19 protein-coding genes are annotated in these 45,462 nt (G+C 34.2%); 14 read left to right on the top strand and 5 right to left on the bottom strand.

The genetic code is table 11. The features are described from left to right. Positions 1–459 precede the first annotated feature (459 nt). From PL77_RS22550 to PL77_RS22580, 7 genes are all read left to right on the top strand, one after another. Positions 460–930: a hypothetical protein gene (locus PL77_RS22550; RefSeq protein ID WP_044210576.1), complete on the top strand. Its 471-nt coding sequence runs from the start codon at positions 460–462 to the stop codon at positions 928–930. A gap of 117 nt (positions 931–1,047) precedes the next feature. Beyond that, a complete protein-coding gene (locus tag PL77_RS22555; protein WP_156152496.1) occupies positions 1,048–1,326 on the top strand; it encodes a hypothetical protein in 279 nt (92 codons plus the stop codon). Positions 1,327–1,959: 633 nt separating this feature from the next. Then, positions 1,960–3,309 carry a xylose isomerase gene (xylA, locus tag PL77_RS22560; protein ID WP_253274014.1) on the top strand — a complete coding sequence of 450 codons (1,350 nt, stop codon included), beginning with the start codon at positions 1,960–1,962 and terminating at the stop codon, positions 3,307–3,309. A gap of 279 nt (positions 3,310–3,588) precedes the next feature. Then, positions 3,589–5,010 (top strand): D-xylose transporter XylE, encoded by a 1,422-nt coding sequence (xylE, locus tag PL77_RS22565; protein ID WP_082026688.1) that lies wholly within the window; start codon positions 3,589–3,591, stop codon positions 5,008–5,010. An 8-nt stretch (positions 5,011–5,018) separates the two neighbouring features. Continuing rightward, positions 5,019–6,527, top strand: a complete 1,509-nt coding sequence (locus tag PL77_RS22570; protein WP_044210581.1) for a xylulokinase — start codon at positions 5,019–5,021, stop codon at positions 6,525–6,527. A gap of 8 nt (positions 6,528–6,535) precedes the next feature. Next, positions 6,536–7,210 carry a fructose-6-phosphate aldolase gene (gene fsa / locus PL77_RS22575; protein WP_044210583.1) on the top strand — a complete coding sequence of 225 codons (675 nt, stop codon included), beginning with the start codon at positions 6,536–6,538 and terminating at the stop codon, positions 7,208–7,210. A 500-nt stretch (positions 7,211–7,710) separates the two neighbouring features. Continuing rightward, the gene (locus PL77_RS22580; RefSeq protein WP_044210585.1) at positions 7,711–9,738 is read left to right on the top strand and encodes a transketolase; all 2,028 of its coding nucleotides are present in this window, start codon (positions 7,711–7,713) and stop codon (positions 9,736–9,738) included. Positions 9,739–9,886: 148 nt separating this feature from the next. On the opposite strand, the gene PL77_RS22585 is transcribed toward PL77_RS22580, so the two are convergent. From PL77_RS22585 to PL77_RS22605, 5 genes are all read right to left on the bottom strand, one after another. Next, positions 9,887–11,026 carry a CaiB/BaiF CoA-transferase family protein gene (locus PL77_RS22585; RefSeq protein WP_044210588.1) on the bottom strand — a complete coding sequence of 380 codons (1,140 nt, stop codon included), beginning with the start codon at positions 11,024–11,026 and terminating at the stop codon, positions 9,887–9,889. Further along, positions 11,026–12,171 carry a CaiB/BaiF CoA-transferase family protein gene (locus tag PL77_RS22590; protein WP_044210589.1) on the bottom strand — a complete coding sequence of 382 codons (1,146 nt, stop codon included), beginning with the start codon at positions 12,169–12,171 and terminating at the stop codon, positions 11,026–11,028. The genes PL77_RS22585 and PL77_RS22590 overlap by 1 nt, the downstream gene beginning before the upstream one ends. 427 nt (positions 12,172–12,598) lie before the next feature. Next, on the bottom strand, positions 12,599–13,747 hold the full coding sequence (locus PL77_RS22595) for an extracellular solute-binding protein (RefSeq protein ID WP_044210614.1): 1,149 nt from the start codon (positions 13,745–13,747) through the stop codon (positions 12,599–12,601). Between the two features lie 28 nt (positions 13,748–13,775). Further along, a complete protein-coding gene (gene aldA, locus PL77_RS22600) occupies positions 13,776–15,236 on the bottom strand; it encodes an aldehyde dehydrogenase (protein WP_044210591.1) in 1,461 nt (486 codons plus the stop codon). Between the two features lie 4 nt (positions 15,237–15,240). Then, positions 15,241–16,026: an enoyl-CoA hydratase/isomerase family protein gene (locus tag PL77_RS22605; RefSeq protein WP_044210594.1), complete on the bottom strand. Its 786-nt coding sequence runs from the start codon at positions 16,024–16,026 to the stop codon at positions 15,241–15,243. A 240-nt stretch (positions 16,027–16,266) separates the two neighbouring features. Here PL77_RS22605 and PL77_RS22610 point away from each other — a divergent pair, with 240 nt between their 5' ends. The 7 genes from PL77_RS22610 to PL77_RS22640 all read left to right on the top strand — a co-directional run. Beyond that, positions 16,267–17,460: a DUF6786 family protein gene (locus PL77_RS22610; RefSeq protein WP_044210596.1), complete on the top strand. Its 1,194-nt coding sequence runs from the start codon at positions 16,267–16,269 to the stop codon at positions 17,458–17,460. Between the two features lie 404 nt (positions 17,461–17,864). Further along, positions 17,865–18,821: a DUF2157 domain-containing protein gene (locus tag PL77_RS22615; protein WP_044210599.1), complete on the top strand. Its 957-nt coding sequence runs from the start codon at positions 17,865–17,867 to the stop codon at positions 18,819–18,821. Next, positions 18,814–19,884 (top strand): DUF4401 domain-containing protein, encoded by a 1,071-nt coding sequence (locus tag PL77_RS22620; protein ID WP_044210601.1) that lies wholly within the window; start codon positions 18,814–18,816, stop codon positions 19,882–19,884. Before PL77_RS22615 ends, PL77_RS22620 begins: the two co-directional genes overlap by 8 nt. Continuing rightward, on the top strand, positions 19,871–20,374 hold the full coding sequence (locus tag PL77_RS22625) for a GDYXXLXY domain-containing protein (protein ID WP_044210603.1): 504 nt from the start codon (positions 19,871–19,873) through the stop codon (positions 20,372–20,374). Before PL77_RS22620 ends, PL77_RS22625 begins: the two co-directional genes overlap by 14 nt. A 168-nt stretch (positions 20,375–20,542) precedes the next feature. Then, on the top strand, positions 20,543–23,041 hold the full coding sequence (locus tag PL77_RS22630; protein WP_082026689.1) for a TonB-dependent receptor domain-containing protein: 2,499 nt from the start codon (positions 20,543–20,545) through the stop codon (positions 23,039–23,041). 489 nt (positions 23,042–23,530) lie between these two features. Continuing rightward, on the top strand, positions 23,531–36,856 hold the full coding sequence (locus tag PL77_RS22635) for a T9SS type A sorting domain-containing protein (RefSeq protein WP_156152497.1): 13,326 nt from the start codon (positions 23,531–23,533) through the stop codon (positions 36,854–36,856). 281 nt (positions 36,857–37,137) lie between these two features. Further along, the coding region (locus tag PL77_RS22640) for a S8 family serine peptidase (RefSeq protein WP_172665928.1) at positions 37,138–45,462 on the top strand (8,325 nt) is incomplete at its 3' end.

The raw sequence follows: 45,462 nt of genomic DNA on the forward strand, positions 1-45,462 counted from the left end.
GCAGTCCGTTTTGATGGGGTAACTATAAGCCATATATAGTAAAGGATAAAAACGGTTATTATAAAATTTATAATTCTGGTGTTGAAACATTATTAAATGGCAACATTATAAATCCTCTAATTAGTTTTAGGTTAATAGAAAAGAATGATGAATTTTCATTCGAATACAAGTATGAGTTAAAGCTTTTAGTCATTTTATCTTTAATAATTTCCATTCCAACAATCAGTCAGGCTTTGATTTCAGAGTCGTTAGTTCCTTTATATTTTAATTTATTTATAATTTGTAATATTTTTTATAATTATCTTTCCTCAAAAAGGATACTAAGAAAAAATCACAAGAAATTTGTTAACTATATTCTTGCACTAGTTGATGAGGTTAGAATTAACAATAAAGGATATTAATACAAAAACACGCTAACTACAAAGGCTGATGTATAAGATAAACTCAATTCTTGATTAAATGAGACTTCAAAAAGCAATTATGAAATTGAACTCATTCATAATAATTCTGATAATCAATTTTTATTCACCTTTACATTGTAATGCTCAAGAAGCTGACAATGAATGTGAAATTGAATATGATACAGTATTTAAAATGAATACAATTATTGGTAGTATAAAAAATACCCCGATAAAAGGTAAAGATTATCTTATCAAAGAAATAGCAAAAAGAGTTAAGATTGACTCAGAACTAGCAAGGAAATTAAATTTTGGAGATTTTAAAATATATTTCATTCTTCTTATTAACAAAACTGGCATAGTTGAAAAATCATTAATACTTGAACATAAGAGTAGAGGAATAAACTTCATAAAAAATAAAGCTGAACTAGAATCATTTATGAAAACAGAACAATGGAATGTTAGTTCATGTAGTAAAAATATGTATCCTACAACCGTATTATTTCCAATTGCTTTTCATTTAAGAATTTAATATTTGCTATGATTGAGTACATTGTAAACTAAATTTTTGCTAATGAATCTAGTTCTTTTTAATAAGGATAAATAGTAGCGTATTGTGGTTCGCAAGGACGTTGAAATTTATATTCAAATGGGAATTATAATAAAAACCAAAAAGGATTACTTTAGAAGGCTGCCGCTATTTTTAATTGCGGTCATTGCAGGAGGATTATCACCATTTCTTGTAGGGATGTCTGGTGCTATAATAACGGAAGCAATTACTGGACAGAGTTGTCACGAAGGAAATTGTGGTTGGATGGTATTAACTTGGGCATGTATGATCACGATTCCAATAGGGGCAATTGTTTTCATTGTTTTATCAATTATCGTGGTTATTGATTCTATAAGCTTATTCAAAAAAGAATTGTAATTGCATAAATTTTCCTTAATTCGTTTTATGGAAGAAAAACCAAGACTCTCAAGGCTTACGGCAATTATCACTCAACTTCAATCAAAGAAGATTGTAACTGCAAATTACCTTGCGGAACGACATAATGTAAGTGTGCGAACGTAGAGTAATAGATGGAAAACCTAATAAGCAGCTTGGGCAGGGATTGGCCTTTGAAATATGCTTTGGGTTGGCGAATGTTATGGGGTTAATTGTATTTTTGTCTTAATGCTTCTCAGCAGAAGTGACAAGAGAACCACAAGTGTATTCAATTCGAGAATGTACTTGTGGTTTTTATGTGTTAAATACATTGTAATCTAAATTCCAATACATCATTTTTATTATGTTTCTAAGTTCTAGAAGTAGTGCTTTTTGACCTATTTGTCTTCCTGATTTAGCCTCACTTTTACCCATTCTCTAATCCTTCATTTTCAAGCAAAAAACCTTGTTTTATATCATTTTTAAAGTTCTGGGAGCGGTTGCGAACACGGTTTCATTTCAGAAATAAGTGTAAATGTTTGTTATGAAATAGCATTTCGAGGTAAATAGCAGTCGTAGATCAAAAACAAACAATAGAAAATAAATTAGTTCAAAGAATTTTTTTAAAGTAAAGAAATGATGAATACGACTTTAGAATCAAAAGTAACTTTGGGTGATGTAGAATACTTCAAAGGTATTGAAAAAATCAAGTACGAAGGTCCTGAATCAAAGAACCCTTTAGCGTTCCGTTTTTATGATGAAAACAGAGTAGTGGCGGGTAAAACAATGAAAGAACACTTCAAATTCGCAGGTGCTTACTGGCATAACATGTGCGGAGAAGGTTCAGATCCATTCGGTCCTGGTACACGTTTGTTCCCTTATAAAGATATTAAAGATCCAGTAGAGAAAGCAAAAGCTAAAATGGACTTTGCTTTTGAATTCTTCACAAAGTTAGGATTACCATATTATTGTTTCCATGATTTCGATTTAGTAGACGAAGGAGCTTCTGTATTGGAATCTGAAAAAAGATTAGAAGCAATTGTTGACTACGCAAAGCAAAAACAAGCAGCTTCAGGCGTGAAACTATTATGGGGTACTGCCAATGCATTCTCTAACCCGCGTTATATGAATGGTGCTTCAACAAACCCTGATTTTAACGTTGTAGCACAAGCAGGTACTCAAGTGAAAAATGCTTTAGATGCAACCATCGCTTTAGGTGGTGAAAACTATGTATTCTGGGGTGGTCGTGAAGGTTATATGAGTCTGTTGAATACAGATATGAAGAGAGAGCAAGAGCACATGGCTCAGTTCTTACATATGGCAAAAGATTATGCTAGAAAGCAAGGATTTACAGGTAACTTCTTTATTGAGCCTAAGCCAGCTGAGCCATCAAAACATCAATATGATTTTGATTCAGCGACTGTATTAGGTTTCTTAAAACAATACGGTTTAGATAAAGATTTCTTCTTAAACTTAGAAGTAAATCACGCAACATTGGCTAACCATACATTCACTCATGAATTACAAGTGGCTGTTGATGCTGGTAAATTAGGATCAATTGATGCTAACAGAGGTGACTACCAAAATGGTTGGGATACAGATCAATTCCCGAATAACTTATACGAAATCATCGAAGCGATGTTGATCATCCTTCCTGCTGGTGGTTTCCAAGGTGGTGGAGTTAACTTTGATGCAAAAGTGAGAAGAAACTCAACTGACCTAGCAGATATGTTCTACGCTCACATTGGTGGTATGGATATTTTCGCAAGAGCATTATTAATTGCAAATGATATTTTAGAAAACTCAGAATATAACCAGTTACGTACTGATCGTTATTCGTCATTCGATAGCGGTGAAGGTAAATTATTCGAAGAGGGTAAATTATCATTAGAAGATTTAAGAAACATTGCTATTAAGACAGGTGAACCTGTTCCTACGAGCGGTCGTCAGGAATACTTCGAGAACCTGATTAATATGTATATTTAATGAAGGTTAGAAGGACAGTTGGTGTGTATTCATCAATTGTCCTTTCTTTACCTACTACTCCGTCAGAGTAGAATTACTATTCAAAAGCAACTATAAACAGCTCCCTTTTCATGGGATCAAGTTCAACAGTAAGGGTGGTCAATCATAATTTATATCACTCATAACTGTATACACAATTGTCCTTACGCTTAATCAAAGAGTAAAACAAAAATTAACACTTTATTAGACAGGGTCGTGAAATGATCTGATAAAGACTTTAAACTACAGAATGAAACTGAAATGGAAGAGAATCTAGTACTTAAAAACAACGAATCTGAAGAAGCAACTTTAAACAACGGAAAAGTTGACTTTAAATTTATACTCATCGTAACTCTGGTAGCGGCACTCGGTGGACTGCTCTTTGGTTATGATACCGCTGTGATTTCCGGTGCGATTGGATCATTGGAAACGTTCTTTAATTTAACAGCAGCTCAAAAAGGTTGGGCAGCGTCAAGTGCTTTGGTGGGATGTATTGTTGGAGCAGGTATGGCCGGACGATTAGCGAATCAGTTAGGTAGAAAAAAATCACTGATTATCGCAGGAGTTCTATTCTTTATTTCTGCATTTGGTTCAGCAATTCCCGAATCATTTACAACCTTTATTATTTTTAGAATTGTTGGAGGTGTTGGTGTAGGTATTGCATCCATGTTATCTCCTATGTATATCGCCGAAATTGCACCTTCTGAATACAGAGGAAGATTGGTTTCTTGTAATCAGTTTGCCATTATTTTTGGTATGTTGGTGGTTTATTTTGTGAATTATTATATCGCTTCACAAGGAGATACTTCATGGAATGAAACAGTAGGTTGGCGTTGGATGTTTGGTTCTGAATGTATTCCTGCAATTTTATTTACAGGTTTATTATTTACAGTTCCTGAAAGTCCTCGTTGGTTAGTAATGAAAAATAGAGAGCAGGAAGCGAAAACTATTTTAGAGAAAATTTCGCCCAATGCATCATTAAAAATAAATGAAATTAAGCACTCTTTACATCAAGATCAAAACCAAGAAAAAGTAAGTATTACAAAGCAGCCTTTCTTGATGATCGTTTGTATAGGAGTTGCGTTATCAGTATTTCAACAAATCACGGGTATTAATGTATTCCTTTATTATGCACCGGAAATTTTCAAGCAATTAGGTGGAGGTAATACAGATACAGCGTTGTTACAGACTATCGTGGTTGGTGCAGTAAACTTATTATTTACAGTAATTGCCATCTTCTCAGTAGACCGTTTTGGTAGAAAACCACTGATGATGATTGGTGCATTAGGAATGGGAGTTTGTATTTCAGCAATTGGTACAGCGGCATATTTTGGTAACACTGATGTTTGGTTATTAGCATTCGTATTAGGATACATTGCTTGTTTTGCCTTGTCATTAGGACCTGTTACTTGGGTATTGCTTTCAGAAATCTTCCCCAATGCTATCCGTTCAACAGGTTTAGCAATTGCTGTAGCATTCCAGTGGATATTTAACTTTATAGTTTCTCAAACATTCCCAATGATGATGGATAATGATTATCTATTCTCCACTTTCCACGGAGCATTTCCATTCTGGGTATATGGAGCAATGTGTTTAGTGACCATTCTTTTTGTTTGGAAAATGGTTCCAGAAACGAAAGGAAAATCATTAGAGGAAATGGAAACAATTTGGGATAAAAAATAACAAATGATATGCAGTTTTTAGGTTTAGATATAGGAAGTTCTTCCGTAAAAGTTTCAGCAGTAAATGAGAAGGGTGAAGTGGTCGCTTCAGCACAGTACCCTGATCAGGAAATGAAGATTGATGCACCTCAGCCTGGTTTTGCAGAGCAAGATCCAGCAATGTGGTGGGATGCGGTTCAACAAGGTATTGCAAGGCTACACAAGGATGCAAATTTTACACCTAACGAAATTGGTGCAATTGGTATCACTTACCAAATGCATGGTTTGGTGATGGTCGATGAGCAACAGGAAGTCATTCGTCCTTCTATCATTTGGTGTGATAGCCGAGCAGTAAGTATAGGTGAGGAAGCTTTTAAAGCTTTGGGAGACAAATTCTGCCTAGAAAACTTCATGAATTCACCAGGTAATTTTACAGCATCAAAGCTGAAATGGGTGAAAGAAAATGAGCCTGAAAATATGGAGAAGTGTTATAAATTTATGCTTCCGGGTGACTATATCGCCATGAAACTTTCAGGAGTCATTAATACTACAATTGGAGGTTTGTCTGAAGGAATTCTTTGGAATTTTAAAGAAAACAGACTGAATACGGAACTATTGGAGCATTATGGTATTCCATTTAACCTTGTTCCAGAAGTGAAAAACACTTTTGATCAACACTCTTTAGTAACAGAAGAAGTAGCGGCTCAATTAGGGTTAAATGCAGGTATTCCGATTACTTACAAAGCGGGTGATCAACCTAATAATGCCTTGTCATTAAATGTGTTGAATCCTGGTGAAATCGCAGCTACAGGCGGTACTTCAGGTGTGGTGTATGGTGTGACGGAAGATACAAAATGCGATTTGAAATCTCGTGTAAATCCTTTTGCTCATGTTAACCATAGAGAAGACCTTAACCGTTTGGGCGTGTTACTATGTATCAACGGTACAGGTATTGCGAACTCGTGGTTGCAGAAAAACATCGCGTCCAACTGTTCTTATGAAGAGCTTAATGAATTAGCGGCTCAGTCACCGATTGGTAGTAATGGTGTGATCTATTTACCATTTGGAAATGGAGCAGAGCGTGTGTTAGAAAATCAATCCATTGGAGCAAATTACGCTGGATTAGATTTCAACAGACATGGGCAAAAAGACATGATTCGTGCCACTCAGGAAGGAATTGTATTCTCATTTCAGTATGGTATTGAAGTAATGCAGGAAATGGGATTAGCTCCGAAAGTGATTAGAGCAGGTCATGCGAACATGTTCTTAAGTCCACTATTCAGACAGACATTAGCGAACGTTGCAGACGCACCGATTGAGCTAGTTAATACCGATGGAGCTAGAGGTGCTGCAACAGCATCGGCAGTAGGTTCGGGTCATTTCAACTCTTTTGAAGAGGCATTTAGTTCTCTTAAAGTAATTGAGACCATTCATCCTCAGAAAGAGGCACAAGAAGAAACGAAGAAAGCTTACCAACTTTGGAAGAAAGAATTAGTTAAGCATTTGAATATAGATCAGAATATTTTACAATCTAATTAAACAAAACAATGAAATTTTTTATTGATACTGCGAACTTAAACGATATTGAGCAAGCATACGATATGGGTATTTTAGATGGTGTAACAACTAATCCATCTTTAATGGCGAAAGAGAATATCGTAGGAGAAGAGAATATTATTGCTCATTACAAAAAAATCTGTGATATCGTTGAAGACAAAGTTTCTGCAGAGGTATTGTCAACAGATTTAGAGGGAATGATCAAAGAAGGTGAAATGTTAGCAAGTATTTCTCCAAAAATCGTTGTGAAAATTCCAATGATTAAAGATGGTCTAAAAGCAATCAAACATTTTGCAAAGAAAGGTATCAGAACAAACTGTACATTAATTTTCTCTGCAGGTCAAGCATTGTTAGCAGCAAAAGCGGGTGCTACATATGTTTCTCCATTCATCGGTAGATTAGATGATGTTTCTCAAGATGGTATGTTATTGATTGAAGAAATTAAAACAATTTTTGATCAATACCCTGAGCAATTAAGTACTGAAATTTTAGCCGCTTCAGTTCGTCATTCAATGCATTTATTGAATTGTGCAAAAGTGGGTGCTGACGTTGCTACTTGTCCATTGAAAGTATTTGAGGCATTATTAAATCACCCTCTTACGGACAAAGGTTTAGCTCAATTTATCAAAGATGCTGAATCAATGACAGCTACTGTAGAAGCTTAATTGACAGTGTCAGCTATAATAAAAGTGGCATAGAACACTTGACACAATAATTATAGCCGATTTAATACTAATTAGAAGATTATTATCAACTGACCTGTAATCAGACAATCATTTAGTAGTATCTCCCTCGGCCTTGAAGGGAAAAGCGTTAAGAATTTCATGTATTGAGCCGTAAAAAATGATTTTGCTGTTTGAGCGCAGCGAGTTTAAAATCATTGAGGCGAGAGAAATGGAATTTAGCTTTTGACTTCTAAGCCTTGAATTTTTTGCTTCGTTTTTGTTTCAAGACAAAAATGAAGAAGAAGGAATTTTGAAAGTGGATCCTATAATTGCTTGTAGCAGGTCGATTGAAAGTTGACGGTAATTTAGTTTACAGTGTAATTAGTATTAAATAATTTTGCCTTAGTACTTATTACTACTAAATAAAAGTGAGGGATGAAGAGGAGTTGTACTTTGATTTTATCTCTCACTTTGACTATTCACTCTTTATTAGAAAGATAATGACATCAATAGAAACGAAGTGTGCGGATAATATAAGAATTCTATCAGCAGCAATGGTAGAAAAAGCAAAATCAGGTCACCCAGGAGGTGCGATGGGTGGTGCTGATTTTATAAATATACTTTACAGCGAATATTTAAAATTTGATCCACAAGATCCACATTGGCATGCAAGAGATCGCTTTTTCTTAGATCCAGGACATATGTCTGCTATGCTTTACGGTCAATTGGCATTGTTAGGGAAATATTCAATCGATGAACTAAAGCAGTTTAGACAGTGGGGAAGCCCTACTTCTGGTCACCCAGAGGTAGATGTAGATCGTATGATTGAGAATACATCAGGACCGTTAGGACAAGGGCACGTATTTGCCGTTGGTTCTGCTATCTCGGAGCGTTTTTTAGCTTCAAGATTTGGTAAAGTGGTGGAGCATAAAACCTATGCTTATATTTCTGATGGAGGTATTCAAGAAGAAATTTCACAAGGTGCAGGTAGAATTGCAGGTCACTTAGGATTAAGTAACCTTATATTATTCTATGATGCGAATGATATTCAGCTTTCAACTACAGTAGAAGAAGTAACGACAGAAGATACAGCGAAAAAGTATGAAGCTTGGCACTGGAATGTCATTACAATCAATGGTAATGATGCAAATGAGATCAGAAAGGCGTTAGATAAAGCTCATGCTGAAACGGAAAGACCTACTTTAATTATTGGTAAAACAATAATGGGTAAAGGTGCAGTACAAGAAGGAGGAGAGAATTTTGAAGGGAAGTGTTCAACACATGGTCAGCCACTTTCAAAGTCAGGTGCAAGCTTCGAGCAAACGATTAAGAATTTAGGAGGTGATCCTGAAAATGCTTTTGAAATTTTTGATGAAGTAGCATCGTACTATGAGAAAGTAATTGAAATCAAAGCTGACTTAGCAAAGAAAGCAAAAGCAGAAGAGGAGGGTTGGAAAAAAGAATATCCTCAGTTAGCGGAGAAATTAGAAAAATTCTATGCTAGAGATACTACAGCTGTAGATTGGGCGAACATCACTCAAGTGGATGGTGCTGCAACAAGAGCCGCTTCAGGAAAAGTAATGTCTCATTTGGCAACTCGCTTAGATAATATGATCGTGGCTTCTGCAGATTTAGCAGATAGTGATAAAACGGAAGCGTTCTTAAAGAAAACAACAGCCTTCCAAAAGGGTGATTTCTCAGGAGCATTCTTACAAGCTGGCGTATCTGAGTTGACAATGGCAGCCATTATGGTAGGTATGGGCTTACATGGAGGTGTGATTCCAGTATGTGCTACTTTCTTTGTATTCTCGGATTACATGAAGCCGGTATTAAGAATTGCCTCTCTGATGAAAACACCAGTGATCTTTATGTGGACACATGACTCATTTAGAGTAGGTGAAGATGGACCAACCCATCAACCTATTGAGCAGGAAGCACAATTAAGATTATTAGAGAAATTAAAAAATCACTCCGGTAAACGTAGCTTTATTGCTTTACGTCCAGCGGATTGTTATGAAACAACAGAAGCGTGGAAGTTTGCAATAGAATCAGTTGATCGTCCTGTTGGTTTGATTTTCTCAAGACAAAATATCAATGAAGTAGCACCAAGTGCACAACGTCTTGAAGACCAGTCAAAACTAAGCAAAGGTGGATATATTGCTGTTCAGAATAATGAATCAGTAGATATTCAATTAATAGCAAATGGTTCAGAAGTAGGTACACTTGCTGAAGTGGCTAAAATACTGAAATCTAAATATGATCTTTCTTCAAAAGTGGTTTCTGTTCCTTCAGAAGGTTTATTCAGAGATCAACCCAAAGAATATCAAAATGAAGTGATTTCAGAAGGTGTTAAATCTGTTGGTTTAACGGCTGGACTTCCAATTACATTAGAGCAATTAGTAGAGGGAGAGGTGTATGGTTTAGATCACTTTGGATATTCAGCACCAGCATCTGTATTGGACGAAAAATTTGGTTTCAATCCAGAAGGTTTAGCGGAGAAAATTGTTCAAAAATTAGAAATGGTTTAATAAGCAAAATAGATTCTGCGATAAGAATGTAGGAAAGGGATTTATCATTCACGAAACCTAAGCCAAATAAATACCTTTCCGGTTTTACTCTGCAAAATGGATCCTCATTGAGGATCCATTTTTTTGTTCTAAAATTCAATATTTACTCTTAAAAAAATTCAGAATTAATACTCTCATTGTTCTCCCCTAGGAAAGGAGACCCTTTCTTATTTTTAATCACTTTGCCATCAATCTTAATGGGGCAACGAGTAGTTTGATATTGATAATTATCCGACATTTCAACAGTTTGTAACATGTCCAATACCTTGAAACCATCATGCTCAAAAAGTCGCTCCCAATTCATCACATCGGAACACCAAATATCAGCCGGTTCTAAAATGGAAAGCCAGTGTTCTGTCGTATTTGTTTTCAGATGATTGGCTAAAGTTTGTTTGATTTTATCTCTTTGATCATACCAAGAGTTAAATTCTTGATACACCAATAACTCTGGACAATCTAACAACTCTCCCAATTTAGGAATAGCTCCCATGGCTAGTGAAAGAAAACCGTTAGACGTTTCATAAATACCATATGGAGCACCTAGGTAAGCGTGAGCATTATTACTTTCTGTTCGTTGCGTAGGTTGTCCTCCGTCATGATAAAAAGTAGTCACGGTCTCAAATTGAAGATCAAGCATGGACTCAAGCATGTTGACACTCACTTTACAACCTTTTCCTGTTTTTCCTTTTTGAACCAAACCAGCTAAAATTCCCTGTGCGAGATGTCCACCCGATAACATATCAGCCATCGCCAAACCCAATGGAACAGGCCCTTTGTTGGCATTACCGCTTAATGTTGTAACACCCGAAATCGCTTGAATGAGCAAATCTTGTCCCGGCTTCTTTTTCCAAGGACCTTCCGTACCATAGCCAGAGATTTCTCCGTAGACGATATTAGGATTTATACTTTTGACGGTGTCATAATCTAATCCCAGTCTTTGAATGACTCCTGGCCGGAAGTTATGCACCAATACATCTGCTTTTGAAATCAATTGCAGTACTTTTTTCTTATCAAGGTCATTTTTTAGATTGGCACAGAAGCTTTCTTTATTTCTATTAATTGCCCTGAATATAGAAGACTCTCCGTTCATATTTACATTTGAAATATACATTGAACGACAAGAATCACCCGTTTCCGGTTTTTCCACTTTTATTACTCTAGCACCAAGATCAGCAAGTTTTAAAGTACAGCATGGACCGGAAAGGTATTGGCTGAGATCAATAATGAGTAGGTCTTGTAGTGGTTTCATTACATTAAATTAAATTCTTTTGAAATCTGTTCAGTATGTTCACCCACACGAGGAGCTGCAGTTTTTGAAAAAAGCTTTTGATCGTTGATTTGAATGGGAGAGCGGGTAGTATGTACTTTTTCGCCATTGGTCAACGTAACCACTTGATCAAAAGACAAGACTTTATAACCTTCATGTTCGAGAAGGTTTTTGTAATCCAATACCTCAGCACACCAAATGTCTTCTGCTTCCATTTTTTTGATCCAATGTTCAGATGAATGAGAGGCAAAAAAGTGTTTTAAGATCAACATGATTTCATCTCTATTTTCAAACCATAAATCAGGATCTTGGTATTGCAGAAGTTGTTCGCATTCCAATACTTCACCCAGCTTAATCAATGATCCCATGGCTAGCACAATATGTCCATCAGCAGTAGGATATACTCCATAAGGGGCACTTAAATAGGCGTGAGCATTTCCTTCTTTTGTTCTTTCAGGCAGGGCCTTTGGTTCATTCAAGTAGGTAGTGATTACCTCAAATTGGAAATCAAGCATCGATTCTAAAAGGCTCACTTCGATTAATGCTCCTTTTCCAGTTTTATTTCTTCTGACTAATCCCGCCAAAATCCCTTGAGTAAGGTGAGTGCCACAATAAATATCAGCTACGGCCAATCCCATTGCAGTAGGCGTGTCATTTCTATCACCAGTAAGGTAAGTAAGGCCTGAAACACTCTGCGCCAAAAGGTCTTGTCCTGGTTTTTTTACCCAAGGTCCTTCAGTACCGTATCCAGTGACCGAAGCATAAATTAATGCAGGGTTGATCGCTTTGACAGTAGTATAATCCAAACCAATTTTTTCCATCACACCAGGTCGGAAGTTATGCGTCATGACATCCGCTTGAGCGATCAACTTTTTGACATTTTCAAGATCTTCAGGATCTTTTAAGTTGGCCGCATAGGATTCTTTATTTCGATTAACAGTATGAAACACCAAACTGCTATTATCAACAAAAAGGTTTTTGATTGCGATTTGCCTTCCACCTTCACCATGGATTGGGCGTTCTATTTTAATGACTCTAGCACCTAAATCTGCCAATTTTAAACCAGCGGAGGGGCCGGCCATAAATTGACAGAACTCAAGTACTAGAATTCCTTCTAATGGAAGCATTTTATATATATTAAGATTGTAAAATGCACTGTAAACTAAGTTGTTATTAACTTTCAATTGATGGTCCTACTATCATTTAAGGTCCTACTTTCAATCATCTTTCTTCTTCATTTTTGTCTTGAAACAAAAACGAAGCAAAAAATTCAAGGCTTAGAAGTTAAAAGCTAAATTCCATTCCTTTCGCCTAAATGATTTTAAACTCGCTAAAGCTCAAACAAGAAAATCATTTTTAACAGCTCAATACATGAAATTCTTAACGCTTTTCCCTTCAAGGCCGATAAAAGTACTACCATACCAATTTTGTAGTGAGACCACTGGCACGAATGTTAAGAGAAAGCGGTATTCGTGGTCTATTGATCATCAGAAATCTCTTGATTTCTAAACACTATAAATATTTGAAATGTAGTTTACAGTGAATTAAGATTGTTTATTCGTTGGTAACACAAAGTGATTCTTCGTAGATACTATTCAAGAGGTCAAGTAATTTTCTTTCATCACCTCCATGCATCATATATTCTCTGATTGGAGCACCAGCACGATCTTGGAAATACATATGTCCGTGATATCTTGGTCTTAAAAAGGCTCTGTCTAATGCAGGTAGAGTGTCTTTGAAAAACTGATCTGACACCTCGTTGGTATGTTCATCTAACCAAGCAGCTCTATGTCCAGGTTGACCGCCATTATCGAAGAAAATACCTTTTTGATTGTCTGGGTGAGCAGCATATTCAGCAAACTTACTTGCCCATCCTACTTCTTTACATTTAGACGAAATTGCTAAACCAGTTCCCCCTAAAGTCGAAACCAACTTTTGCTCATTGATGGCTACCATATCATGAAATTTCAAAAGTTTTCTAGCATATCCTTTTCTAGAATAATTCGTGTAGCCATAAGCAAAAGGAGAATAGATATATTCGTCAGTCTGCGTCATTTTCTCATATACTGTGATGGGATTCCAATCATAGCTTTCTGGTCGAATATTTTCACCCAAATCTCTTAACATTCTCAATGCTCTCAAGCCGATTTCATCAGAGATTACTTTATCTTTTGAAATACAAACATCTTCGCCTAAAGTTGAGCAGACCATGTAAAAGCTCATCAACGTATCTTGTGGAATACCTGGGATGGCCACTTTTCCTGTTTTCGACAGTTCCACTAAATCATCCCATGTTTCAGGTAATTTTAAACCTTCTTTCTCAAAAAGATCAGGACGGCTGGCGGCAACAGGAGTAGCAGCATCAATGGCTAAAGCCCATTGCTGTTGATCATAACTGTAACTTTCATGAGATCTGCCGACACTGTTTTCAGCTTGATCATCTAAAAATGCTTGGCTGAGTAATGTGTTTAAGGGTTGAATGACTTGAGTTCTTGCTGCAAAACCAGCCCAAGGGTGATCAATAATTAAAAAATCAAATCGTTCTGCTAACTGATCGATCGGTTCGTCCGCAAAAGCTTGCAATGATCTTTTTTCCCATTTTATATCAACTTCAGGATGGAGTTCTGAAAAACGCTGTGCACAGGCCACAATGGATGTAAAACCTCTTGAATGGTTCCAAGTAATGCCTTTTAACTGTTTCATATTTATATTATCGTTTGATAGATTAGTTTTATTCATAATTCATATAGATGGCTCTTTTCTGTAAGTATTGTTCAATACCATAAATGCCATCTTCACCACCAATACCGCTTGTTTTGTGTCCTGAGTGAAAGCCTTGTATATAACCTACAATTCCTTTATTGATGAAAATAGTACCTACCTGAAGTTCATTGATTGATTTCATAATTGTTTTATGATTTTGAGTGAAAAGGTAAGCGGATAAACCTTCCTCTCTTTCATTTAATGTCGCTTTTGCTTCCTCATAACCTGACACTTTCATGATGGGTAGCACCGGACCAAACAACTCATTTTGAAGCGTAGCATGGTCTTTTTTGACGTTGGTTAAAATGGTAGGTTCATACCAGTTGCCGTTTTTAAAATAGTCACCCTCTGGCTTTTTGCCACCAAGTGCTAATTCGGCACCTTGCTTCACGTTTTCCATCACTAATTCATGTACTCGACTCAATCCTTTGGTACTGACATTGGGTCCCATATTCACATTGCTCATTGGATCACCTACAGTAATTTGCTTGGTCCTTTCAATGACTTTTTCAGTAAACTCATCTGCAATTTTTTCATGGACAAAAAGCATTTCATTACAAATACAAACCTGTCCACAATTGGCATACCTTGATATTACGGCTGCTTCAACCGCTTTATCAATTTCAGCATCATCCATCACAATAAATGGTGCTTTTCCACCCAATTCAAGTACTAATCCGGCTACATTTTGAGCAGCAGATTGGTAAATGGCTTGGCCCGCTCTAGTACTTCCAGTCATAGAAACCAGTTTTGTAATAGGGCTTTCCACCAATTGTTTACCCACAGTATGTCCCCAGCCCATCACCAAATTAATGACTCCTTTTGGCAGTCCGACTTGATGTACTAATCGACAAAATTCTGAAGCGGTAATTGGTGTGAGTTCTGAGGGTTTAATCACCATTGTATTCCCAGTAATCAAAGCTGGACCAATTTTACGCCCAATCAAGGCTAAAGGATAATTGAAGGCCATCAATCCAACGGTAACACCATAAGGAACTTTATGAATACTTAATTGTTCATTGGGCCTATCGGAGGGAAATATACTTCCATCTATACGTCGTCCAGCTTCAGCGGAGTAGTTGATGTATCGAATAGTATCATCTACCTCCCCATAAGCTTCAGCTAGTGTTTTCCCTTGTTCCATCACCAAAAGCTTTGCAAAATGATCCCTTTCTTTGTGTAATTGTTCCGTGATAGCATAGAGGTAGTGGGCTCTTTCATGAGCAGGAAGCATTTGCCATTTGAATTGAGCTTTTTCCGCAGTTTCAAGGGCAGTGTCTACATCTGTAGAAGTACTGCAGTACATTCTGGCAAAAACTTGATTGTTAGCTGGATTTTCTACATCAATATAATCTCCCTGTTCAGTGTTTACCCATTCACCATTAATATAGCATGGATAAACCTTAATGCTTTGTGTTGTTGTATTCATTCTATTAATTAAATTTTGGCTCTCTTTTTTCTACAAAAGCGAGGTTGCCCTCTTTGGCATCATCTGTATCGTAAAGAGCATCAACTAATTGACTTTCTAATTCTAATCCCGAATCCAATGAGAGTTCCAGTCCTTTATAAATGCACCTTTTTGTAGCTGTTATGGCCTGAGCAGGACCTTGAGCAATCTTTTCAGCAAATGCTTTTACGTCTTCTCTAAATGTATTTTTAGGGTATAGATAGTTCACTAATCCAATATCTTTTGCCTCTTGAGGTTGAATTGGATCTCCTGTAATCAACATTTCTAACGCTTTCCCTCTTTGAATTCTTCGAATAAGTCGTTGTGAACCGCCATTTCCTGGAATCAAGCCTAACTTAATTTCAGGTAACCCCAGTAGGTAGTTACCCTCTTGTGCAATGATAAAATCACAAGCCATGGCTAATTCTAATCCTCCACCGAGTGCATGTCCATTGATGCTCGCGATTACTACTTTTTTACTTGTAGATAATAGCTTCGCAGAAAGTTGAGCATGTTCTACCATGAGTTTATTTTGTTCGGTGGTATTCGATTGAAATATTTTCACATCAGCACCTGCACAAAAGAACTTATCTAGTTCACTCTCTACTACAATCACTTTAATTTCATCATTTGCTTCTGCCTTTTTAATGCAGAAAATGAGTTGTTGCATAAACACTAGGTCATAACAGTTGGCCTTTGGTCTATTAATTTTAATGTACCCTACACGGTTCTTTACATGTAGCGTAATAAATTGATTTGTTGTTGCTTTCATTTAGATTTTCCATTTGCATTTCACATTTTCGAATATCTTGGGTTGGTGATTATTCCCCAAGTAAACGGGTATTGAAAATCAAATTGTCTATAGCAAGTCTATGACAAAATAGGCTGTTTTAAGTAGTTAGAGGACCATTTTCTTCATTTATCTATCAAGGCATGTTCAATAATTTAGTTTTTAAAAATTGAATAAAATTGAGTATTATGAAGTAGTTATAAAACAATAGTATTTTTAAAAATGAACAACAGCAGCAAACGTCTTTTAGTGGTATTTTTCGCCTTTATTTTCTTCAATTGCGAACTAGAAAAGAACTATACAAAAGGCTCTTTTGGAGAGGATATCGCCTTTCTCAACAAGTATATTGATGATTTAGTGATTTTGGAAGACGGTCAGAGTTTAGTAGCAGTATCACCAAAACTACAGGGGCGAGTATTTACTACTTCTACAAACGGGTATCATGGAAAAAGCCTTGGTTATTTCAATAAAGAATTTATCGCTTCAGAGCATCAACAACTTTCTAAAATAGGAGGAGAATCTAGAATGTGGTTTGGTCCTGAAGTAGGTGATTTTTCTATTTTTTTTCCACCTAATGTCGCACAAACAGGGGAAAATATGAGAATAAGTCAAGCATTAGATACCACTCTATTTAAGGTTACAAAAATTACAGATAGAGAAAGTATTTCATCAAATAGGATGGAGATACAAAATGCGTTTGGGACTACTTTTAAAATTGATGCTTTAAGAAAAATAACATTAAATTCTAAAAGTCAAGCTGAGAATAACCTATCTATTTCAATCCCCAAAGCTGTCAATTATGTTGGCTTCTCGGCACGTACTGAAGTGACAAGTTTAGATGAACAACAATGGCAAAAAGCATCTGGCTTACTACCTATTTGGGACTTAGGGTGTATGTTGCCTTCAGATCATCAATGGGTTATTATTCCAACAACTAACACTGAATTGAAAAGTGTAACTAATTATTTCACTCCTCAAGAGGGAAGAGTTGTCATTAAAAATGGAGTTGTATTTTATAAAGTTGATGCGAAATACCTTAATAAGATGGGAATCCCGAAGCAATACATCAAACCTATTATGGGAAGTTATTCTCCTGAATTTAATCTATTGAACATTGTCACTTATTCTTTCAGTAATGACAGTCTATACGTTAGTTCTGATTGGGAATCTTCTAAAAACTATGAGGGAGATGTTATGAACATTTTTAATGGAGAGGTAAATCCCGAATTAGATCGTAATTATCCCTTTTTTGAATTCGAATCATTTTCTGCTGCAAAAGAATTAAAACCAAATGAAAAGCTACAACACGTACAATCCATCTATCATTTTGAAGGAGATAAAGATGATTTAGACCTTATTTGTAAAGAGGTGTTAGGTGTAGAATTATCTCAGATACCTCTTAAAAAAATAGAATAATGATACTCGAAAGCAGTATTTAGAAAAAAAACAAAGAATGTATTTAAAGGTAATTTTGGTCGGATACTTATAACCAAATAGTAATATACAGTAAATACATGATTCATAATGCACTGCTACTTTTGTGCTGTTCATTACTTAAGGTATGAATGAATAGAGCGTGTTATTATTCTGTATTATCGAATTTAAACAGGTATCAAATATATTCAATTAACAATTTACCTTTTTAGCAGAATTTCCAGTTCTGACTTTTTAGTATAACGTATAAATTTTTAGATGTGCACTCAACTCCTCAGTTTTATTGAGGAGTTTTGTTTTTTATATGAGGATTAACGGGTATTTTAGTTAAAATTTTGTGAGCAAATTATTTGTACTAAATAGAATAAACTTTAAACCATTTTTGTATGACTAAATTAAACAGAAATGATTTTCAACTTATCAGTAAATATTCAGACTGGGAGGGAGAGGATTTAGATAATGCACTTCGAGAAAATGTCTACATTCATCAAAAACAATGGAATACTACATTAACTACTCTTCTTTTGGTTTTTGGAGTAGGCTTTATTGCCGTTGGAATCATGTTTTTCTTTGCATACAACTGGGGTGACCTTTCTAAAACATGGAAATTGGCAATTGTGGAAACCGTTGTTGTTTTAGCACTTGGAGCTTTTTTGTTTTTTAGAAATAAAACAGTTTATGCCAATATTCTAGCTACTTGTATTTCATTTTTAATTGGAGTCATGTTTGCTGTTTTTGGTCAAGTATATCAAACAGGAGCCAATGCTTATGACTTCTTTTTTGGTTGGACAATGGCTATTGCACTAATTGTATTTTTATCAGATTTTGCAGTCTTGTGGTTGCTGTATTTATTACTAATTTCTACTACTTGGCATTTCTATTTTACCCAAGTATTGGGGAATTATCATGACTTATATGAACTATTGTTACTTTTCATTTTGTATACTTTATCTTTTATTGTTTCTCATTTCCTTAGTTCCCAAAATAAAGTCATTCCAAATTGGTGGAGGCACAGCGTAATATTAATAATTGTAGGTTTAGGAACCCTAATTTCAAGTTATATTATAACTTATTCTCACCGGGAATACTTTATTAGTATAGTGTCTTTACTATCAGTGACGATCGTTTATATTGCGGGTCTGATATATGCGTTGAAACAACGGTATATTGTTTTGTTTACATCAATATTATTTAGCTGTATTTTACTTTTTACCAATTTACTTATCGTTCAAGTAAACGATTTGATTGGTTCCTTTTTGATAGGAGGAGTATTTATGGTGATCGCAGTGACAGGTTTAGTGAAGCAGGTTGTTACACTCAATAAAAAATGGGCAAATGAATAGAATAAGCAAAATACAACAGTTTGAAGCTGAATATGCTCAAAACAATGGGGGTAACTCAAAGATCAATATGCAAGCTTTGGGAAATGAACTGGAGAAAGAAACAATCTCGTTGAGCATTTTGATGAAAGTATTGATTTATTTGGGAGGTTTCTTTGCATCATCCTTATTTTTGATCTTCATTTTTATACTCTTTTTCATAGCAGAGGCCGATCATATTGTTATCAGTGTCCTGGGTTTTATTTTCTCAGGATTTGGTATATTAATCCATAGGAAAGCTAATGAGATTTTTCCTGCTGCTTTCAGTACTTTCGCTTTTATCATAGGACAAGTCACTTTGACTACTGGTCTTGTATTAGCAAAAACCTCTGATTATCTCGTTATAGGTATTTTGATAGCATTAAATACAATTACGATTGTACTAGTGAAGCGGTATTTATTTGTCTTTATAGCTACTTTGGTCATTGGTGCTTGTTGCTACGCATTGGTTTTTCTACTAGAAGCGCCCATTCTATTTCATCTATTATTACTTTTTTATGGAGTACTTATAACTATTATTTTTACAAATGAAGGAAGAGTATATCGTCTATTTAGAAATGATGTTCAGTTAATTAATCCTTTAGTAGAAGCTTTACTTTTAGTGTTTTTTATGGGGTTACCTCTGTTTCTAATTCAAGAAGATAGATTTATAATTCCTTATGAATGGGTGTCTACAGTGGGTATTGCGGGTTTACTCACCTATTTTCTTTTGCACTCAAACAAGAAACAAAGTTTAGGGCTTACATCACTGAAAATAATACTTTTTGTATTAATATTTTCAATGCCAACACTTTTTGCACCTTACATAGTAGGATGTTTTTATTTATTGATTCTAGGAATAATCAACAACCATAAATATTTAAGAGGATTTGGAGTGATTACTCTTATCTTCAGTATTTCTCGTTACTACTATGATTTAGAACTTACTTTACTTGAAAAATCATTATCATTAATGATCTCAGGTGTTATGATTATCGTTCTTTATTGGATTTTCTTCTTTAAAAAAAACACAAATGAAAAAATATAAGAGATTACTTATAGCACTCAATTGCCTCATCGTTTTAATGGTATTCAATTATTCCATCTATAAAAATGAGCAATTACTCGATGATAATTCAATTGTATTTTTTGAATTAGCACCAGTAGATCCTAGGTCGTTAATGCAGGGAGATTATATGATATTAGACTATAAAAATTCTAGTACAAATACTTCAGATAGTATAGCCTCAAGAGGTTATTTGGTCTTTAATCTAGATGAAAATAATGTAGGTACAAAGGTTCGGTTACAAAAAGATAAAGAGCCTTTAAGCGATAATGAATTTATTTTGAAATACACTAAGAGAAATAACTGGAGACTCAACTTTGGTGCAGAGTCCTATTTTTTTGAAGAAGGGCAAGCTGATTCTTTTGAAAGGGCTGAATACGGTGCATTAAAAATTGACGAAGATGGTAATTCACTTCTCGTAGGTTTATATGATAAAGACTTAAAAAAGATAAATCCAAAAGGTGAAAATTAATTTTCATTGAAGAATAACACACGTTAGTTGATAATTTTTCTTGAATAGGTATTTTTTTGCAACATTTGAACTTGAAACTTAACAAGCAAAAGAGAGGATGAGACTACTACTTTAAAAAGCATTAATTTCAAAACCTCAATTGCAAACAGACCTACATTATCATCAAAAATGAAACTTAATTTACTATTCTGTCTACTTATACTTCCAACATTTATGTGGGCACAAGGGCCTGGTGCAATACCTGGAAATGGACAATTTAAGAAAGGGAATCGACCAAAAATTGGTACTGTTTCGGGTAAAATTATAGATGCTGAAACAAGTGAAAATTTGGAGTTCGTAACGGTAGCATTATACTCAGAAAGAGATACAACATTTTTAACTGGAGCGTCAACAGATCCTCAAGGGCGTTTCAAAATCATCGATGTTCCTGTAGGTAAAATGTTTGCTAAAATTACATTTATAGGTTATGAGGAAATGCAAACAGCATCGTTTGTGATAAAACCTGATCAAAAAGATAAGTTTTTAGGTGCTTTAGCATTAAGTTCCGGAGCTCAAAATCTCGATGAAGTGACGGTAACTGCAGAAAGGGATATTATGGAACTTGGCATTGATCGTAAATCTTTTAATGTGAGTCAAGATCTTACAACAGTGGGAGGTTCAATGACAGATGCTTTGAATAATATTCCGTCCATTGATATTGATGCTGAAGGAACTTTGAGTTTAAGAGGAAGTAGTAATGTGACAATTTTTATTGATGGTAAACCCTCAAACCTTACAAGTTCTTCTGATGCAGATATTTTGGATCAAATTCCTGCGAGTTCAATCGAAAGAGTGGAAGTGATCACTAATCCATCAGCAAAATATGACCCTGAAGGAACTAGCGGTATTATCAATATTATTCTTAAAAAAGATCGTAAAGGGGGAATCAATGGTAATGTCTCAGCGACATTAGGGAATAATAATAAATACAACTTATCGGCAGGCGTAAATGCTAGAGTCAATAAATTTAATATATACGCAAACTATTCGGGTAGGTACCAAGAAAGGTATGTCAATAAAGATTTACATCAAAACAATCTTGATGAGGGAGGATTCATGACCGATTATAATAAACAAACTTCTAGAAGAGATGATGAACGTTATTCTCACCTTTTTAAAGGGGGAATTGATTATGATATCAATGACTATAATAATGTCTACTTCTCAGCAACTTATAATACGGGTTATCGAAATAAAAATGAAAACCTTAATTTGAATTATTTTGATGCAAATGATAATGCTTTATCTCAAATTAACCGTATTAATGATTCGAGAAGCACATCAGAAAATAAAGAATTCAATTTTGGCTATCGAAAAACTTTTGTAAACCCAAATCAGAGTTTAGATATATCGGGTCAATATTCTGATGGAATTAGAGACAACAATGGGTACTACCAAGAATATGATAGAGGAATGGGGGATCATTCTGATCCTATTTTTGAACAACAAAATGAAAGTCCTGAAAGGAATAAAATCTATTTAGGCCAAATTGATTATGTTCAACCAATTGGAGAAAATGGTACTTTAGAAACAGGTTGGAAATCAACAGGTAGAGAGATACAAACAGATTTTTATTCTGAAAGCATGAATGCAGGGATGTGGACTCCCGATGATTCACTAAATAATAATTTTAATTATAATGAATCTGTTCATGCATTGTATGTCATGTATCGTCATCAGTTTGGTAAATGGGGACTTCAAGGAGGGCTTAGAGCAGAACAAGCTTATACAACTTCTCATTTAGAAGAAAATGAAGTTACTGAAGAACAGACTGTCAATAATAATTATTTTGCTGTTTACCCAACACTGCATGTAGCGTATAAGTTTGCAGATATGCGTGAAGTATCGATTGGCTACAGCCGAAGAGTCAATAGACCAAGAGGAAGAAGTTTGAATCCATTTCCAGATTACGCCAATCCTCAATCATTACGACAAGGTAATCCGTATTTGAAACCTGAATTTATAGATGCCATTGAAGCTACTTATCAGCATGGTTGGGAAAATCTCACTTTAACGGGGAGTCTGTATTATCGTTATACTCATGATGCCATTCAAAGAGTACAAATGGCTCAACCCGATGGTGTTATGGTTATGACCTGGGATAATGTTGATCATTCTCAAAGTTATGGGGCAGAGGCAATTGCTACTTATAACATGACAAAATGGTGGAAATTGACAGGTAGTGCAAATATTTATAATATCTTAATCACTGGTACATCAGGAGATCTAGATTTAACGAATCAAGCTTGGGCAATGAATGGTAAATTAATGTCATCTACCTCTTTGACAAAAACACTTTCCTTACAAGTAACTGCAAGGTTCAGCTCGCAAAGAGCAACTGCTCAAGGGTATATTGCTCCAATGGGTGGGGTTGATATGGCAGTTTCTCAAAAGCTTTTTAAAGGGAAAGGAACATTACAGGCAAGGGTGACTGATGTATTTAATACCTACAAATTTAATGTTTATAGCGAAGGAGTCGGTTTCAACTCTGATATGACTTTTGATTGGGAATCTAGAGTTGGCTATTTAACGTTTTCCTACCGATTTGGAAATGCATCAAAGAAGCCTAAAAAAGGCTCTAAACAAAGAAGAAGTGGGCAGGGGGACTCCATGGATATGATGGATTAATAAAGAATAGATCACGACGATAAAAGCTACACTTTTGCTTCAATTCAACAGGATTAAGGTAATGGTATAGCTTTTTTGTATTCACTTTTTTAACACTTCAATAAAAAGGACTGTATTGCTATTATCTATCTCATAACATTATGATGTATCTAAAATACAAATGTTGATTTTTTGATAAAACATACATATTCAGATAGAAATGACTTCTCAATAATTCAGGCTTATTTTTTAGCATAGGCATCAAATATTACTTAATGGTTAAATCAAAATGTTAATAAATGTAATTAAATATTAACGAAATTAACTAAAATTATAAATTATGTGTAATTAATAATGAAAATTATATAAATAAGTGAATATATATTTTACATTTGTCTTAGATAATGTGAATTTTTTTATTAGCACCTACAACCCAATTATAAATTTTTAATTATTTTGAAAATATTACACTCTAAATGCGCTCTTAAACTTCAATTTATTTTGTTGTTCTTGATCGGTTTAATTGATTACACACATGCTCAAACGATTTATTATTCAAAGGCCAGTGGCAATTTTGATACTTTTTCGACGTGGGCATTAAATAGTGACGGTTCTGGAGCTGAGCCAACGGCAATCTCTGGGAATCATTTTGTTATCTTAGCAGGGCATACCGTTACGATTCCTGCTGATGAAACAGAATCCATTCATACGCTAGAAGTAGAAGGTACTCTAACGATGAATGAGAATGCTATTCTTCAAATCTCAAATGACTATTATTATTATCAGTCAGGTAGGGTCACTTTAGATCCAAGCTCACTGATTACATTCAATAATAGTTCTAATGTGTCTGTTCTTGAAGGGAGGAATACAACTGGAACATCACGGAGGTTAGAGTTTAGTAATTTATCCTTTGAAAAAGGAGGTAATAAAGTGCTTGTTAACAATACTCAGATGGATATTAACGGAGATTTTACCTTGGTGAATACCGAGTTTGAATCTAAAGATAATATTCTAATTTCTGGTAATTTAACCATTGATGCCTCAAGTAAATATTCTACAGAAACAGGTACATATATCTTTATGGATGGTTCAGGAGATCAAAGAATTTCAGTACCATCAGTGGCAGATATGTCTTCTTCAGGAAGTACAATAGCACAATTTAGTAATATCCGATTCAGTAATGGGGGAAATAACTCTATCTCTGATGGTTTTTATTCAGATGGAACGGTTGAGGTGTATAAACAAGACGGTGCAACTCTTTCATTTGATAATGGTGACTATAGTTTAAGATCACTTAGAGTAAGAGACACACAAGCAAACTCAGGTAATGCACTTTATTTCAATGGTGGTAATGTTTATATCAATAATTCATCAAGTATTGATCACTATTTTTCAGGCGATGATGACCAAGTAGGTACTTTAGATATTGGTACAGTCAATTTTATAGCAGAAACAGCTGATTTATACATTGGTGGTTCTCATTCTAATGGAGATAATATTACTTTTACAGGAAATATCAGTGTTAAGGAAAATAGAGCTCTAGTTCTAAGAGCAAACACAGTGTTAAACTCCAATGGAGGTACATTAGAAGTGACAGGGACATCAAGAGTATACATTGATGGTTCATCAACTCCTTCATTTGGTACTTATACAATTTCAGATTTATCTACATTTTATTACAGATCTACTTCTGACGTAACATTAATGCCCATTGAATACGGACATTTGAGGCTTTATTATGCATCAAATAAGATAGTAGATAATGACCTTGTCATCAAAGGTAATCTTGGTGTGTATAATGAAGCTAATTTTCTTGTAAATACTGGCAACACTGTTGAAATTCATGGAAACATTGAAAATATTAGATCGACTGATAGAGGAGAGCCAGGTACAATAAATGCAACGGGTGCTACTATCACAATGAAGATGGAGGATATTAATAGATATATTAATATTGCAAAGGACCTATCAGGTGGAGTTGATAATATTTATACTATTACAAATTTCAATATTGAAGTAGCATCAGAACTAACATCAACGAGATCGTTTACTATCTACAATAAATTAGATATTGATAATCTTACAATCTCAAATACAACTGGTTCCAACGCCACTCAATTATTGGTAGATTTAAGAGATGAATCATTTGATGTACTTGACGTTTCAACGAATATTATTCAACAAGATTTTACAAAAATAAGAACAAGAAGTACTACTTCTCCATTCTTATCTCCATCCGGAACAGTTGATATCGATCAAACGAATGCATTCATTGAATTTATTGGTAGTAATCAAACTATTCCTGCTATTACGTATGGAAATGTTCAGTTGAATGGAAGTGGAAATAAAACATTAGCTGGTAATACTACAATCAAAGGTAGAATTGAAAGAACTGGCGGTACTGTATATTTAATCGCAGGTACGAATACAATCAATATCTCTGGTGATTGGAAGTTGAATAATACAGGTACAGCTCACCATAATGGCATCTCTCAATCAACGGTTATTTTTGAAGGTAATAATGATCAAGTGATCAATGATGCAACTTTTGGAAATATCACTTTGAATACTATTGGAAATATAACAATAGCAAGACCAATCACAATTTTAGGTGATATAAGTTTAAATGGAGGAGATGATGCTACTCTATTGAATGTGACGTCAAACGAAAATATTGATCTTTATGGTGATTGGACAGAAAACACAACATCAAAGTTTTCACAATCTAATCATGCTAGAGTTAGATTATTATCAATAACTGACGATCAAACAATTTCTCAAAATTCATTGAGTGAATTCAATCACTTTACGTTGGAGAAGAAGAACTCAGCTTGTAAGACTGTCTTCAATTCAAAAGTGACAATTGCAGGTGATTTAAGATTAGAATCAACAAAAGGACAGTTAGAAATTAACGATGATCTTACATTAAAAGGCCACTTTTATAATTTTGGTACAGGTAATAGTTTTACACAAGCACCTGATGCACAATTTAACTTGGCAGGTTCTTCACTACAATATTTTAGAGTTGATGATGCTAATCAATCTACTTTTACAGAATTAGTAACTTTTTCTGGAGAAGGGATGAAAAACTTCCACGGTACATCTTCTTATACTTTTGAAAAAGGAATTTCTATTACGGGTTCTACAGTTGATGCGAGTAACAGAACTCTGAATATTCAAGGTGATTGGTTAAACAACAATGGTCTTTTTGAAAGTTTTGGTACTGTAAATTTTAATGGTGGCAAAGCACAAGTTGTTCAACCAACAACTTTCTATAGATTCTCAATCCAAGGGAACGGAACAATAGTCAATTTAAATGGTAGTATATCAATCTATCAGCTATTACAAGATGCAAATACTACATTAAATACAAATGGAAACGCAATTTCTTGTGCAAGTACTTGGACGGGTGACGGTACATTTGTGCATGGAAATGGTTCTGTAACTTTTAGTGGACAATCTTCATCCATTAATGAATCTGATCCTTTCTATAATCTGTCGAGTACATTAACTGAAGATCAGACCTTATCATTTAGTAATGACCTTGTAGTTTTAAATGACTTAAGAGTGAGTCTAAATTCGAGATTTGATGTCAATGCCCACAATTTAACAATTGGAGGGGATTTATTGTCTGATGGAGACATTTATGATATTACGACTCTAACATTCAATGGCTCTGATGCAGGAAGGACTTATACCATCAAAAATGGCTTGAAAAGTGGTTCTGACAATACACCTGCAGATAATGGGAATATTGATATAATTATTTCTCCAACAGCTAACGCAACTTATAAATTAATGTCCGACTTTAGAATGACGAATTCTAGAGGTGACTTAACAATCAATGCTGGTAAATTTGATTTAAATGGCTATTCATTAGAACAGACCAATAATAACAAACAAGTTATTGTAAAATCAGGGGCAGAGTTAATAATAAGTGCGGGGTCAGCTTTACAACTTACAGGATCTGACGCTCAGCCCACTTTACACGGAGAAGCATCAAGTACAATATCATTAATTGGTGAAGATAATAACTATGCTTTGGTAGAAGGGCATAATGGTAATAACACTTATCAAATACTAGTTGATGGTACACTTTCAGCAAGAAACTATAAAATTACTGATTTAAGAGGATATGGTTTACAATTTGGTTCAGAGAGTACACTAGCAGCGGCTCCCAATAATTTAACGAATGGTATTTTTGTGAATGGTACTAATAGCTCAGAAGCTTCAATTACTATTGCTTCTGGTGCAACATTAGGAACAACTACCATTGAAAATGTGACTTTTGGATTGGGTCCAGATTATGCGGTTGATAATAACAGTACTGATATTGGAGAGATTACGTTTTACAATGCTAAAGGGTCCAATAAAACAATAGAGAATGACGCACCTGATAAAATAGCTTGGACTTTTGATGCATTTATTCAATGGACTGGAGCAACATCAACGGATTGGCATTTAGGATCAAACTGGGTTGGAGGAATTTCTCCAACTAAAGCGAATAACATAGTGATTCCAACAGGTCTTACAAATTATCCTGTTCTTGACGGATCAACAGGTCAAGCTAAAAGAATTGAAATACAAGATGGAGCAACTTTAACGATAGAAGAGCGTTTAGAGGCTTACGATGGTATTTTCATAAATGATGGAGGAAGTCTTATTGGTTCAGCATCAAATGGTGATTCAATTATCGTATTTGGTGATTGGGTCAATGAAGAGAGTTTTACTGCCAATACTTCTCCAATTCGAATTACTCAGGAAGATGGGACAACTGCAAAACTATTATCATTTATACCAGGTACCGATACTTATTCAGGGCTTGTTATTGATGGAAAAGAGCATACAATTCTACAATCTGATAATACACTAAATGTAACAAACATAACCATAAAATCAGGTATCTATGATGTGTCTGATACGGATATTAAAGTATTTGGTGATTGGAAAAAAGAAGGAGGTACCTTTGAGTTTAGAACATCAGATTTGATTTGTGAAGGTGCAACGATTTATGGTGGAGACTTCTACAATTTGTTGATTAATGGTGGAACTAAAACCACTCTAGCTGGAAATATTACTGTTAATAATAGATTAGACCTTGTTTCTAATACATCTATTTTTGACGCTAATAAATATTTGATTTACCAAAAAGGTGAATTTGATAACTCTGAAGGAGGTACAATCACTCATTCAGGTACAATTATTTTCAATGGAGCCTATCAAAATATTAGAGGTAATGCGACATTTGGTAATGTGATTTTCCAAGGAAGTAGCTCAAAGAATTTTGTTTCGGGTGCTAATATTACAATTAGTGAAGACTTAACAGTATTAGATGGAATTGCTGTTGTATTGAATGCAGGAAGTACACTTTCTGGTTCAGGAGTATTTACAATGACTGGTGGAACTGTATATGTAAGAGATGCTTCGAATTACCCAACCGGGTTTGCTCAATATCAAATTACAGGAGGTTCTTTTCTTTATGATGAAGGTACTCAAGATATTGGTGATTTCGAATACTATAATCTTTTAATTGATGATGGAACAAAAACATTAAGAGGTAATGTAAAAGTTTCCAACTTATTAAGGTTATATGCAGATAATACTGAAGTTGGTGTTTTAGATGTTAATGGTTTTGAATTGGGTATTGGTAATGCTTTCGATATTGATGAAAGAAGAGCTGAAGCTGACCAAACTGATGTTATAGTTTGGAATTCTGGAACACTTAGACATTATGGCGGGTATTGGACTATGCCAAATGAAGTGGAATCTTATCATCATTTAATATTAGATGGAACCAGTACAAAAACTCTATTAACGAACATTGATATTACGGGGGATTTTGAAATAAATGATGGTGTAACCTTCAGTCAAGGTAGGTCAGGAGAATATTACACGGTAACTGGTACATCTGACGGTGAATTAAAAATGGAAGAAAATGCTAGGTGGAATGTCTATCCTCAAACTAATGGAAATATAGCATTTTCAACAGGGTTTAATTCTTATTCTTTATCTAGAACAAGTAGGACTTATATTTATTCTAACCCTGGGGTACCTTTTAACCTTAATACCGAAGTAACTTATGGAAACCTTTACCTTTTGAATGGAGGTAATACATTTCTAACAAGTGATTTAAATGTTGCAGGAGATTTTTATGATGATTTGGGTAATGCAAATGCATTTTTTATTGTTTCTGGTAGTATTACTGTAGGTGGTGATATTTCTTTAAGTTCTCTTGCCTATGTACCTGCTTTTCCTCCAAATATTATATTGAATGGTAACATAGAGGGCGAAATCCAATATGTAGACTTAAGGACTGAAGGTTTGACATTACCTGATTTGATATTATCAGGAGTATCACAAAAAAGATTTGACAGGGATGACTATGTAATAGATGGCGATATAACAGCATCTTCAAATGCAGATGTATATATATCAAGAGATTTCGAGTTTAAGGGACAATCATGGTCATCTGATAATACAACTACCTTAGTTTCTTATTCAGACTTAACGCTCAATAGTGATGTCAATTCACAAGTATTCAATTTTGGTACTAATCATACGATTAGAAGAGTATATTTTGTTGGTAGTCAAGATAAAACGATAAATTGTGCTTTAAATATCGATAATGAATTAGTCAATACAGGTGGTATTGTTGATTTTGGATCATTTACACATAATATTGCCGCAAGTATTTTTACATTGGAAGAAAATGATATCACTGAAAATGCTAATTTTAACTTAGACGGTGGAACACAATACCTTCCATTGGATTTTTCAGTGAATAACCTTACACTATCGGTTGGGGGGAGTAAAGTAATCAATGGAGACTTAACAGCGTATGATATAACCGCTCTTGATAATGCAGCTTTAATACCTCAAAATGCAGCCTCAACAATTACTGTAAAAGGAAATTGGGACTTTGAGTTAGGGCGCTATAGTACTAAAGAAGCAAAGGTTATTTTTGATGGTGCAGTAGCTAACGAAGAGTATACGATTTATCAAGATGGTAGTACTAGAATGTTTGAAGTCCAATTTAAGGGTACAAACAATAATACTTATAAACTTACTGATGATTTATATACTTATACAGATGTTAATATTGAATCTGGAGCTACAGTAGATATAAATGGACATTTATTGTATATAGGTACTACGACTCAAATTGATACTTATCCTTCCTTAACAGGAAACTTAGTAGAAGATTTAAATATCAGAGGAGAATTATTAATCTCAAAAGGTGGTAGTGTACAATTAAATGCCAGAGATGGTGATGGTACTGAAAAACCAACTGTTACAGTTGAAAGTGGAGGTCACTTAAGTGTTGTTGGAGAAGAAGGTATATTGTCTAAATTAGGTGCTACGAGTAGAGGGTCTGATAACCATAGATTAGTTGTAAGAGTTGAAAGTGGAGCTAAAATTTCTGCAAAATTCTATGAGTTTAGAGACTTAGACCACGTTGGTTTATATGTAGATAAGGATGCTACTGTTGATGCTGTTAATAACTTTTCGGAAGGGGTGTTCGCAGGAATGTCAAGAGATAATAATTTGGGTGAAGATCGTATTTATTTACATCTTGATGCAGAAGTCACTGGAACAATCAGTAACGTAACTTTTGATTATAATGGTAACCCAAACCCTGCTTATAATTTATATAATGTAAAACGACTAGCTTATTCTCCTTCCAGTGGTGTTATCAATTTTGAGGAAGGAACGGGAATGAAAGGGGATGCTTTCGAATATGATGAAGATCAAGATAATGGAGGTTCCGGTTTAATTAATTGGCCTGATAATACAGATATTTATTGGGAGGGAAATACAAGTACGGATTGGTTTGATGCGTCAAATTGGAACCCAAGTACAGCTGTTCCTACAGCAAATGATAACGTGATTATCACTTCGAAAGTATCAGCCACTACATTTTATCCTGTAATTTCAGGATCAGTAAAGGCTATTTGTGATGATTTAAAAATACAAGGAGGACGTTTAAGCATTGAGTCTTCTGTAACAGATGTATCTGAACCGGAATTACAAATATCTGGAGACTTACAATTAGAGAGTGGTTTAATAAACATTGATGACGAACAAGTAATTGATGTCGGGGAAAATTATACAGTATCAAATGAAGGGTCGTTTGTAGCGGCAAATGGTTTAGTAAAACTGACTAAATCTACAGGTACAATAGTTTTAGATCAAGCAAATTCAAATTTTAATGATTTAGAAATTTCAGAAGGAGGTACAGTAGCCTTACAAACTTATTTAACAGTTGATGGAGATTTTACTATTCCTAAAACAGGAGGTATCGTACTACCTAATAATCATAATTTAGTTTTAAATGGTGATATTCAATTAAGTAATACAGCTACTTTTGATACACAATCTGATGGATGGGTTTATTTAAGAGGGGAGTCAACTCAAAACCTTAAAAATGCGACCTTTAAAAGAGTTCGTTTCCAAGGTGCTGAGTATGTTGTTGAAGATTCGCTGATTATTACTTCACGTGCTTACTTGGATAAGGGAACTTTAAAACAATTAAACGGAAGTAGTTCATATGTCTTCAATAGTTTAGTGTATGTTGAAAATGATGATTTCTTTATAGAGTTATCTGATGAGGGAGGAACACACTATTTAAGAAATGCAGATTGGTATGGGTATGGAACAACCTCAAATCTTACTAACCCCTCTGGCAACGGATATTCAAATTTTGTTTTCCAAGCTTTAGATGATAGAATAGATATTAGGGGAGATAAAGCCTTCTTCGATAGTGTTAGTCTAGAAACTGATCTACTTGTGATGTATGCTGATTTAGAACTTACTACGTTAGATGCTACAAATGCTCACGTTTTTGCATATGAAAAACAACTGACAGGTTCGCATAATGGAGAATTTACATTAGGAGCAAGTAAATACTTATACTTAACTGCAGCAGATAATTTCCCTAAAGGTTTTGGGTCTTATTCTTTTGATACGGAAAGTAGAACATATTATGCTGGAGGTCTTGATCAAACTATTCATACTAAAGAAGAGGTTAGAGATGAATCCAATACTTTGCTTTACAAATTGCCTATTATTTACGGTGATTTATATCTAGAAAGAGAAGGGTCGGTGAAAACAATCTCTGACGAAGGCGAATTGATTGTTAGACGTAACCTAATTATTAATCAAGCTACACTAAATACAAACGATAAGAATATCAAAATTGGTAAAGATTTATACCATCAATATTTGAATTCAAATCTAATTTACGGTACAAGTAAGTTTACTTTTGATGGGGATGAAGACCAAAGGATGTATCTCTCAAATGTAAGGGATAATAATTTTTATGATATTAATGTAAATAAGCCTGACAATACAACACTTACAGTGAGTGGGTCTGACCTTACGATTGAGGGTGATTTGGTAGTTCAAAATGGTATTTTCTCTTTAGGTGGAAGAACAGCTACTTTAAAGAAAAACTTATTGGTCAATAACGGTAGCTTAAATGAGTATGGAACTTATTATATGGATGCTTCCGGAACTGGTGCCATTATCAGAACTAACAATTCAAAATTTAGAGGTTTACGTATTAATGGTAAGAAAACAACGGTTTATCAACTTTTAGACAACCTGACAATTTCTGATAACTACGATTTAGAATTAGTTAGTGGAAAATTAAATACAACAGATGCTACCATTAATATTGGTCATAACGGACAATTCAATATCGGTTCTAAAGGTAGTTATATCTTTGGTGAGTCAGGAAGGTTGATTATGGGGAATAACTCAACTCTAAATGTAGAAGGTAATATCGATGTAGTAGGAACTTCTTCTATTCCAGCTACTATACAAAGTACTCAAACAGGACATTATTATAGTTTCAACGTTGAAGGCAATATTAATGCACGTTATTATAATATTAGTGGCTTGTCTTCAAATGGTATTTTTATCAAAAATTCAGCGACCATCGACAATTTAAATGTAGGTAATAATTTTTCTGATGGTACTTTCAGAAATTACCTAATTGGAGGTGTGGCATTAAAGATTGAAAACAATCAATCCTTTAGGGCTAATTTTGATGGAAGTGATAATTATATTGATGGAGGAATTGCGAATGTGAACTTCATTCAAGATGCATTAAGAGGTACTGCAAATATCTCAAAAGAAACTTCTACAACAGGGCGTATTGATTTTTATAATGCTAATGGACAGTTATCTGGTAGTAACTATGAGAGAGACCCAGAAAATTTAATCAATTGGTATGGACCAAATACCTATATATGGACTGGTGAAGAAGATGAGGATTGGTTTAATGCTAATAACTGGTCATCTTCCAATGGGGGTATACCTTCAGCAGGAAGTGATGTAATTATTGGTCCAACTACAAATCAGCCAATTATTGATGATGATGGAGTTGCAGTAGCTAATAATTTGACATTAAATACGGCATCATTATTAATTTTAAATTCTTCGGATTCTGATGATGATCTCGTCGTCAATGGTAACGTGGAGTTAAATGGACAAATTCGAATGGAATCTGAATATGATGGTATTTCTTTCAAATCCAATTGGATTATTAATCCAACAGGTTCATTTAAACACGGTGGAGGAGAATTAACAGCTAGTGGTGCTGGTACACAACAAATTGATAATGCAGGGTTAGATTTTGGAACATTAACGATTAGTGAAACATCTGTTACAATCTTAAACTTGAATGGTGAAGAAGATATTCAAGGTGATTTTACGGTTACATCTGAGGCATCACTAGAGTTAAATGCTTCATTAAAAACACTTAGTATGAGCGGTAATGTTTCTATTTTAGGAACAATTATCACAAATAATAATATTATTAGTTTAGTAGGTGATGGAGATGCTAATGCTGATGTTTTTACAGTAAATATTCCATTATCAAGTAATATTATAGATGTACTATCTATTGAAACGGATGACGCATCTGATGAATATCAATTAAGTTCTAATCTTTATGTTTCGGACAGGTTTGATTTACAATCTGGAACATTTGATGTCAATGGAAATACTTTCTATTTCAAAGGAGATGTGACCAATAAAATAGATGTAGATGGTGGAACGATAGATTTAACTTCATCAACTTTGGTCATGGACAATGGAACTATCTTCGAGTTGAATGATGGGTCTTTAGTCATGGGTGAAGGTGCTAAAGTGACGAGTGAAAATACTTCTTCTGATTATTCATTCTCTTTATTGGGAGGTAATTTCTCTGGTGAGTTATTTACATTTGAATATATGGATGAAGAAGGTATCGTCTTTAATGGCGTTACTTTAGGAGCTAACTCAACACCAATTGACCATGACAACGACCCAGGAACTGCTGATGTGAATTATAACGTACTACTTCCATTTGGTCTTTTCCAAAATGGGCAAGCAAATGGTCGATTAATCGATTTAGTTTCTTATTCTTTTGCATCTGGATCAAACCCTACAGCAGGTAGTAGTAACCTTGAAAATAAATTTTACAGTTTATTCTTCAATAGACCCTCTACTACTAACGTAAGAAATAGAACAGGAAGTACTGTTTACTTCTCAGATGCCAAAGGTGGTATATCAGGAGATAATTTTGAAGATGAAACTTCAGGATCCATCGAATGGGAAGCAACAAAAGATGTTTATACTTGGGTAGGTGATGTTAATGATCTATATAAAAATCATGCTTATTGGACAAATCCTGCAAACTGGGTATTAAATGGTGGAAGTGAGCCTACTGTTTATCCTGGTGAACTGGATGAGCATTTAAATAAAGCAATTGTAATTATACCTCAACCTGAGATAGGTAATAAACCACCTGTTATACTAAATACAAAAAAAATAACGATTTACTCTTTAAGAGTGGAGCCTCAAGCAGGAATGATTATCGAGTCAGGTTCAGACCCAAGCTCTTTGGATCGAAGTGATGATGATAATTATGAAATGATCATTAAAGACGAATTCTCTATCTTATCAAATGGTATCCAAAAAGGTTATGTGGACTTTATTCGATCATTAGTAAGAGTAGAAGGACGAATTCAAAATGATGGTATTTTCAAGCCTGAATCTTCAATTATGGTATTAAAACCAGCCTCTGGTGAGGAGATTAATTTAGCAGCCGGAGAAAACTATAATGATTTATATATCGATGGTACAAATGATCCAATTATTAACCTTACAGGAGATGTAAATGTACAAGGATTATTTAACATGGATGATGGGACGTTAAATGTTGGAACAAATACTTTAAATGTAAAAGGAGATTTTGTGTTAGCAAGTGCTGTAAACCTTAATTATGAAGATGATTTTACACTCGTTTTAGATAGTGCAGATCAAACACTCACAATTAACAACCACAATTTGAGAAACATCAAATTTGGTGGTACTGGTACGAAAACAATATCCAATTCGCTTACCATCGAAGGTGATTTTACTATAGAAGGAAACAGAACAACCGTAGCCTTTGGCACAAATAGCCTTGAACTGAAAGGGAACTGGGTAAATGAATATGGTAATGGTAATTTCACAATGAGTGATCCGGGTAATGTTACATTTAGCGGTACGTCTATTCAGACTCTATCAAGTTTCTCTGGGGAAGAAACATTTACGACTATGATTGTCAATAATGCAAGTGGTATTGATTCAGAATTGGACCTTACGATTAGTAATGGATTGACGCTTACAAACGGTATCTTGAAAGCTCCTCATGTGATATTAGAAGCTGGAGTTGGTGGAGATACGGGTATTTCGTCTTCTGAAAATTCTTTTGTATATGGTAAAGTAACAGCTAAAGATGTACCTCAAGCTACCCTATCTTTTGGAGGTGATCTAACATGGTACGAATTTCCTATTGGATCACAATCGACTTGGGCAAGAGCTGCTATTAATACAGAAAATGTTGGAGGTACTTATGATTATACGGTTGAATATACAACAGAGGACAGAGGTGTGAACCTATTAATTGATGATGGTGGAGATGGAGTAACAATGGAAGTTTCTCAATTTATTTGGAATATTACCAATGGCAGCGGTGATGCTCATGGAATTCATATTCGTTTGTACTTAGAAGACTTATCTCCATTTGACTTAGCGGATGATGTCAATTTGAGAAAATTAATCCACTACTATGATAAGGAAGAAGGTGATGGTATTAATTGGTATGAAGAGGAAACGAGTAATACTTTTGGTACTGATGGAGCAAGTAGTTATGTAGAGGCTAGAAATATTCAAAAGTTCTCTGATTTCGGAGCCACATTAGAGTTATCATCAACTGATGATTCCAGTGATTTACCTGTAGAATTGACGTATTTTGATGGTTCAATTGATGAAGAGGGCAATATTTTACTAGAATGGGAAACAGCTTCAGAAGTCAATGCTTCTCACTTCGATATCGAAAGATCATTTAATGGTCAAACCTTTGAAAAGATAGGTACAGTAGAAGCCAACGGTAATACAAATGTTGCTATTCAGTACTCTTTTGAAGATAAAGTTGATAGTAGAATTGTTTTCTATAGATTAAAACAGGTTGATTTTGACGATCAATTCGCTTATTATGGTCCTGTTACTCTAGTCAATGAAGGCGATCAAATATCGACAGAAGAATTGGAATTGTTTGCTTATCCAAACCCAATGGAAGGTGATAAAGCAACAGTGACCATTAGTGGCTTATCGATCAATGAATCTTTTGTAGGACAAATCATGACATTGACAGGTCAATCTGTTTACACTGTTAGTGCTGAAGCTGATGATAATGGTATTAGTAATTTAGACTTAAATATTTCGGATTGGAAAACAGGTGTATATATCTTAAAGATTAAAACTGGATCCGGAAAAACAGCTCATCTAAAATTGATGAAATAAAAAAGTTTAGTTTATAAATCTAGTATAAAAAATAGGTTATAATACCCACAAAAGGTGAAATATCTTTTAGTGGGTATTTAACTATTAACAGGTTTCTCTTGAATGTCTTATTAACACAAATTGCTAAAAGTAATATTTTATAACACCCGAAGCAGGTTATTGTTGAATTTGCTTTGGGTTAATTTTTATATATTTACCAAACCACCAGAATAAAACAGATTGTTACTTTCTTATTCTCAATGAATAATTGCTATAAAAACGTACTTCGCTCAATTCTCTTTTTGCTGTTAATTTTAGTTGCTACAGAATTTATAATAGCTCAACAAAATACCTCTTTAGATTTACAGAAATATGAAGAGCACATTATTCGTGTGAAATTAAAAGGTGATAGGTTAGATGCTTTTTTAGAGCTCAGTACTTCAAAATCTCAAGACGGAATCCTTGTAACAGGGGATGAGCAATTAGATCGGTTAAATAAAAAGTTTGGTATAACGAAACTGAGAAGAGTTTTTCCCTATTCACCACAATATGAAGAGAAGCATAAAAAATATGGTTTACACTTATGGTATGAACTAGTTTTTTCAACGAATGAAGAACCTTCTGAGGTGGCACAGCAATTTTCAATTTTTTCTGATTTTGAAATCTCCAAACCTGTTAATAAGAAAGTATTGTCAGGTGGATCATATTCCGTTATTGAAAATAGAGAAGCTTCCATTTTGACGCAAAATGCTTTCAATGATCCTTTGTTTGCTAAACAGTGGCACTATCATAATATAGGGCAAAACAATGGAGATATTGGAGCCGACATAAGTTTACTAAATGCATGGCAAATTAACTCAGGAGATAATAGTGTTATAGTTGCGGTGACGGATGCGGGTATTGATACAGATCATATTGATCTATCCCCTAATATTTGGGTAAATGAAAATGAAATCCCTAATAATGGTATTGATGATGATGGTAATGGGTACGTAGATGATATCCATGGGTTTAATTTTGCACAAAATAATAGTGAGATTGAAAAAGGACAACACGGTACACACGTTGGAGGTACAATTGCCGCAGTCAATAATAATAGTATTGGAGTAGCAGGAGTAGCAGGGGGAAATGGTTCTGGTAATGGTGTGAAATTAATGTCTTGTATGGCATTTACAAATGGTGGTTTTAGTGGGAGTATTGCTCAGTCCTATGTTTATGCAGCTGATAATGGAGCCGTAATTTCTCAAAATAGTTGGGGCCATAGTCAACCCACTTATTTTGATCAGGAAATTTTAGATGCTATCGATTATTTTATCGCTGAGGCAGGGAATTATCCCAATAGTCCAATGAAAGGTGGATTAGTCATTTTTGCAGCTGGAAATGATAACGATGATGACCTTTACTATCCAGGATATTATGAACCAATACTAACGGTTGGTGCTACAACAAATGAAGATAAAAAAGCTTATTATAGTAATTATGGTGATTGGGTAGATGTTGTGGCTCCAGGTGGTGAAACTATTGGTTCATCAGAAAAAGGAGTTTTGAGTACATTGCCCAACGATAATTATGGTTTTTTTCAAGGGACCTCTATGGCATGTCCTCATGTCTCTGGTGTGGCTGCATTAGTAGTTTCAGCGGCTAAAGGAACGATTACAAATTCTGAATTAAGACAAATCCTTGAACAAGCAACTGATGATATTTCAAGTCAAAATCCTCTTTTAAATGGTAAACTAGGGAATGGAAGAATTAATGCTGAAAAAGCGTTGAAATCAATTCAAAGAATAGGGGTAAACCCAGAAGAATTAGTCTTTGATTTTACAAATAATGAACCTTTATCAAAAACAGTAACTATTTTTAATATTTCCAATGAAGAAGTACCTTTCGATCTGTCTAATAATATTCCTTCTTTTACATTTAATATCGTTAGTGGTGTACTAGGAATTGGTGAATCGAAGGAAATAACAATAACACTAGACCCCTCTAGTTTTGAGTTTGGAAATTATGAGGAGAATATCAGCTTTGATACTGAAACATATTTTAAGCTAACGGCTAGAATTAATAAATATGAATTACCCAAAATCTATATTGATTCAACGAAAGTGGATTTCGGTGAAGTTTATGAAGGGTATACAGTATCAAAACAAATAGAAATTTATAATCATGCTTTTGCAGAGTTAGTCATTACAGACATACAAACCAATCAACCTCATTTTAAAACAGAAGTTCAAAATATTACAATCCCTCCCTATGGAAATGTGTTCTTACCCATCACTTTTTCAGCAACTTCATCGGCTTCTAATAATGCGACCTTATCCTTTTTGACTAATGACAAAGTAAGTCCAACTATCTCTATTCCATTATCAGCATCTACAATTTTAAGTGCCCCACCTTTGTTGAGTAGCCCCGAAGAAATTACTTTGAAACAAGCAGCAAAAGGAATATTATCCACAAACTTTCCATTGCAAAATGATGGTGATGACGATTTGACTTATTCTTTTCAGCAGCAAATAACAAGTCATGATGAATTAAGTGAACTGACTCTATTGAAAACAAATTACTTTCGTCAGTTACAATTAGAGAAAGGTGAAAACCATGCTATTCGTGGCAGGGAAACTCTTCAACATTATGGTTCATCTACAAATTATTTTTATCAATGGGTTGATCAAGAAATCTCAGGTGGCGTTCTATATCAATGGAACGATATCCAATCCATAGGAAATCACTATAATCTACACGATGAGGGTTCTTTGAATTATAATTTGAAGCTTTTTCAGTTTCCTTTTTATGGTACTGATCAAGAGAATATTGTAATGTCTTCTAATGGCTATTTGCAGTTTGGAGATTTTTCGCAGAATCAATGGGAAAATACTAGCCTACCTTTTGATGACGAAACGAATGCAATTATTTCGGGATATTGGACAGATCTAGATTCTGTAGATATATATATAGTGGAGGAAAATGATCAATTAACGATTCAATATGAAGGCCAATATTATAACTCTCCCAAAGATGAAGTGAAATTTCAAATTGTGTTACATAAAAGTGGGAGTATCTCTCTTTTTTATCATACTGTTGGTTTTCCTTTTGAAGGTACAGTTGGTATAGAAAATAATACCGCAGAAGAAGGCTTGAACATTGCTTTTAATAATAATTACTTGAAGAGTGGTACAGCAATCAGTATTATCCCCAATTCCTTACAATTAGAACCATTAAATGGGGCTATAAGTACCGGTGCAGTAGCAGATATTCAACTCTTTTTTGATTCAAATAAACTCTTTGAGGCAGGTTATCAATTAAAACAACCTCTTTTAGTTTATTCTAATGATCCCATTAAACCGGCTACTATTATTCCTTTATCAGTTCAGTTTGGTGATGTGGTTTTAGAACTTTCAGACACTGTTATTGTTGATACTTCTTTTATTAGTAATCCTTTTCAAAAAGAAATACTGATTTATAATAAAGGATATGAAAATCTGATACTTTCAGATCTTTCAACGGATGTCAAAGGGTTAGTTTTTGATCAGAATGAATATACAGTATTACCTAATGACTCTTTGGTTTTAAACCTAACGCTCTACTCAGAAGTTGAAGAAACGATAGATGGAACAATTATATTCAAGACAAATGATCGTAGAAACCCATCTATTGAAATTCCAGTTTCTATTTATAATAAAGATTATCCTCAATTAGAAATTAATGTGGATGAGATTCAAATAGAGGGGTATTATCAAAGAATAAAAGGATTAAATGAAACGTTTGTGCTGAAAAATGTTAGAAGCATTCCTTTGGATGTTTCTATTGAAGTGAAATCTGATCATAAAGATTCATGGCTCAATATTAATGATTCAACAATCTTGGAGGATTTTTCATTGGATGAAAACTTTCAGGAAAGAACACTCTTAATTGAAGTAAAAGAGAATTTACCATCAGGAAACTATACAGGACAAGTTCTAGTTCATACTAACGATCCTTTCAAGCCAGAAATAATAATTGATGTTGATTTAATAGTGAATCCATCACCTCATTTATCTATTGTAGACTTTATTCAATTTGATCAAAGATATATTGATAGTACAAATGTATACCAAGCGATCATTGAAAACATAGGAGACGTAGACTTGCAATTGCATGTTGACCCGACTAAAAATCATTTTTTTGATGTAATTAATACTAGTCCTATCAATTTGTCACCAAACTCAGTTGATACCCTTGAAATAGGATTCAACCCTCAAAATGAAAATTACAGTCAAGAAGACTTAATCATAGTCACAAATATGCCTGATACAATTCCTTACGTTGTTACTTTATCGGGAAATGGTATATATGAGAAAAATATTCAAATCACTGAAAGTTATGATGATTTTGAAATTGACTACAATGAAACTTCAAATGGCAGGATTACTTTACAAAACACATCGGAACAATCACAGACATATAAAATTGTTGCCAAAGAAAAGAAAGGCCTTACATCATCGCAAATTAAGAATAACATAATTTACAATGATGGGTTTAATGTGTTACTATTAGGAAGTGGAAAAACTGAATGGTTGGAAACTTCAATAGAAGCACTTTACAATACGAAAAGGTTCACATCCGTTTCAGGTATTAATGTATCAGAATCTACCCCAACTCTTGAAGATATTGAGTCTTTTGATGTAATAGTCGTCAATGGAATTTTTGGTTATGATGACCCGGTAAACCTAGGAAATATTTTATATGACTATATAGAGAATGGAGGTAGTGTAGTGTTGTCTGCCTTTGTGAATTTAGAATCTTCAGATCAAATCCAAGGAAAATGGAATGAGGTAGGTTACGATCCAATTTTAGTTACTGACGAAACACTTGGCACCAAAGGAAATGGAATCAAAAATAATGGAAGTGTTTTGTTAAATGGAGTAACATTTTTTGATACATACAATAGAATTGGAATTCCTTCTTCGAAAATAAAACCTAATGTTGAGGTTTTGCTCGAATACAATGATGGTGTTCCGTTTTTATTAAATCATAAGGTAAATGGGAAAAATATATTCTATGTCAATTCCTATACGGCTTATTGGATTGAAGAATCAGATGGTGGTCAGCTGTTTGCAAATGTAATCGAAGAAGCTTACAAAGTTAATGCTGGTACTTCTCTTTCTTGGTTTACTTCGCCCAATTTATTTGAAGGTGTGATTGATGCTTCTCAAACTCTTGATTTTAACTTTTCGATTAATGAGCATTTAGATATTCTAGAAGGTGAACATACGGCTTCTCTTCAAGTTTTTGTTCAAGAAGGAAAGTATGATGTATTGAAGTCCACCTCAGAAATTAATGTCAAAGTTCAAGCCCAATATTTAATATCAATTGATAGTCAGTTTACCTTCCAAAAGGCAAGACAATATGATACGGTTTCAAAACGAATTATATTTAAGAATGAAGGAGCAGGTTATTTCATGATAGATCAGATCATTACGTCAACAGATCAAATCGTTATTGATGAAACCAATATTTTAGAGAATAGAATTGATCCTTATAGTGAAAACTATTTAGATATTACCTATACAGCGTCTCAAATTGGTACAATTCAAGATTCAATAACTATCAAAAGTTTAGAAGGTGATGAGATAGTTTTTAAGGTCAATGGTGAGGTTGTTCCGAATGGAACTTTGGACTTTATAAACCCATTAGAAATCAATATTGAACATGGAGAAATAAAGACCATTACACATACTTTTTCTAATTCTGAAAATGGCCCTGTAGACTTTTTATTCAGTAGCTATTATGAAGATGTTCTTTTGAATCAAACCACGAATAATCATACCATAACCGCTGAGAAAAACATTCCTCCATTGATACCTCTCAATGATGGGTTAAGTACTTCTGAAAGTGATGGGAAATATACATACTTGGATAGTCGTGGAGAAAATGGGATCCATTTTCAATGGATTGATATCACTTCAACAGGAACATTGATCACATTAGAAGATGATGCTTTTTTTACATTACATAATCCGCAGTGGGATTTTATTTTGTACGAAAAGCATTATGAGAATATTATTATTTCATCCAATGGTTACTTTACTTTCGATCCTGTAAATGGCAGATCTTGGAAAAATCATGAATTACCTAATGCTTCAAAACCATATAGCATAATAGCTCCCCTTTGGACGGATTTAGCTCCTCAAAAAAATGGAACAATTCATTATTTATTAGACGATGAAAAGTTAATTGTACAGTATACTCAAATCCCCACTTATGATGATGATAAAGCGGACACTTCTTTTCAGCTTATTTATTGGAAAGACGGTATTTTGGATTTTAATTATAAAAATATTGATACCGAAAACTATTCTGTAGGTATAGAAAATTATGCAGGCAATTCGGGAGTTGGAGTAGCTTATAATACATCTTATCTTGATTCTGACGTGACGATTCATTGGGTTCCTCCTAAGAGAAAATTAGAACCTCTTTTGACAAGGTTTTCACTAGCAGCGAATGAAAGCAAAGAGATTTCTTTTAAAGTCAATGCTGATTCTCTCTTCTATGATGACAGTTTTGAAGAAACAATTTTAATAAAAACTTCCAACCCTAAAGAACCTTACTATAATTTAGACATTGCATTTAACGTATTAAGAGGTATACATATTAAAGATAGTATTCCTGATCAGTCTGTTATTTTATATGATACAATAAAAATTGACTTAACGGAGTATTTCTTTAGTTCACTTGAAAATAATGAACTGGAATTTAGTTTAGACCCTAACGCTTATATAACATCACGTATTGAACAAGGTCAATTATACCTTTCTGTTCAACAATTTTTTAATACCCCTCAAATATTAAAAATCAATGCCTTTGGAGACGATATTCTAAAGCACCAATCTTTTGTACTGACTACTTCAACCACCAAGCCCTATCCATTGAAAAAATGGGAAACAAAAGAGTTATTGGTAGGTCAAGCTTATGAATTTAATTTGGCAAAATATTTTGGTTTCCCTACAGACAACCAAAGCTTTTCAATTGAAGTTGAAAACGAAGTTCAAGGCCTTTATCAGGTTACAGATTCAATATTAACTCTATCTCTTGATTCACTTTACAATGTTGAAAATCCATTAGCTTTTAAAGTTGTTGCTTCAAATAGTGATGGAAAAGCCGAACAGCATTTTACTTTTATTAGTTATAACAACTTACCAAAAGGTAATCTTGATGATATATTTATTGATATCACTGACGTTGATACCAGTTATACTATCGATCCATCAATAATTTATAGTGATGAGGATGGACATCAATTGGAATATCAAATCGCTTCTTATACCAATACCATCATTGATGTTAAAGAAAAAGAAGGGGCAAAATATGAAATTTCACCAATAGCAAAAGGTATTGATTCATTGATTTTACAAGTATCAGATAGTTATGAATATATCAATGATACTGTTACAATTACTGTTGGAGGGAATTTTCCGCCAGTATTAAATTTTGAAATTGAAAATCAGTCCATTGCTTTAGGTCTTGAGAAGGCTATCACAATAAGTGAATTATTTACCGATCCCGAAGACCAAGAATTATCTTATACAATAGATGTTTCTAATGATAATATTCAAGCAATTATTGACGAAAACCTAGACATACAAATTATAGCCTTAGAAAAAGGAGTCTGTAATATTGAAATTGGTGTAACTGATGGTGAAAAGTGGAATTCAATTTCTTTTAAAGTAACTACATTTAATAATGAGCCAGTAGTTGAAAAATTAATAGTAAATGAAAACCTTTATTTAACCGATTCAGGTTTCAACATAGATTTAGATACTCTATTTGAAGATATTGACGGTCAACCATTGACTTATACAATAGTACTAGAAAATGAAGCGGTTGTTGATTTCACAAGTAGTTCCTCAAACTATTTGACTTTCATCCCGAAATCTATTGGAAGCAGTGAAGTTACGATTACCGCTTCCGATCAATATTCTGAAATAGCTCAGACATTTGACATTACTGTTCTCAATCGACAACCTCATTTAATGAAAAGAGTAGAATCTCAAGAGTTGTATTTAACTGACTTAGGTTTCAATCTAGATTTAGATACTCTATTTGAAGATATTGACGGTCAACCATTGACTTATACAATAACACTAGAAAACGAATCGGTAGTTGATTTCACAAGTAGTTCCTCCAATTATTTTATTTTCACTCCAAAGTCAATTGGCAGTAGTGCAGTTACAATTACAGCTTCCGATCAATATTCTGAAATAGCTCAGACATTTGACATTACTGTTCTCAATCGACAACCTCATCTAATGCAGAGGATAGAACCTCAAGAGCTGTATTTAACCGATACAGGTTTCAATGTAGATTTAGATACCCTATTTGAAGATATTGACGGTCAACCATTGACTTATACAATAGTACTAGAAAATGAAGCGGTTGTTGATTTCACAAGTAGTTCCTCAAACTATTTGACTTTCATCCCGAAATCTATTGGAAGCAGTGAAGTTACGATTACCGCTTCCGATCAATATTCTGAAATAGCTCAGACATTTGACATTACTGTTCTCAATCGACAACCTCATTTAATGAAAAGAGTAGAATCTCAAGAGTTGTATTTAACTGACTTAGGTTTCAATCTAGATTTAGATACTCTA

This window comes from Flammeovirga sp. OC4 (genome assembly GCF_000812565.1).
GTDB lineage: Bacteria > Bacteroidota > Bacteroidia > Cytophagales > Flammeovirgaceae > Flammeovirga.

Excerpts from the sequence above, each read along its gene's own strand:
- PL77_RS22590 (WP_044210589.1), bottom strand. The coding sequence starts at position 12,171 with ATGCTTCCATTAGAAGGAATTCTAGTACTTGAGTTCTGTCAATTTATG.
- PL77_RS22570 (WP_044210581.1), top strand. The coding sequence starts at position 5,019 with ATGCAGTTTTTAGGTTTAGATATAGGAAGTTCTTCCGTAAAAGTTTCA.
- xylA (WP_253274014.1), top strand. The coding sequence starts at position 1,960 with ATGATGAATACGACTTTAGAATCAAAAGTAACTTTGGGTGATGTAGAA.
- PL77_RS22555 (WP_156152496.1), top strand. The coding sequence starts at position 1,048 with ATGGGAATTATAATAAAAACCAAAAAGGATTACTTTAGAAGGCTGCCG.
- PL77_RS22585 (WP_044210588.1), bottom strand. The coding sequence starts at position 11,026 with ATGAAACCACTACAAGACCTACTCATTATTGATCTCAGCCAATACCTT.
- PL77_RS22625 (WP_044210603.1), top strand. The coding sequence starts at position 19,871 with ATGAAAAAATATAAGAGATTACTTATAGCACTCAATTGCCTCATCGTT.
- PL77_RS22550 (WP_044210576.1), top strand. The coding sequence starts at position 460 with ATGAGACTTCAAAAAGCAATTATGAAATTGAACTCATTCATAATAATT.
- PL77_RS22595 (WP_044210614.1), bottom strand. The coding sequence starts at position 13,747 with ATGAAACAGTTAAAAGGCATTACTTGGAACCATTCAAGAGGTTTTACA.
- xylE (WP_082026688.1), top strand. The coding sequence starts at position 3,589 with ATGGAAGAGAATCTAGTACTTAAAAACAACGAATCTGAAGAAGCAACT.
- PL77_RS22605 (WP_044210594.1), bottom strand. The coding sequence starts at position 16,026 with ATGAAAGCAACAACAAATCAATTTATTACGCTACATGTAAAGAACCGT.
- PL77_RS22610 (WP_044210596.1), top strand. The coding sequence starts at position 16,267 with ATGAACAACAGCAGCAAACGTCTTTTAGTGGTATTTTTCGCCTTTATT.
- fsa (WP_044210583.1), top strand. The coding sequence starts at position 6,536 with ATGAAATTTTTTATTGATACTGCGAACTTAAACGATATTGAGCAAGCA.
- PL77_RS22580 (WP_044210585.1), top strand. The coding sequence starts at position 7,711 with ATGACATCAATAGAAACGAAGTGTGCGGATAATATAAGAATTCTATCA.
- PL77_RS22615 (WP_044210599.1), top strand. The coding sequence starts at position 17,865 with ATGACTAAATTAAACAGAAATGATTTTCAACTTATCAGTAAATATTCA.
- PL77_RS22620 (WP_044210601.1), top strand. The coding sequence starts at position 18,814 with ATGAATAGAATAAGCAAAATACAACAGTTTGAAGCTGAATATGCTCAA.
- aldA (WP_044210591.1), bottom strand. The coding sequence starts at position 15,236 with ATGAATACAACAACACAAAGCATTAAGGTTTATCCATGCTATATTAAT.
- PL77_RS22630 (WP_082026689.1), top strand. The coding sequence starts at position 20,543 with ATGAAACTTAATTTACTATTCTGTCTACTTATACTTCCAACATTTATG.